Annotated in this window: 53 protein-coding genes, 1 pseudogene and 1 riboswitch (2 of these 55 only partly in view); of the genes and pseudogenes, 26 read left to right on the top strand and 28 right to left on the bottom strand. The window is 67.9% G+C overall.

Going from position 1 to position 56,428, the window contains the following annotated elements:
- Together cysE and HLH29_RS10775 are read right to left on the bottom strand one after the other, a co-directional pair.
- Positions 1–705, bottom strand: partial view of a serine O-acetyltransferase gene (gene cysE / locus HLH29_RS10780; protein ID WP_182966618.1) — the 5' portion only. Its footprint begins 159 nt before the window's first position; only the first 705 of its 864 coding nucleotides appear in the window; its start codon is at positions 703–705; its stop codon lies off the left edge, out of view.
- 245 nt (positions 706–950) lie between these two features.
- On the bottom strand, positions 951–2,186 hold the full coding sequence (locus HLH29_RS10775) for a UbiH/UbiF/VisC/COQ6 family ubiquinone biosynthesis hydroxylase (protein ID WP_408871965.1): 1,236 nt from the start codon (positions 2,184–2,186) through the stop codon (positions 951–953).
- Between the two features lie 245 nt (positions 2,187–2,431).
- On the opposite strand from HLH29_RS10775, the gene glnK reads away from it, so the two are divergent.
- The 3 genes from glnK (at position 2,432) to HLH29_RS10760 (ending at position 4,827) form a co-directional block, all read left to right on the top strand.
- Positions 2,432–2,770, top strand: coding sequence for a P-II family nitrogen regulator (gene glnK / locus HLH29_RS10770; RefSeq protein WP_012226274.1), 339 nt, complete (start codon positions 2,432–2,434; stop codon positions 2,768–2,770).
- Positions 2,771–2,793: 23 nt separating this feature from the next.
- Positions 2,794–4,146, top strand: coding sequence for an ammonium transporter (locus tag HLH29_RS10765; RefSeq protein WP_182966647.1), 1,353 nt, complete (start codon positions 2,794–2,796; stop codon positions 4,144–4,146).
- A gap of 159 nt (positions 4,147–4,305) precedes the next feature.
- Positions 4,306–4,827 (top strand): hypothetical protein, encoded by a 522-nt coding sequence (locus HLH29_RS10760; protein ID WP_182966614.1) that lies wholly within the window; start codon positions 4,306–4,308, stop codon positions 4,825–4,827.
- 37 nt (positions 4,828–4,864) lie between these two features.
- On the opposite strand, the gene HLH29_RS10755 is transcribed toward HLH29_RS10760, so the two are convergent.
- The 3 genes from HLH29_RS10755 to HLH29_RS10745 are packed head-to-tail and all read right to left on the bottom strand — an operon-like array spanning position 4,865 to position 7,804.
- Positions 4,865–5,866: a retroviral-like aspartic protease family protein gene (locus HLH29_RS10755; protein WP_182966612.1), complete on the bottom strand. Its 1,002-nt coding sequence runs from the start codon at positions 5,864–5,866 to the stop codon at positions 4,865–4,867.
- The gene (gene pip / locus HLH29_RS10750) at positions 5,838–6,797 is read right to left on the bottom strand and encodes a prolyl aminopeptidase (RefSeq protein WP_182966610.1); all 960 of its coding nucleotides are present in this window, start codon (positions 6,795–6,797) and stop codon (positions 5,838–5,840) included. Before pip ends, HLH29_RS10755 begins: the two co-directional genes overlap by 29 nt.
- Positions 6,794–7,804: a tyrosine recombinase XerC gene (locus HLH29_RS10745; RefSeq protein ID WP_182966608.1), complete on the bottom strand. Its 1,011-nt coding sequence runs from the start codon at positions 7,802–7,804 to the stop codon at positions 6,794–6,796. Before HLH29_RS10745 ends, pip begins: the two co-directional genes overlap by 4 nt.
- A 69-nt stretch (positions 7,805–7,873) precedes the next feature.
- On the opposite strand from HLH29_RS10745, the gene HLH29_RS10740 reads away from it, so the two are divergent.
- Positions 7,874–10,126: a primosomal protein N' gene (locus tag HLH29_RS10740; protein ID WP_182966606.1), complete on the top strand. Its 2,253-nt coding sequence runs from the start codon at positions 7,874–7,876 to the stop codon at positions 10,124–10,126.
- 302 nt (positions 10,127–10,428) lie between these two features.
- The gene (locus HLH29_RS10735; protein ID WP_182966604.1) at positions 10,429–11,592 is read left to right on the top strand and encodes an L-dopachrome tautomerase-related protein; all 1,164 of its coding nucleotides are present in this window, start codon (positions 10,429–10,431) and stop codon (positions 11,590–11,592) included.
- A gap of 32 nt (positions 11,593–11,624) precedes the next feature.
- Here the strand turns inward: HLH29_RS10735 and HLH29_RS19990 are convergent.
- Positions 11,625–11,775 (bottom strand): annotated as a pseudogene (locus tag HLH29_RS19990) (PadR family transcriptional regulator); the annotation flags it as partial.
- Between the two features lie 58 nt (positions 11,776–11,833).
- The gene (locus HLH29_RS10730; RefSeq protein ID WP_182966602.1) at positions 11,834–12,928 is read right to left on the bottom strand and encodes an NADH:flavin oxidoreductase/NADH oxidase; all 1,095 of its coding nucleotides are present in this window, start codon (positions 12,926–12,928) and stop codon (positions 11,834–11,836) included.
- Positions 12,929–13,019: 91 nt separating this feature from the next.
- Between HLH29_RS10730 and HLH29_RS10725 the strand changes: the two genes are divergently transcribed.
- The 5 genes from HLH29_RS10725 to HLH29_RS19600 all read left to right on the top strand — a co-directional run bounded on the left by HLH29_RS10725 (position 13,020) and on the right by HLH29_RS19600 (position 20,991).
- Positions 13,020–13,376, top strand: coding sequence for an ArsR/SmtB family transcription factor (locus HLH29_RS10725; RefSeq protein WP_182966600.1), 357 nt, complete (start codon positions 13,020–13,022; stop codon positions 13,374–13,376).
- A gap of 269 nt (positions 13,377–13,645) precedes the next feature.
- Positions 13,646–16,621, top strand: a complete 2,976-nt coding sequence (locus tag HLH29_RS10720) for a two-component regulator propeller domain-containing protein (protein ID WP_182966598.1) — start codon at positions 13,646–13,648, stop codon at positions 16,619–16,621.
- A gap of 313 nt (positions 16,622–16,934) precedes the next feature.
- Positions 16,935–19,466, top strand: coding sequence for an ABC transporter permease (locus HLH29_RS10715; protein ID WP_182966597.1), 2,532 nt, complete (start codon positions 16,935–16,937; stop codon positions 19,464–19,466).
- Between the two features lie 559 nt (positions 19,467–20,025).
- Positions 20,026–20,508, top strand: coding sequence for an MFS transporter (locus HLH29_RS19605; RefSeq protein WP_338030220.1), 483 nt, complete (start codon positions 20,026–20,028; stop codon positions 20,506–20,508).
- A gap of 78 nt (positions 20,509–20,586) precedes the next feature.
- Complete coding sequence (locus HLH29_RS19600) at positions 20,587–20,991, top strand: MFS transporter (protein WP_246374120.1); 405 nt, start codon at positions 20,587–20,589, stop codon at positions 20,989–20,991.
- A 24-nt stretch (positions 20,992–21,015) separates the two neighbouring features.
- Here the strand turns inward: HLH29_RS19600 and HLH29_RS10705 are convergent, their stop codons facing one another.
- Positions 21,016–22,701 carry an NAD(P)/FAD-dependent oxidoreductase gene (locus HLH29_RS10705; RefSeq protein WP_182966595.1) on the bottom strand — a complete coding sequence of 562 codons (1,686 nt, stop codon included), beginning with the start codon at positions 22,699–22,701 and terminating at the stop codon, positions 21,016–21,018.
- Positions 22,702–22,850: 149 nt separating this feature from the next.
- Between HLH29_RS10705 and HLH29_RS10700 the strand changes: the two genes are divergently transcribed.
- The 3 genes from HLH29_RS10700 (at position 22,851) to HLH29_RS10690 (ending at position 26,400) form a co-directional block, all read left to right on the top strand.
- Positions 22,851–23,894 (top strand): cation diffusion facilitator family transporter, encoded by a 1,044-nt coding sequence (locus HLH29_RS10700; protein WP_182966593.1) that lies wholly within the window; start codon positions 22,851–22,853, stop codon positions 23,892–23,894.
- A 4-nt stretch (positions 23,895–23,898) separates the two neighbouring features.
- The gene (locus HLH29_RS10695) at positions 23,899–24,831 is read left to right on the top strand and encodes a cation diffusion facilitator family transporter (RefSeq protein ID WP_182966591.1); all 933 of its coding nucleotides are present in this window, start codon (positions 23,899–23,901) and stop codon (positions 24,829–24,831) included.
- Between the two features lie 162 nt (positions 24,832–24,993).
- The gene (locus HLH29_RS10690) at positions 24,994–26,400 is read left to right on the top strand and encodes a chloride channel protein (RefSeq protein WP_182966589.1); all 1,407 of its coding nucleotides are present in this window, start codon (positions 24,994–24,996) and stop codon (positions 26,398–26,400) included.
- Between the two features lie 50 nt (positions 26,401–26,450).
- Here HLH29_RS10690 and HLH29_RS10685 read toward each other — a convergent pair whose 3' ends face one another.
- The 8 genes from HLH29_RS10685 to HLH29_RS10650 form a co-directional block, all read right to left on the bottom strand.
- Positions 26,451–27,518 carry a WD40 repeat domain-containing protein gene (locus HLH29_RS10685; protein WP_182966645.1) on the bottom strand — a complete coding sequence of 356 codons (1,068 nt, stop codon included), beginning with the start codon at positions 27,516–27,518 and terminating at the stop codon, positions 26,451–26,453.
- Positions 27,519–27,523: 5 nt separating this feature from the next.
- The gene (locus HLH29_RS10680; RefSeq protein WP_182966587.1) at positions 27,524–28,510 is read right to left on the bottom strand and encodes a CobW family GTP-binding protein; all 987 of its coding nucleotides are present in this window, start codon (positions 28,508–28,510) and stop codon (positions 27,524–27,526) included.
- An 83-nt stretch (positions 28,511–28,593) separates the two neighbouring features.
- Positions 28,594–29,682 carry a glycosyltransferase family 4 protein gene (locus HLH29_RS10675; RefSeq protein WP_182966585.1) on the bottom strand — a complete coding sequence of 363 codons (1,089 nt, stop codon included), beginning with the start codon at positions 29,680–29,682 and terminating at the stop codon, positions 28,594–28,596.
- Positions 29,683–29,698: 16 nt separating this feature from the next.
- Positions 29,699–30,367, bottom strand: a complete 669-nt coding sequence (locus HLH29_RS10670; protein WP_182966583.1) for a glutathione S-transferase C-terminal domain-containing protein — start codon at positions 30,365–30,367, stop codon at positions 29,699–29,701.
- 110 nt (positions 30,368–30,477) lie between these two features.
- Positions 30,478–31,599: a tRNA 2-thiouridine(34) synthase MnmA gene (gene mnmA / locus HLH29_RS10665; RefSeq protein ID WP_182966581.1), complete on the bottom strand. Its 1,122-nt coding sequence runs from the start codon at positions 31,597–31,599 to the stop codon at positions 30,478–30,480.
- A gap of 22 nt (positions 31,600–31,621) precedes the next feature.
- The gene (locus tag HLH29_RS10660) at positions 31,622–31,936 is read right to left on the bottom strand and encodes a ferredoxin family 2Fe-2S iron-sulfur cluster binding protein (RefSeq protein WP_182966579.1); all 315 of its coding nucleotides are present in this window, start codon (positions 31,934–31,936) and stop codon (positions 31,622–31,624) included.
- Positions 31,924–33,165: a cysteine desulfurase family protein gene (locus tag HLH29_RS10655; RefSeq protein WP_182966577.1), complete on the bottom strand. Its 1,242-nt coding sequence runs from the start codon at positions 33,163–33,165 to the stop codon at positions 31,924–31,926. The genes HLH29_RS10660 and HLH29_RS10655 overlap by 13 nt, the downstream gene beginning before the upstream one ends.
- Positions 33,162–34,307 carry a cysteine desulfurase family protein gene (locus HLH29_RS10650; RefSeq protein WP_182966574.1) on the bottom strand — a complete coding sequence of 382 codons (1,146 nt, stop codon included), beginning with the start codon at positions 34,305–34,307 and terminating at the stop codon, positions 33,162–33,164. Before HLH29_RS10650 ends, HLH29_RS10655 begins: the two co-directional genes overlap by 4 nt.
- Before the next feature lie 608 nt (positions 34,308–34,915).
- On the opposite strand from HLH29_RS10650, the gene HLH29_RS10645 reads away from it, so the two are divergent.
- From HLH29_RS10645 to HLH29_RS10635, 3 genes are all read left to right on the top strand, one after another.
- The gene (locus HLH29_RS10645; RefSeq protein ID WP_182966573.1) at positions 34,916–35,581 is read left to right on the top strand and encodes an alpha/beta hydrolase; all 666 of its coding nucleotides are present in this window, start codon (positions 34,916–34,918) and stop codon (positions 35,579–35,581) included.
- Positions 35,582–35,734: 153 nt separating this feature from the next.
- A complete protein-coding gene (tyrS, locus tag HLH29_RS10640) occupies positions 35,735–36,976 on the top strand; it encodes a tyrosine--tRNA ligase (protein WP_182966571.1) in 1,242 nt (413 codons plus the stop codon).
- A complete protein-coding gene (locus tag HLH29_RS10635; RefSeq protein WP_182966569.1) occupies positions 36,976–37,371 on the top strand; it encodes a DUF4186 domain-containing protein in 396 nt (131 codons plus the stop codon). The genes tyrS and HLH29_RS10635 overlap by 1 nt, the downstream gene beginning before the upstream one ends.
- Here HLH29_RS10635 and HLH29_RS10630 read toward each other — a convergent pair.
- Positions 37,337–37,666: a Rieske (2Fe-2S) protein gene (locus tag HLH29_RS10630; RefSeq protein WP_338030219.1), complete on the bottom strand. Its 330-nt coding sequence runs from the start codon at positions 37,664–37,666 to the stop codon at positions 37,337–37,339. The two genes, HLH29_RS10635 and HLH29_RS10630, sit on opposite strands and share 35 nt — an antisense overlap.
- A 134-nt stretch (positions 37,667–37,800) precedes the next feature.
- Between HLH29_RS10630 and HLH29_RS10625 the strand changes: the two genes are divergently transcribed.
- The 3 genes from HLH29_RS10625 to HLH29_RS10615 all read left to right on the top strand — a co-directional run bounded on the left by HLH29_RS10625 (position 37,801) and on the right by HLH29_RS10615 (position 40,423).
- Positions 37,801–39,063: an aminopeptidase gene (locus HLH29_RS10625; RefSeq protein ID WP_182966565.1), complete on the top strand. Its 1,263-nt coding sequence runs from the start codon at positions 37,801–37,803 to the stop codon at positions 39,061–39,063.
- Positions 39,060–39,551 carry a hypothetical protein gene (locus tag HLH29_RS10620; protein WP_182966563.1) on the top strand — a complete coding sequence of 164 codons (492 nt, stop codon included), beginning with the start codon at positions 39,060–39,062 and terminating at the stop codon, positions 39,549–39,551. Before HLH29_RS10625 ends, HLH29_RS10620 begins: the two co-directional genes overlap by 4 nt.
- A 305-nt stretch (positions 39,552–39,856) precedes the next feature.
- Complete coding sequence (locus HLH29_RS10615; RefSeq protein ID WP_182966561.1) at positions 39,857–40,423, top strand: hypothetical protein; 567 nt, start codon at positions 39,857–39,859, stop codon at positions 40,421–40,423.
- A gap of 64 nt (positions 40,424–40,487) precedes the next feature.
- On the opposite strand, the gene bfr is transcribed toward HLH29_RS10615, so the two are convergent.
- Positions 40,488–40,976, bottom strand: coding sequence for a bacterioferritin (gene bfr, locus HLH29_RS10610; RefSeq protein WP_182966559.1), 489 nt, complete (start codon positions 40,974–40,976; stop codon positions 40,488–40,490).
- Positions 40,977–41,154: 178 nt separating this feature from the next.
- Here bfr and HLH29_RS10605 point away from each other — a divergent pair, with 178 nt between their 5' ends.
- Positions 41,155–41,469 (top strand): antibiotic biosynthesis monooxygenase family protein, encoded by a 315-nt coding sequence (locus HLH29_RS10605; protein ID WP_182966557.1) that lies wholly within the window; start codon positions 41,155–41,157, stop codon positions 41,467–41,469.
- A gap of 262 nt (positions 41,470–41,731) precedes the next feature.
- Here the strand turns inward: HLH29_RS10605 and HLH29_RS10600 are convergent, their stop codons facing one another.
- Positions 41,732–42,616 (bottom strand): ion channel, encoded by an 885-nt coding sequence (locus HLH29_RS10600; protein WP_246374118.1) that lies wholly within the window; start codon positions 42,614–42,616, stop codon positions 41,732–41,734.
- Positions 42,617–42,803: 187 nt separating this feature from the next.
- Between HLH29_RS10600 and HLH29_RS20050 the strand changes: the two genes are divergently transcribed.
- Positions 42,804–43,253, top strand: a complete 450-nt coding sequence (locus HLH29_RS20050; RefSeq protein WP_408871964.1) for a DUF1330 domain-containing protein — start codon at positions 42,804–42,806, stop codon at positions 43,251–43,253.
- Between the two features lie 58 nt (positions 43,254–43,311).
- On the opposite strand, the gene HLH29_RS10590 is transcribed toward HLH29_RS20050, so the two are convergent.
- From HLH29_RS10590 to HLH29_RS10580, 3 genes are all read right to left on the bottom strand, one after another.
- The gene (locus HLH29_RS10590) at positions 43,312–43,521 is read right to left on the bottom strand and encodes a hypothetical protein (RefSeq protein ID WP_182966553.1); all 210 of its coding nucleotides are present in this window, start codon (positions 43,519–43,521) and stop codon (positions 43,312–43,314) included.
- A 153-nt stretch (positions 43,522–43,674) separates the two neighbouring features.
- Positions 43,675–44,625, bottom strand: coding sequence for a CHAD domain-containing protein (locus HLH29_RS10585; RefSeq protein ID WP_220791470.1), 951 nt, complete (start codon positions 44,623–44,625; stop codon positions 43,675–43,677).
- A 15-nt stretch (positions 44,626–44,640) separates the two neighbouring features.
- A complete protein-coding gene (locus tag HLH29_RS10580; RefSeq protein WP_246374116.1) occupies positions 44,641–45,105 on the bottom strand; it encodes an Lrp/AsnC family transcriptional regulator in 465 nt (154 codons plus the stop codon).
- 165 nt (positions 45,106–45,270) lie between these two features.
- Between HLH29_RS10580 and alr the strand changes: the two genes are divergently transcribed.
- From alr to HLH29_RS10560, 4 genes are all read left to right on the top strand, one after another.
- Positions 45,271–46,428, top strand: coding sequence for an alanine racemase (alr, locus tag HLH29_RS10575; protein ID WP_182966551.1), 1,158 nt, complete (start codon positions 45,271–45,273; stop codon positions 46,426–46,428).
- A gap of 19 nt (positions 46,429–46,447) precedes the next feature.
- Entirely contained in the window at positions 46,448–47,704 is a 1,257-nt protein-coding gene (locus tag HLH29_RS10570) for a D-amino acid dehydrogenase (protein WP_182966549.1), read from the top strand.
- 114 nt (positions 47,705–47,818) lie between these two features.
- Positions 47,819–47,923: riboswitch (SAM-I-IV-variant riboswitch) on the top strand.
- A 56-nt stretch (positions 47,924–47,979) separates the two neighbouring features.
- Entirely contained in the window at positions 47,980–49,023 is a 1,044-nt protein-coding gene (locus HLH29_RS10565; protein WP_182966547.1) for a threonine aldolase family protein, read from the top strand.
- A gap of 14 nt (positions 49,024–49,037) precedes the next feature.
- The gene (locus HLH29_RS10560; RefSeq protein ID WP_182966545.1) at positions 49,038–49,664 is read left to right on the top strand and encodes a LysE family translocator; all 627 of its coding nucleotides are present in this window, start codon (positions 49,038–49,040) and stop codon (positions 49,662–49,664) included.
- A gap of 155 nt (positions 49,665–49,819) precedes the next feature.
- Here the strand turns inward: HLH29_RS10560 and HLH29_RS10555 are convergent, their stop codons facing one another.
- Entirely contained in the window at positions 49,820–50,701 is an 882-nt protein-coding gene (locus tag HLH29_RS10555) for a PhzF family phenazine biosynthesis protein (protein ID WP_408871963.1), read from the bottom strand.
- 12 nt (positions 50,702–50,713) lie between these two features.
- Positions 50,714–51,145 (bottom strand): UrcA family protein, encoded by a 432-nt coding sequence (locus HLH29_RS10550; protein WP_182966543.1) that lies wholly within the window; start codon positions 51,143–51,145, stop codon positions 50,714–50,716.
- 194 nt (positions 51,146–51,339) lie between these two features.
- Between HLH29_RS10550 and HLH29_RS10545 the strand changes: the two genes are divergently transcribed.
- Entirely contained in the window at positions 51,340–52,758 is a 1,419-nt protein-coding gene (locus HLH29_RS10545; protein WP_220791469.1) for an aminotransferase-like domain-containing protein, read from the top strand.
- 11 nt (positions 52,759–52,769) lie between these two features.
- Here the strand turns inward: HLH29_RS10545 and HLH29_RS10540 are convergent, their stop codons facing one another.
- From HLH29_RS10540 to HLH29_RS10525, 4 genes are all read right to left on the bottom strand, one after another.
- Positions 52,770–54,599 carry an ABC transporter ATP-binding protein/permease gene (locus HLH29_RS10540; RefSeq protein ID WP_182966540.1) on the bottom strand — a complete coding sequence of 610 codons (1,830 nt, stop codon included), beginning with the start codon at positions 54,597–54,599 and terminating at the stop codon, positions 52,770–52,772.
- Positions 54,600–54,609: 10 nt separating this feature from the next.
- The gene (locus tag HLH29_RS10535) at positions 54,610–55,464 is read right to left on the bottom strand and encodes an extracellular solute-binding protein (RefSeq protein WP_182966538.1); all 855 of its coding nucleotides are present in this window, start codon (positions 55,462–55,464) and stop codon (positions 54,610–54,612) included.
- 51 nt (positions 55,465–55,515) lie between these two features.
- Positions 55,516–56,142: a trimeric intracellular cation channel family protein gene (locus HLH29_RS10530; RefSeq protein WP_182966536.1), complete on the bottom strand. Its 627-nt coding sequence runs from the start codon at positions 56,140–56,142 to the stop codon at positions 55,516–55,518.
- 86 nt (positions 56,143–56,228) lie between these two features.
- A protein-coding gene (locus tag HLH29_RS10525; RefSeq protein WP_182966534.1) for a M61 family metallopeptidase crosses the window boundary here: on the bottom strand, positions 56,229–56,428 show its end. It continues 1,777 nt past the right edge of the window; the window shows 200 of its 1,977 coding nt (coding positions 1,778–1,977); its start codon lies off the right edge, out of view; it ends in the stop codon at positions 56,229–56,231.

Genomic DNA, 56,428 nt, shown 5'->3' with positions numbered 1-56,428 from the left:
GCCCAGTTCGATATTGCCCAGGATCTTGGCGCCGGCGCCGATCAGCACCCCGCGCCGCACCTTCGGGTGGCGGTCCCCGACATTCTTGCCGGTGCCGCCCAGCGTCACGCCCTGCAACAGCGACACGTCATCTTCCAGCACCGAGGTCTCGCCGATCACGATCCCCGTTCCATGATCGAACAGGATGCGCCGCCCCAGCCGCGCCGCCGGATGAATATCCACGGCGAACAGTTCCGACGTGCGGCTTTGCAGATGCAGCGCCAGATAGCGCCGGCCGTTGTTCCACAGCCAGTGGGCCACGCGGTAGCTCTGCACCGCATGATAGCCCTTGAAGAACAGGAACGGCGTCGCGTAGTTCGCCGTCGCCGGATCGCGCTCGCGGATCGCCACCAGGTCGGCGGCGGCGGCGGCGGCGATTTGAGGATCGGCGGCGAAGGCCTCGGTCACCAGTTCCGACAGCGCGTCATCGGCCACCGACCGATCGCCCAGCTTGCGCCCGATCAGCGCGGCCAGCCCATTGGCGAAGGTGGCATGATTGCGGATGCCGGTCGCCAGCAACCCACGCACCAGCGGATCGTCACAGCCTTCGCACCCCGCCGCGATATCGGTCCACAACCGTTCCTGGTCGATGGGCAGCAAGGTCGGATCGACCACGGCGCGCGCGCCGCGGGCCGAGGCCAGCGAAGTCGGAGAGAGTTCAGGCATGAAACCGGTCCTGTCAGCGGAAGGAACGATATGGGAACGCACCGTCTCCTTAACCAGAGGCGGTGGAAACAAGTGAATCATCCCAAGCGTGGGCGGACATGTGGGCTGGTGAGCGAGAGCGGCCCGAAAGGGCCGCGCCCGGCGTGCGTTTCCGAGCACCGGAGCGGAGCGGCCTTATCGGCCGTGAGCACCGGAGCACAGGAAACGTGCGTCGGATCGCCACCAGCCGGCATGTCCGCCCACGCTCAGAGGCCCATGGCGTGGCGTACGAAGGCCCGCCGCAGCGCGGGCATCCGATGCACCCCGGCCAGGCCCAGGTCGCGGGCGCGGCGCAGAACGGGATTGTCGTTGCCGAACATCCGCTCCAGCATGTCGGTCGCGGCCAGCATCAGCATGTTGGCGGGCCGGCAACGCGCCTGATAGCGGCGCAGCAGGGAAGGCGCGCCCACATCCTCGCCCCGCGCGTGAGCGGCGATCAGCACATCGCACAGCGCCGCCACGTCGCGGAAGCCCAGGTTCAGCCCCTGCCCGGCGATGGGATGGATGCCGTGGGCCGCATCCCCCACCAGCACCATCCGCGTATCGAAATAACGCTGGGCATATTGCGCGGACAGCGGATAGACCCAGCGCCGCCCGACCGGCGTCACCCGGCCGAGCCAGTCGCCCATGCGGCGCTGGATCTCGTGGGCGAAGGCATCGTGCGGCAGCCCCACCATGCGCTGGGCCAGTGCGTCGCTTTCGGACCAGACGATGGCCGACAGATTCGGATGCTCGGGCGTCGCGGCCATCGGCAGTTGCGCGAACGGCCCGGCGGGCAGGAAATGTTCCAGCGCCCGGTTGTTGTGCGGGTGTTCGTGCGCCACGGCGCAGACGATGCCGCTCTGATGGTATGGCAGGCGGGTGATGCCGATCCGCGCCTGGTCGCGTAGCGCGGACCGCCGCCCCTCGGCCGCCACGACCAGCCGCGCGCCGAATGTCCGGCCCGAGCGGGTCCGCACCCATGCACCTTCTTCCGTGCGGGTCACCGTCACTTCCTCGGGCGCCAGCACCGTGATCAGGTCGTGGGCATACAGCGCCCGATTCAGCGCCACGCGCAATGCCCGTGCCTCGATCATCCAGCCGAAGGGCTGGTCGGCGTCTTCCCGCCCGAATTCGAGGAACAGGGGCGACGGTGCCTCGCCCGGCCGGCCGTCGGAGACGCGGATTTCCTCGATCGGGCAGGCTTCCAGGGGCAGCAGCTCCCACACGCCGGCCTCTTCCAGCAGGCGGCGCGGGCCGGCGGCGATGGCATAGGCGCGACCGTCGAAGGCCGGGTCCTCCATCGGCGGCAGGGAAGCGCGGTCGACAATGGCCACGCGCAGGCCCGCCACCGCCAGCCGGCAGGCCAGCGTGGCGCCGACCGGCCCGGCCCCCACGATGCAGACATCCACATCGTCATGCCCGGCGCCGGTCTGGGAGTGGGACGTCATGCCTGCGGTCATGCCTGTGGTCCTGTGATAGCCGTGCCGGCCCGACGGCCCGCCGACAAGAGTGATCCGTTCGGATGCGCCCGCCCACAATTCAGGCAGATATCGGCGCGCACGAAAGGCGCAAGGCACACCAGACGCCGCGCTCCGTCAACCATCCATGTGGTTGGCACGGTTTTTGTATTGCCCTTATCGCGATTTGGATCATCATTCCGGATCAGGAAACGGATTACCACAATGAAACAAGGAGACGTGGCGCGATGAAGCTTGTCACAGCCATCATCAAGCCCTTCAAGCTCGACGACGTTCGGGAATCCCTGACCCCCCTGGGCATCCAGGGGCTGACCGTCTCGGAAGTGAAGGGATTCGGCCGCCAGAAAGGACAGACCGAAATCTATCGCGGCGCGGAATACCATGTCAGCTTCCTGCCGAAGGTGAAGATCGAGGTCGCGGTATCCGACGACATCGTCGACCAGGTCGTGGACGTGATCCTGCAGTCCGCCCACACCGGCAAGATCGGCGACGGCAAGATCTTCGTCTCCAGCCTCGACAGTGTCATCCGCATCCGCACGCGGGAAACGGGAGAAGACGCGCTGTGAGCACTCCGGGCGCTTATCGCGCAATGCCCCGCCTGCCCGCCGCGGCCCTGGCGGCTGTCTCGCTGGTCGGCCTGTCCACCCCCGCCCTGGCCGCCGACGCCCCGCCCGCGATCGACACGGGCGACACGTCGTGGATGCTGGTCAGCACCGCCCTGGTGCTGATGATGACCATCCCGGGCCTGGCCCTGTTCTATGCCGGCATGGTCCGCCGCAAGAACGTGCTGGCCACGCTGATGCAGTCCTTCGCAATCTGCTGCATCGTCACCATCGTCTGGATGGTGGCCGGCTACAGCCTGGCCTTCGGCACCGGCACCCCCTATATCGGCGACCTGTCGCGCGTCCTGCTCAACGGCATCGGCGCACATATCGCCAAGGGCGCCGATATCGGCTTCACGCTGGGCGCGGGCACCCCCAACGCGGTCACGATGACGATCCCCGAGAGCATCTACATGATGTTCCAGATGACGTTCGCCATCATCACCCCGGCGCTGATCACCGGTGCCTTCGCCGAGCGCATGAAGTTCAGCGCCCTGTGCGTCTTCACCGTCCTGTGGTCGCTGCTGGTCTACTCACCGATCGCCCACTGGGTGTGGAGCCCGCTGGGCTGGGTCGCCGGCCTGGGCGCCATCGATTTCGCGGGCGGCACCGTCGTGCATATCAATGCCGGTATCGCCGGCCTCGTCACGGCCCTGGTGCTGGGCAAGCGCAAGGGTTATGGGCAGGACGATCTGTCGCCCTTCAACCTGACCTACGCCGTCATCGGCGCGTCGCTGCTGTGGGTGGGCTGGTTCGGCTTCAATGCCGGTTCGGCCGTCGGCGCCAACGGCCGCGCGGGCATGGCCATGGCCACGACCCAGATCGCCGCCGCCGCCGCCGGCGTGGGCTGGATGCTGGCCGAATGGGCCCGCAGCGGCAAGCCGACCGTGCTGGGCATCATCTCCGGCGCGGTGGGCGGCCTGGTCGCCATCACGCCGGCGGCGGGCTTCGTCCTGCCGGGCAGCGCGCTGATCATCGGCCTGGTGGCCGGCGTGATCTGCTACTGGTCCGCCACCTCGCTCAAGCACCTGCTGGGCTATGACGACAGCCTGGACGCGTTCGGCGTGCATGGTATCGGCGGCATCATCGGCGCATTGCTGACCGGCGTGTTCGCCTATGGCCCGCTCTCGGCCACCGACGCCAATCCCGGCGGCATCAGCGGCTCGTTCGCGCAGTTCGTCTCTCAGGCCGAGGCCGTGGGCGTCACCATCGTCTGGTGCGCGATCGTCTCGTTCGTGCTGCTGAAGATCATCGATGCCGTCATCGGCCTGCGCGTCAGCCGCGACGACGAGCAGGAAGGGCTGGACATGACCCAGCATGGCGAGCGGATCAATATCTGATCCGTCCGCTCCGCCTTCTCAGGCCGAACCGCGGACGCGGTTCGGCCTTTTTCTTTCCGTATTCAAGTCATGATGTTATGGGATTCCGTCCAGACTGAATGGCCCCGTCGCATGGCGCGGCATCGGGCCATTCCGAAAACGGAAAGGATCGCCCTAGCCATGGCTCTCGCACTTCGCGGCCGAATCGCCGCCGCCCTGCTTCTCGCCTCGCCGGCCATCCCGTTCGCCGCTCCGGCTGCCCACGCCGACAGCCCGGCGCAGGCCTGCTACAAGAAGTTCAATGCCGAGCGGAAAGCCGGCACGATCAAGGGCCAGACCTACAAGGACTTCAAGGCGGCACAGTGCGCGACGGACACGACACCGGCGGCGACCGCTGCCGCACCGGCCGCCACCACGCCCGCCGAGCAGGCGACCCCGTCGGTGACTGCGGCACCGCCGCAGGCGCCGGTCACGCCATCCAAGAATCCGGCCAGCATCGCGGCCACCGCCGCCGCCGGCAGTGCAGTACTGCCCACCGCGCTTTCGCCAAAATATTCCAGCGAAAGCCCCGGCAAGGCCCGCATGCACACCTGCCTGGACCAGTACAACGCCAACAAGGCGACCAACGCCAATGGCGGCCTGAAATGGATCCAGAAGGGCGGCGGCTATTACAGCGTCTGCAATGCCCATCTGAAGGGCTGAACCGGACCGGGCATGGCGGCACATCCCGCCATGCCCGCTATTTTCCCGCCGGCCGCGTGAACATCCGGCCGGTGGCATAGGATATCCAGACATCGTGCCGGGCGAACCAGTCCGCCCCCAGCAGCATGTCCACCCGCTCGCGCAGCGGCGCGACCGTCAGCACGGGTGCGGGCTCCGTTTCCCCCCCCACGCGCAGGCTGGCGAAACGATGCCAGTGATACAGCACCGGCCGGCCGTCGACACCGCTGGTCTCGCCCCCCGGATCGCGTGCCAGGCGCTCTTCCGACGCACCCGCCCGTTCCGCCGCTTCCATCGAGAGAATGCGCGACCGCGCGCCGCTATCGACCAGCGCGGTCAGGGCCTGTCCGTCCAGTTCCACTGTGACCGCCACCCGGTGGCCCTCCCGCCGCAGCGCCACGGTATCGTAGGCTCCGCGCCAGGCCGGTGCCGCGCGACACGCGCCGTCATCCCCCTGCATGCGCCAGAAGGACAACCAGCCGCCCGCGACATCGAATTCCAGCTCGAAGCGCGACAGCACGTCGCCCCCCAGCAGCCCCGCGACCGGCGGCGTGATCATCGGCTGCCCCGGCAACTCGCCCACGGGGGTCGAGAGCGGGCCGAGATCCAGCCCCTGCCCTCTTTCAGGGCCCAGACGCATATTGTCGATCAGGACGTTCGGGACCGTGCTGCCGGCCCCGCCAGTGCCATACAGCACGGTGCGCCGCCCGGAATCGACCGCCAGCCCCAGCGCTTCGGCCACGCGGCCACTGACCAGGCCGCCTTCGGCGCCGGTATCGACCACCAGACTATAGGCGCCCTGCCCGGTCCGGCCGGCAATCGACACCGGCACGGACAAATACCCGCCGTCATCGCGCAACGGCACCCGTGCGACCCGTGTGACGGCACAGGCAACCGGCGCCCGATCCTGCGCCACCCCGGCGGCCGGCGTCAGGCACAGCAGCAGCGCCGCAAACCAGGCCCGCCGGACCGCCGCGCGTCGGGGCGCGCCGTCAGCCGGCGGCAAAACGGTCGGTGGCATCCAGCAGCGCGGTCTGGATGCCCGGTTCCGACACGGCATGGCCGGCATCGTCCACCAGATGAAAATCGGCCTCGGGCCAGGCACGGTGCAGGTCCCATGCCGTGCGCATGGGGGTGGCGACATCGTAACGTCCCTGCACGATCACTGCCGGAATATGACGAATCCGCTCCACATCGCGGATCAGTTGCCCTTCGTCCAGCCAGCCCCCATGGACGAAATAATGGTTCTCGATCCGCGAGAAGGCCAGCGCATACTCCTCGTCGGCATGCTGGGCGGAGAGCGTCGGCGCCGGGCGCAGGGTCAGCGTCTCGCCCTCCCACAGGCTCCAGGCCACGGCGGCCTCGACCCGCACCGCCCGGTCGGGGTCGGTCAGGCGGCGGCGATAGGCCGCCATCATGTCGCCGCGCTCCGCGACTGGAATCGGCGCCTGGAACCGCTCCCATTTATCGGGGAAGAGCCAGGATGCGCCCTCCTGATAATACCAGAGCAGTTCGGACCGCCGCAGCGTGAAGATCCCGCGCAGGATCAGCCCCGTCACCCGGTCGGGATGGGTCTCGGCATAGGCCAGAGCCAGCGTCGATCCCCAGGAGCCGCCGAAGACCAGCCAGCGTTCCATACCGGTCAGCACCCGCAGGCGCTCGATATCCTCCACCAGATGCCAGGTCGTGTTGTTGTCCAGCCCGGCATGCGGCGTCGACCGGCCGCAGCCCCGCTGGTCGAACAGCAGGATGCGGTAGCGCGCGGGATCGAACAGGCGCCGGTGCGACGGCGTGCATCCGCCGCCGGGGCCGCCATGCAGGAACACCACGGGAATCCCGTCCGGATTGCCGCATAATTCCCAATAGACACGGTGCCCTTCGCCGGTGTCCAGAAAGCCGCTGCGAAAGGGCTCGATCGGCGGATAGGGCGCGCGGCCGGCGGCGATGATCATGGCTCGTTCTTTCCCGTTGTTGTTATTGTATCCTCGCCCCGCGACGTGCCGGGCCTTGTGGCGCGCGGATGGGCGCCGGCCCAGACCTGCATCAGCCGCGCCTCGTCCGCCTGCGTATAGCGCTGGGTCGTCGACAGGCTGGCATGGCCCAGCAGATCCTGGATCACGCGCAGGTCCGCGCCCCCTTCCATCAGGTGGGTGGCGAAGGAATGGCGCAGCGCATGGGGGGTCGCATGGTCGGGCAGGCCCGCCATGTCGCGCCACACCCGCATGGCGCGCTGCGCCACCGCCGGCTGCAGCCGGCCGCCCCGCACACCGGGAAACAGCGGCGCGCCAGCCAGCGGTGCGGGGTGCCGTGCCCGCCATTCCGCAAGGGCGCGCGTCACCGCCGACACCATCGGCACCAGCCGCTCCCGGCCGCCCTTGCCGCGGATCAGCAGCGTGCCCCCCGCCGACAGCGCCCGGTCCAGATCCCGGATATCGAGGCCCAGCGCCTCGGAGATACGCAGGCCGCAGCCATAGAGCAGCAGGAACAGCGCCCGGTCGCGCTGTTCGGCCATCGGGCTGGCGGCGACGGCACCCAGCCCGTCCGGCACCTCCAGCGCCTGTTCCGTCGTCAGCGGGCGCGGCAGCGACGCGCGGAAACGGGGGGCGGCCAGAAGGCCGGGCGCCGGATTGGTCACGCCATGGTGCCGCGCCAGATAGCGATAGAACGAGCGCATGGCCGACACCCGCCGGGCCCGGGTCCGCGCCGCGCGATCCGCGCTACCCGCGCGGCGGCCGGCCGCCTGCTGGGCCCCGGCATGTTCCGACGCCAGCCAGGCGCGCAGGTCGGTCAGGGACAGCCGGTCCAGCATCGCCAGATCCACCTCGCCACCCAGATGGGCACCGACAAAAGCCAGAAACCGGTCCAGATCGCCCCGATAAGCGGTGATCGTCAGCAGCGCGGCGCGCTTTTCGTCGCGCATCCAGTCGAGGAACGCATCGCGCAATGCGGCGCCGGTCATGACCGCAGCCGCACGGCGTGCGCCGATCGCGGGACAAGACAGCCGGCGGCCAGGACGATAAAAAACCTCATGGTAAACGCGAGTCTAGACAAACGCCCCCCCGCGCGAAAGCCGGAAAGCGCCGGCCGACCGCGCGTCGCGGTGCTGTTGCCGCTGCCCTTTCCCGGCCCGTTCGACTATGCCGTGCCCCCCGCGCTGGCCGACCTGCAACCGGGCGACATCGTCAGCGTGCCGCTGGGCCGCCGGACCGAAACCGGCGTGGTCTGGGACCCGGCCCCCGCCCTGCCGCCCGAATTCACACCGCCACCGATGAAGCCCGTCGCCGACGGACGGCTGAAACCGGTGCTCACCCGCCTGGACCAGCCGCCCCTGCCCGGCGCGCTGCGCCGTTTCGTCGACTGGGTCGCGGCCTATACGCTCTCGCCGCCGGGCATGGTGCTGGCGATGGCGCTGCGCACCGCGGCCACCACCCCCATCACTCCCGCGACGGGCTGGGCCGCCGCCGAAGCGCCGCCCGACCTGCGCGAAACCCCCGCCCGCCGCCGGGTACTGGACGTTGCCACCAGCGACGGCCCGCTCCCGGGCGCCGAACTGGCGCGGCGCGCAGGTGTTGGGGCCGGCGTCGTGCGCGGACTGGCCGATGCCGGCGCGCTGCGTGCCGTGGTGCTGAAACCCGCCCCCCCATTCGCCACGCCCGCCCCCGCTTATTGCCCGCCGACCCTGGGCGACGGCCAGAGGGAGGCGGCGCAAAGCCTGCGCGACCTCGCCGGCGCGGGCGGCTTCTCCGTCACGCTGCTGGAAGGCGTCACCGGATCGGGCAAGACCGAGATCTATCTGGAAGCCATCGCCGCCTGCCTGGAACGCGGCCGGCAGGTGCTGGTGCTGCTGCCGGAAATCGCCCTGTCGGCGCAATGGACCGGCCGCTTTGCCCGCCGCTTCGGGGCCGAACCCGCGCTCTGGCATTCCGACCTGAGCCCGCGCCTGCGCCGCGTCACCTGGCACGCGGTGGCCGAAGGCAGCGCGCGCGTGGTGGTGGGCGCGCGCTCGGCCCTGTTCCTGCCGTTCGCGGAACTGGGCCTGATCATCGTCGACGAGGAGCATGAAAGCGCCTTCAAGCAGGAAGACGGCGTGACATACCATGCGCGCGACATGGCGGTGGTGCGGGCGCGCATGGACCACGCCCCGATCATCCTGGTTTCCGCCACGCCCAGCCTGGAGACGCTGGCCAATGTCGGCGCCGGCCGCTACCGCCATCTGGCGCTGACCGCACGGCATGGCGGGGCGGCCATGCCCGAGGTGCGCACCGTGGACATGCGCGCCCACCCGCCCGAACGCGGCCTGTTCCTGTCGCCCGTGCTGACCGAGGCCATGCAGGCGACGATGGCGCGCGGCGAACAGGCCATGCTGTTCCTCAACCGTCGCGGCTATGCGCCGCTGACGCTGTGCCGCACCTGCGGCCATCGCCTGCAATGCCCCAACTGCACCGCCTGGCTGGTGGAACATCGCGCGCGCCGGGTGATCACCTGCCATCATTGCGGCTATCAGGAGCCCACCCCCCCCACCTGCCCCTCCTGCCATGCCGAAGCCAGCCTGACCCCGATCGGCCCCGGCGTGGAACGCATCACCGAGGAAGCCCGCGCCACCTTCCCCGACGCCCGCCTGCTGGTCATGGCCAGCGACACGCTGCCCGGCCCGGCGGCGACTGCCGATGCGGTGGCGCAGATCGCCCGGCGCGAGGTCGATCTGGTGATCGGCACCCAGATCGTGGCCAAGGGCTGGCATTTTCCGCACCTCACCCTGGTCGGCGTCGTCGACGCCGATCTGGGGCTGGGCGGCGGCGACCTGCGCGCGGCGGAACGCACGGTGCAGTTGCTGCATCAGGTCGCCGGCCGCGCCGGCCGTGCCGAGGCGCCGGGCACGGTCCTGCTGCAAAGCTATTGCACCGAACACCCGGTGATGCAGGCCCTGGTCTCGGGCGATTTCGCCAGCTTCATGCGGCAGGAAGCCGAGCAGCGCCGCCCCGGCTTCTGGCCCCCGTTCGGGCGCCTGGCAGCGCTGATCGTCAGTGCCGACACGCCGGAAGCCGCCGACGCCACCGCCCGCGCCCTGGGGGCCAGCGCCCCGCGCGGCGAGGGCATGCAGGTCCTGGGCCCGGCGCCGGCCCCTCTGGCCATCCTGCGCGGCCGCCACCGCCGGCGGCTGCTGCTGCGCGCACGACGCGAGATCGCGCTGCAACCGATCGTGCGGCAATGGCTGGAGCGGGTGGCCCCGGAACGCGGCGCGCGGATCGATGTCGATATCGATCCCGTCTCGTTCCTCTAGGAGACTGATGGAAGGCCGAGCCAATCCGAAACCCGCGACCCGGACCAACGGCACACAGGGCCGTCATAGTATATTCAATCCACAATATATATGATTTTTCTCTTGAAAAATAAGCCATTTTTCCAAGAGACGCGACAACGATCAAAGGGTTGCGACTGGCGAGAATATATTCGACATCGAAAGTTGCAACCACCTCCGGTCTGGTGAAGCATGGCCTGCCGACCGGATCGACATTTTCCGCATGAGGTCAGGAGGCACGCCGACACCAGCCGCCCTGAACCCGCACACGGGAGAGATTTCCATTGAATCGTCGCGACCTTTTCGCCGCCGCCGCTGGCGCCACCCTTCTGCCCGTCCTGGCCGGCCCCGCACGCGCCGGCACGGTATCGGGCGATACGGCCCCCACCGGATCGCTGGAAGTCGTTGCCGAATTCTATGGTCCCGGACCGTCCGGGATCGCCGTCACGCCCGATAACCGCATTTTCATCGGCTTTCCCCGCCATGCCGAAAACCACAGCAAAGCGACCCTGGCCGAACTGAAGGGCGACGTGCTGGTCCCCTATCCCGACGCGGCGCTCAGCCTGCCCTCATCCGCCGCGCCGGACCGCAGGCTGATCTCGATCCACGGCATGACGACGGACAGTCGGGGGCGGCTCTGGGCCATCGATGACGGCAAGATCATCGGCCGCCCCATCGCACCGGGTGCGGCGAAGATCATCGGCATCGACCCCGCGACCGACCGGCTGATCGCCAGCGTGGTGCTGAATCCCCCCGCCATGCGGCCCGACAGCCACATGAACGATCTGCGCGTCGACCTGACCCATGGCGCACGCGGCACCGCCTATGTGGCGGATTCCTCGTTCGGCACCTCGCCGGCGCTGGTCGTGGTCGATATCGCCACCGGCCGCCAGCGGCGGGTCCTCGCCGATCATCCGTCGATCCAGGCCGAGAAAGGGTTCCTGACTGTCCTGGAAGGGCGCCCGCTGCGCTACGACCCCAAGCACCCGACCTTCCCGATCGGCGGCGTGGACAGCATCACGCTCAGCCCGGATAGTTCACTGCTCTATTATTCGCCGCTGACCAGCCGCCGTCTCTACAGTATCCCCACGGCGCTGCTGTCGAATTTCGACGCGACGGAGGAACAGCTCGCGGCCGGCGTCACCGACCACGGCGAGAAGGTCATGACCGATGGGCTGGCAACCGATGCCCATGGCCGGATCTATCTGACGGCGAGCGAGCATGATGCGATCATGCGCTGGATACCGGACGGCACGATCGAGGTCGTGGTCCGGGACCCGCGCATCGTCTGGCCGGACGGTATTTTCGCCACCCGTACCCATGTCTATTGCACGTTGGGCCAATGGAACCGCCTTGCGGGCTTCAATGGCGGCAAGGACCTGCGCCAGCCGCCCTATCTGCTGGTGCGCGCACCGATCACGCCCCCGATCCGGGAAGACCAGACCTGAAGAACCTGACCGGACAGGCGTGCGGGCCCCCTTCAGGCGTCCCCGATCTCGCGGGCGGCGGTGTCGAGCAGATTGGCGATCTTCTGTTCGGCTGCGGGGTCGCGGCCCGCCATTGCGCAGGCGAAGACGCAGCGCCGTTTTCAGGTTTTCCATGGCGCGCATCACCGGCACGGGGATGTTCTCCAGCCATGGGCACCGATGCCCCGAAGATGCCGGGCATCGATGCCTTAAAACCCGTCTCTCAGCGGTAGCGGGCGAGCCAGTGCGCATAGGGCGGCGGCAGTACCGACGCCGCATCGTCACGGCCCAGCGCCTTCGCGGCCGCATAAGGCCAGTGCGGATCGGCCAGCAGCGGACGGCCGACCATGACCAGATCCACTTCGCCCTGACGCACCATCGCGTCGGCAAGCTGCGGCGCGCTGCCAGCATTCCAGCTTGTCGCCGTCGGCAGACCCGTCTCGCGCCGGACATGCCCCGCGATCGCGCCCAGGAAACCGGGACCCCACGGAATCTGCGCCATCGGCGTATTGAAGCCGATCGACACATCCACGAAGCCCAGCCCGTCCTCCTTCATCACGCGCAGCATGGTCAGCGCCTCGGCCAGCATCGCGGCATCATCGCCCGCGAATTCGACCACGCCCAGCCGGACCGACAGCGGCAGGGCTTCCGGCCATACCGCGCGCACCGCGCGCAGGGTTTCGACCAGGAAGCGCGCCCGGTTTTCGGCGGAACCGCCATAGGCGTCCGTCCGTTGATTGGCGAAGGGAGAAAAGAAGCTCTGCGCCAGATACCCATGCGCGAAATGCAGCATCAGCCATTTGAACCCGGCCTCACGCGCGCGGATGGCGGCCGATACGAAATCCTGCCGCACCCGTTCGATGTCCCCGATCGCCATCTCGCGCGGCTGGCGCGGCAGGTTTGCGCCGAAGGCCACGGCCGATGGCGCGATCGGCTGCCACGCGCGCGGATCGCCGGGCGGCAGATGGTCGTCGCCTTCCCATGGCCGATTGGCACTGGCCTTGCGCCCTGCATGGGCGATCTGGATACCGGGCACCGATCCGGCCGCGGTGATCGCGCGTGCGATCGGCGCCAGGGCCTCGGCCTGATCGTCGCGCCAGATGCCGACATCGCCGGGCGTGATCCGGCCCTCGGGCGAGACGGCAGCGGCCTCGACCACCACCAGCCCCGCACCGCCCCGGGCCAGCGCGCCCAGATGTCCATAATGCCAGTCGTTCACCACGCCGTCATGGGCCATATACTGGCACATGGGCGAAACGGCGATCCGGTTGCGCAGCGTCACGTCGCCCAGCGTGTATGGCGTAAAGAGATGAGCCATGCCGTGTTCCCTGTCCTTCCGCCCTTCCCCGCGGGGGAAGGACTAGTTCCATTCTTATCGAACAAACGAAATCTTGGGTAGAGTTGGCGCCATGGCAAGAGACGAAAGCGGCTTTTCTCATCCGGATGAGGGGACATTATCCCTGGAGGCGATCTTCCACGCGCTGTCCGACCCTTACCGGCTGCGGATCGTCCGCGCCCTTGCCGCCAGCACCGTCCCCATGAATTGCGGCGACCTGAGCTTCGGCCGCCCGAAATCGAGCATGTCGCACCATTTCCGCATCCTGCGTGCCGCAGGCGTGCTGCACACGACCAGCCAGGGCGTGGAACATATGAACAGGCTGCGCCGCGATATGCTGGACCGGCGCTTCCCCGGCCTGATGGCCGCGATCCTGGGCGAGACCGGTCAGCCCGCCGGGGATCACCCGCGCAGGCTCACGCCCGCCTGAAACAGGGCGCCCTCACCCATCGACATGGCGACCGGACGGGAATGCAAACGCGCACGCGCGATGTGGCCTTGACGCACCTCCCAATGATGGAACATGTGTGCCATGCGGTTAGTGCAGATCCTGGATCTCGTCGGACGCGGAGCCTGAATCCCGATGCGTATCGTGAACGGCGTCCTGAGCTGACGCCGATGGATTCCGGCAAGCCCTCCCCGATGCCACCGTCAGGGTCTCGGAAGCACATCGCCCCCTTTTCGCCTTCCACCGAAAGCGTGGCGCCGTGGCAGGTGCTGATCGTCCTGCTGTGCGGCATGATCGGCCTGCCGCTTCCGGCCCGGGCGGGCCTCCCTCCACCCCCGCTGGCCAACTACGTCATCGATCACTGGACCACGCGGGACGGCCTGCCCCAGAATTCGATCCGCGACATCGCGCAGACGCCGGATGGACGCCTGTGGTTCGCGACATGGGAAGGGCTGGCCTCCTATGACGGCATAGAGTTCACCGTCTATGATCGCGGCAGCCGCGTTCCCCTGCTCGATAACGGGATCGGGACGATCGTCACCGACCCGGCGGGTACCCTGTGGTTCAGCGATTCCCGCGGCAATATCGGCCGGCGGTCGGCCGACGGAAGCTGGCGTCTGTGGCCGCATCCCGCGAACGCCCCCTCGATCATCGTCCAGTCCCTGCAGACCGACCCGACCGGCCGGCTGTGGATGCTCTATGAGGGCTACGGCCTGGGCAGCATGACGGCGGACGGCGCCTTCCGCTATGTCCGGCCGCCCCCGAAATCGCCGCTGCTGAACGTTTATCGCCGGATGGCGTTCGACAGCACCGGCGCGCTCTGGCTGGGCACATATGACGGCGTGGTCGTCCAGGACGCGGAGGGAAAGGTCCACGCCGCACCGGCCGACTGGCGTTTGCCGCCCGGGCTGGCATGGCCCTATCGCGGGCCGGACGGCCGGTTCTGGATCGTCGCGGGCAGCCGGATCTTCCGGATCAGCGAAGCGGGGGCCATCCTGCAATACGACCTGCACGACATCGGGCGCATCACGGCCCTGGTGCAGGACCGGCATGGCGCGCTCTGGGTGGGCACCGAGGATCACGGGCTGTTCAGGCTTTCCTCCTCGGGTATCGAACGCCTGCACGACCACACGGAACCGTCTTCCGGGCGAATCCTCAGCCTGATGGAAGATACCGAGGGCAGTCTCTGGATCGGTTCGAACGGCGGCCTGTATCGCCTGCGCGAGGGCCTGTTCAGCACGCTCACCCGGCAGGATGGCCTGCCCGACGATTTCACCCGCGCAGTGCTGGAAGATCACGACGGCCGGCTATGGATCGGCACGGATACCGGCCTGTCGCGCGAGGGGCCGGACGGCACGATCGGCGCCGTACCCCTGTCCACCGAACACGGCCACCATCCGGCCGTTCTCAGCCTTGCCGAGGGCAAGGACGGCCATATGTGGATCGGCACCTATTCCCAGGGGCTGTACGAACGCCTGCCGGATGGATCGTGCCGCCATTTCGGCACCGCGGAAGGATTGCCGGCCGGCAATATCCGGGCGATCAGCATCGCCGGGGACGGCACGGTCTGGATCGGGACCCAGCATGGCGTCTTCAGCCTTGGCGACGGCACGCTCCGCCCGCTCGACATGCTGGATGCGCCGCACGGCCTGATCACGGCGCTGAGGGCACAGGATGGCGATCTGTGGATCGGCACGCTGGATGGTGTGCGCCATGTGCATGGCGCCTCCATCCGGTCGATCCGCTTCCATGGCCAGCAAGGGGCGCACACGATCTTCGGCTTCACGCCGGTCGGTCAGGACATGTGGTTCGTCAGCGACCGGGGCCTGTACCGCGACCGGGCGGGAACGATCGTGCAGGTCGCGCGCGAACAGGGTCTGCCCGTCGATTCGATCTTCGCCATGCTGCCCGACCGGCAGGACCATGTCTGGCTGACCAGCAATCGCGGCATCATGCGCCTGGCCCTGCCCGATATCGAGGCCGTGGCCGACGGCAGGGCGACACGCGTGTCACTCCTGCATTTCGACGAGGCCGATGGCCTGCTCAGCAGCCAGGCGAGCGGCAGCGCGGCCCCTTCGGCAATCCTGCGCCAGGACGGCACGATCTGGATCGCCACCGCCGTCGGCGTTGCGCATGCCGATCCGGCCCAGGTCCATATGTTCGTCACGCGCCCGCCCCCGCCGCCGGTGGCGCTTGGCTCGCTCGATCTCGACGGCAACCCGCTTCCCGCCCCTTCCGGCGGCGCGCCGGTTCACATTCCGGCGGGTCACGGCCTGACGGTGCGCTATGCGGCACTGAGCTATCTGCTACCGGACCGGATCGTCTATCGTACCATGATCGAAGGCATGGACCCATCCTGGAGCCTTCAGGGCAACACGCGCAGCATCCGGCTGATGGGTCTGCCGCCGGGGTCCTATACGCTACGCGTCTCCGCCGCCCATCCCGGCGGCGCGTGGTCCACCCGCGACATGGACGTGCCCATCGTGGTCGATCCCAGATGGTGGCAGCGTCGGGACGTGTGGATCGGCGCCCTTGCGACCTTGAGTGTGCTGCTGGCCGCGCTCTATCTCGGCATTGCCTATTACTACCGGCGCCAGGCGCATTTCCTGTCGCACATCATCGCGGAACGGACGGGGGAGCTGACGCGGACGGCCGAACGGCTGCAGACCGCCGACCGCGACAAGACCCGCCTGCTCGAACGCCTGCGCCAGCAGGCCGATCTGGCAACGCGCCAGGCCCGGGAAGACCCGCTGACCGGGCTGCCGAACCGCCGGGCCTTCAACGAACAGCTTGCCGCGGCACTGGAGGGGATCATGGCCGGCCAGCCCGATTTCTGCCTGGCCCTGATCGACGCCGACCATTTCAAGCAGATCAACGACCGCCATTCCCACGCCACGGGCGACGAGGTGCTGCAGGGAATCGCGGATGTGCTGCGGGAGTGCATGCGTGCGCCGGACATCGTCGCGCGCATCGGCGGCGAAGAATTCGCGATCCTGATGCCGATGACCACGCTGGAGAATGGCGAAGCCGCCTGCCAGCGCCTGCGCACGGCCTTCCATGAGAAAAAGGACTGGGGCGGCGCACTCGCCCTACAGGTAACCTTCAGCGCCGGCCTCGTCAGTTCCCACCCTAACGAGCCCAGCGCCGCCCTGCTGCTGCAACGGGCGGATACCGCGCTTTATCGGGCCAAGAATACCGGCCGGGACAGAATCTGCGTGGAAGCGTGAGAGGGCCTTGAAAGGCACCCCTGCCACGTAGTCCTGCCTTTCAAGGCAACTGTGCCGTCGGCAAATACGGCGACTTTCGCCTCTTTGCGGACCTACAGGGCAAATAGCCCGCTCCAAAAGTTGGACATGCTCTCGGCGATGCAACCCGATTGGCCGACATAACTCCATCGGCGGTGCGCATCGTTCCGATCAGATCCCGCAAGCAGCAGGCGGCTCTGTTCCTGTAACCGATGGTTTGACACGAAGTTCATGCTGTTCGTTTCCGGACACCTTGTCCGAAAACGAACAGACACCGAAATGATATCCAAAAAAAATGCGTGTTTTCAAGAAGACACAACCTGGCCGTTTCGCGATATCCTGTGCTTATGCCGCCCACATGATGACCGAGAAATTTATGATCGCAACCCATCTTGCCGGCCAAAGCGTCCGCAGCCTCTGGCGTACCTTCCGCCATTACCCGGCTTTCCTGCTGATCAATGCCTGCGGTCTCTCGCTGGGGCTCGCGACCTTCCTCGTGCTCGCCAACATCGCCCGCACGGAGTTCTCATTTGATGCCTGGATCCCCGATGCCGCAAATGTCGTGCGGATCGACACCGCCTATGGCCGCCCTGGGACGGCGCTTTCGGAATTTCAGAACACGCCTTACCGTCTGTTTTACGGCCTCGCGGAATCCGTTCCCGAAATCGCGGCAGCAAGCCGCTTCGCGCCGACGTCCGCGACGACCATGCTGCACGGTGCGCTCCACAACGAGAATATTCATTTCGTTGACCCGGATTTCCTGAAGATCCTGCGATATCCGTTGGTCGCCGGCGATGCGCAGGCCTTGTCACGCCCAGACGGCGCGGTGCTCTCGGTCGAGATCGCTCAACGCTATTTCGGTTCCGTACAGGCTTCGATGGGGCAGGTCATGGACTTCAACGTCGACGGGCATGCGATGCGTATGGTGGTGCGCGGCGTGCTCGCGCGGCTGCCCCGCGCCACGACGGCGCGACCGGATATCCTGCTGGCCATGCCGGACTGGACTCGCGGAACCGAGGTTTACAAGCAATGGGGAATGACAGAGGGTGCCTTTTATCTCCGTCTTCGCGGGCAGAAGGACGCGCCTGCCCTGATACAGGATATGGCGGAGTTCACTCATGTCCACGCGCGGGATTTTCCCGGTGGCGCCGATGCTATCCACATGCGGGCGGTCGGGCTGTCTGAACAACATGCGCGCGGCGACCGGATCGAGACCGGCGGGTTTCGTCGGAAACAGGCGATCGCCCTCGCGATCACAGGATCGCTGGCCATGATCGCCGCCATCATCAACGCCCTGAATCTCCTGACGGCGCGTGCACTCCTGCGTGGCCGCGAAATCGCAATGCGCAAAACACTGGGGGCCAGCCCCGCAATATTGGTGGGGGAATCTCTCGTCGAGGCGATGGCACTGGTGGCGATCGCGGCGATTCCGGCACTGGCCCTCGTCGAAATCGGCCTACCGATCGTCGATTCACTCGGTGGCTGGACGGCCGAACCTGATTATCCGTGGCTGCTTGCCCTCACCGCTGGAGCGATCGTTCCGACCGGTCTGCTTGCCGGTGCGTACCCCGCCATCGTCCTGAGCCGCGTCAGGGCAAGCACGGTGCTTGCGGCATCGCGCATGCCGGGCCTCGGCCGCATGGGGGCCCTGTTTCGCGCGACGCTCATCATGGTGCAGTTCGTGTTCGCGGTGGGATTGAGCATCTGTGCATTCACCGTCATGGAACAGGCGAGGTTGGAAGCGACGGCCGCACGCGGCTTCTCGACCTCGGGCCTCGTCACGATCGGCGTGCTGGATTCCATCCCACGCGGCAAGCGTCAGGCGATGCTGGACGCCATGGCGGTCGTGCCGGGGGTCGCTGCCGTTACGACGGCCTGGACTCTGCCCGATGGGCAAGGCTTTGCCAGCGGTACCACTGTCAGGCTTGCCGGTGTACCGGGGCATGACATTCCGATCACCTGGCAACTCGTCGGGCCGCATTATGCCGAAACGCTGGGCGTCCGCCTGCTGGCCGGACGCCTGTTCGACGACGCACACCGGTTGGACGACGACGCAGCCGGGCACGATTATCCGCACGACAGTGCCGCCCGCAACGTCGTGATCGACGCAAATCTCGCGCAGCGGCTAGGCTTTGCCACACCATCAGCCGCGCTCAACGCACGGATCAAGTTCGGCGATGCGCCGGCGCGTCCGCTGATCGTGGTCGGCGTGCTCGACAATATTCGGCTCGGCTCGGCGAGGAATGCCGCCGAACCGGCACTCTATTTCTACGATACGGCGCCTTTCGACTATGCGTCTGGCCTGATTCGCGTGCAGGAGCGCCCGATCCGGGCCGTCATCGCCGATCTGGGGCGTATCTGGCACGATCATGCGCCCGATCTCGTTTTTGCCCCGACCACGGTTGACACGATGCTGAGCGACGCCGCCACCCCCGAACGCGCGCTTGGTCAACTCATGCTGATAGGCACGGTCATTGCGATCGCCGTCGCCGTGATCGGGATCTACGGCCTCGCCTCATTCGATGCTGCCCGTCGCAGCTTCGAAATCGGCATCCGCAAGACGCTGGGGGCGACGGCCTCCCACGTCGTGATGCTGACACTCACGCGCTTCCTGCGTCCGGTCTGGCCCGCCTGCGTCATCGGGTCGGCGACGGCCTTCCTCGTCATGCGCGGCTGGCTCGCGGGATATGATCTGCGCACACCACTGAGGCCTGCGCCGTTTCTGCTCTGCTCGCTCGCGACACTCGCCCTTTGTGTTTTGACCGTCGGCGCCCAGACGTGGCGTCTTGCCCGCACGGCCCCGGCAAAAGCCCTTCAGCATGACTGATTAAATCCGATCTCCAAAGGGCGGTGGCTTTCGCCGATCGGAGAAAGCGTCGAGAACCTGCGCACATCCGGCCGCCACATTATCGCTGAAGCGAGCGACGAAGCTTCCGGGCCAGGTGCTACCTTGCCTGTTCGCCATATGAGCGGTCCATGTCAGAGGCTCCGAGTATCGCACAGGACAGATGAGCAGCAGCTTGCGCGAATGTGCCACGAATGGCAGCCATGCACAAAATGGAAGCAATTCATGACACTATACAAATACTGGCCATACGGACATCGGGTTTGTGATACATCCCGATCGGCCCGGCAGGCTCGGCGCGCATGGGCGGAAGGCCATCGGGCATGAGCGGAACGGGGCCCGAGGACCGGTCCAGGCAAACGTGGCTGGTCGCCTACGGTCATCCTGCTGCTCGGCGTGGCGGGCATGCTCGATTTCATCGACCGGTTCGTGTTCTCGACGGCAAATGACGCGATCAAGCGCGACCTGCATCTCTCGGATGCCACAGTGGGGTTGCTGGACGGCAGGCACCGCCTTTGCGCTGCTCTAAGGTGTGATGATCGTGCCGTTCGCGCTGATTTCCGATCGCGGGTTCGCGGCGCGCATGGCGTCGTTCGGCATCGCGCTGTGGAGTGTCGCAACGGCCCTGATGGGACGCACGCACGGGATCGCCAGCATGGCGGCCGCCCGGGTCTGCGTGGGGTTGGGGCAGGCTGCGTTCTCCCCTTCTTCCGCCGCGCTGAACGCGGCCTATTCGACGCCCGAGAAGCGCAGCACGTCGTTCGCAATTTCCTACGGCGTGTCCTATCTTGGCTATATCATCGGACTGGCGGGGATTCCGGTCGCGATTCTGATGAGGCTGTTCGTCCGCGAGCCGCGCATACCGCATGCGGCAAAGGATGTGGGATCGTGGCGCGCGTTGCTCGCCAACCGGCCGTTACGCGACCTGCTACTATATGGCGTCACCGGCCAGGTCGTGAACTACGGCATCGCCTTATGGGGTGTTTCCTTCTATATGCGTTCCTCTGGCCTGTCGTCAGGCTAGGCGGGTGCGTGGTTCGGTCTTGGCATCGGGATTGCGAGTGTCGTCGGGACCTTCATCGGGGGGCCGATCGCCGATCTCGTGGCGTCACGCTTCGGTTTTCGTGGCGCGATACGTTTCGCCTTCTGGGCTTATCTCATTTCCCAGCCCTTTCAGATCGTCCAGGTGCTGACGCATTCGCTCGATCTGTCGCTGACGATGCTGGTGCTGACGGCGACGCTCTCTGCGCTATGCACCGGGCCGATTTACGGGGCGGTCCCGAGCGTGGTGCCAGCGCATCGGCGTGCGGCCGCCATGGGCTTGTACGCGCTGCTGGCCAATGCGATCGGTATCGGGTTCGGCCCCCCGCTCTTCGGGTGGATCAGCGACATGCTGACGCCGCATTTCGGCGCCGATGCCCTGCGCATGTCGCTTCTGGTGGCCGCCATTCTCAGTTTCTGGCCGGCGGTGCATCTCTTTCAGTTACAGCGCCGGTTTCGGACGTAAAGGTGGCCTGGACACCCGCGGCGCCTATTGGGCCTGCGCGCTCCGGGTCATGGTCTGGCGGATCAGCCCGTCCACGGGCCGCCCGGCCATAGTCAGGGCCACCGCCTCTGCCACGCGGATGCCGTCGATCGCCGCCGACAGGATGCCGCCGGCATAGCCCGCCCCCTCGCCCGCCGGATACAGGCCGGCAACATTGGTGCACTGCCCATCCGGACCACGCGGGATTCGCAGCGGGGAGGATGTGCGCGTCTCCACCCCCGTCAGCACGGCGTCCGCCATGTCGAACCCGTCAAGCTCCCGGCCAAACGCCGCCAGCGCCTCGCGCATCGCCAGCACCACGAAATCCGGCAGGCAGGCCGACAGGTCGGTCGGCGTTACGCCGGGCCGGTAGCTGGGCTCGACCGCGCCCAGATGGGTGGAAGGCCGGCCGGCGAGGAAATCGCCCACACGCTGCGCGGGCGCGCGATAATCGCCGCCGCCCGCCAGAAAGGCCTGCCGCTCCCAATGGCGCTGGAAGGCGATGCCCGCCAGCGGGCCGCCGGGATAATCGGCCTCGGGCGTCACGCCCACCACGATGCCGGCATTGGCGTTCCGCTCGGCCCGCGAATACTGGCTCATGCCGTTGGTGACCACGCGTCCTTCTTCCGAGGTCGCGGCCACCACCGTGCCGCCGGGGCACATGCAGAAGGAATAGACCGCTCGCCCGTTGGAGGCATGGTGCACCAGACGGTAATCCGCCGCGCCCAGCAGCGGATTGCCCGCCTGCGGGCCAAAGCGCGCCGCGTCGATGACCGATTGCGGATGCTCGATCCGCACGCCGATGGAAAAGGGCTTGGCCTCCATCGCCACGCCATGCGCGTGCAGCATCGTGAACGTGTCGCGCGCGCTGTGGCCGACCGCCAGCACGACATGAGCGGCCGCGATCTCCTCGCCATCCGCCAGGCGCAGCCCCGCCACCCGCCGCGCGCCGTCGGCATCGGTCGCCAGCTGAATATCCTCGACCCGGGTGTCGAACCGGTAGGCGCCGCCCAGCGCCTCGATCTCGGCCCGGATATGCTCGACCATCGATACCAGGCGGAAGGTGCCGATATGCGGCTTGGACAGGTACAGGATCTCTTCCGGCGCACCCGCCTTTACGAATTCGTGCATCACCTTGCGCCCGTAATGGCGCGGATCGCTGACCTGGCTGTACAGCTTGCCGTCCGAGAACGTGCCCGCCCCACCCTCGCCGAACTGCACGTTGCTCTCGGGCGTCAGCACCGATTTGCGCCACAGCGCGAAGGTGTCGACGGTGCGCTCGCGCACCACCTTGCCCCGTTCCAGGATCAGCGGCCGCAGCCCCATCTGCGCCAGCAGCAGCCCCGCCAGCAGGCCGCACGGCCCCGCCCCGATCACCACCGGGCGCCGATAGCCCGGCCGGTCCGCGAACGCCGCGCCGTCGCGCATCACGAAATGATAATCGGTGTCGGGCGCCAGGCCGACATGCAGCGTGCCGGCCAGCCGCGCCAGCACGGCATCCTCGTCCCGTACCGCGCAATCGACCGTATAGACCAGCGTGATCGCACCGCGCCGCCGCGCGTCATAGCCGCGCCGGAAGACCGTATGCGCCAGCAGGTCATCACCCGCGATGCCCAGCCGGCGCACGATTTCGGCCACCAGCGCATCGGGCTGGTGGTCGAGGGGGAGCCTGATTTCGGTCAATCGGATCATGCGGGGCGAGGCATCCGTGTGCGGGATTACGGGACTGTTCACGCGCCGTGCCTTATCACGACCGCCCGCCATGACGAAAGAACGCGGGACTGGCCCCCGGTGCGATGCTTCTGATACAGAGAGCCGCCGCCCGAGGAGACCCCGCATTCATGGCCCATTCGCACGATCCCTCATCCGCGCATGGGCATGCGGGGCAGAACAGGGCGCATGGCTGCGGCCATGACCATGACCATGACCATGACCATGACCATGACCATGACCATGACCATGACCATGACCATGACCATCATGGACATCATGGGCATGGGCATGTCCATGCGCCGGCATCGTTCGGCGCCGCCTTTGCCTGGGGAATCGGGCTCAATCTGGTCTATGTGATCGCCGAGGCCGCCTGGGGCGTCACATCCCACGCGCTGGCCCTGCTGGCCGATGCCGGGCACAATCTGTCCGACGTGCTGGCGCTGGGCGCCGCCTGGTTGGCGCACACGCTGTCGAAGCGCGCGCCCAGCGCCGAATTCACCTACGGACTGCGCCGGTCCTCCATCCTCGCCGCCCTGGGTAATGCCGTGGCGCTGCTTCTGGTCACCGGCGGCATCGTCTGGGAGTCGATCCTGCGCCTGATCGCCCCTACCTCGGTGCCGGGCGGTACGGTCATGGCCGTGGCCGGGCTGGGCATCCTGGTCAATGGCGCGACAACGCTGCTGTTCGCGCGAGGCGGCGGCGACCTGAACATTCGCGGCGCGTTCCTGCACATGCTGGCCGATACGGTCATGTCCGCCGGGGTGGTGATCGCCGGCGCGGTCATCTTCTATACCGGCTGGGCGCGGCTGGACCCGATCATGGGCCTGGTCCTGTCCTGCGCCATCGTCGCCGGAACATGGTCGCTGCTGCGCGATTCGCTGGACATGGCGCTGGACCGCGTGCCCCGCACGATCGACCGCGCGGGGGTAGAGGCCTATCTGCGCGCCCTGCCGGGCGTGGAGGACCTGCACGATCTGCATATCTGGCCGATCAGCACCACCGAGACCGCGCTGACCGTCCATCTGGTCTGCCCCGCCCCGGCGGACGACATGCTGCTGGGCGACGCGACCGAGGCGCTGCGCATCCGCTTCGGCATCGGCCACCCGACCTTCCAGATCGAAACCCTGTCCTACGCCACGCGCTGCGTGCTGGCCGACGCCAGCGTGCCCTGACCCGATGGCCGAGATCAGGATGCCCGACATCAGCAAGACCGCGCTGGCCTGGACCAGCCTGGGCGTCAGCATCGCCGCGCTGGGCCTGAAATACGCGGCCTGGCGCGTCACCGGCTCGATCGCGCTGTACTCCGACGCCATCGAAACGATCATCAACGTCGTCGCCGCCCTGACCGGCCTGTGGGCGCTGCATATCGCCAGCCTGCCCCCGGACGAAAACCATACCTACGGCCATTACAAGGCCGAATATCTCTCGGCCGTGGCCGAGGGCGTGCTGGTGCTGATGACCGCGCTGGCCATCGGCCGCGAGGCCTGGATCGACTGGCAGCATCCCAGCCTGCCCAGCGCGCCCCTGTCCGGCATCGCGCTCAACGGCTCGGCCGGCGTGCTGAACCTGGCCTGGGCGCTGACGCTGTTGCGCGCCGGGCGGACGAAGCGCTCGCCTACCCTGGTCGCGGCCGGGCAGCATGTGATGTCCGATGTCTGGACCACCATTGGGCTGGTAGGCGGCTTCATCCTGATCCCGCTGACCGGCTGGCCGTGGATCGACCCCCTGCTGGCGGGCCTGATCGCGCTCAACGTGCTGCGGGTGGGCTGGGGCATGATGCGCGAGTCGATCGCGGCCCTGATGGACGAGGCCCCCGATCCGGACACGCTGGAGGCGATCCGCCAGGTCATTGCCGCCAGCGGCCACGGCGCGATCGAGGCGCACGATCTGCGCGCCCGCATCGTCGGCGCCATGGCCTTCGTGGAATTCCATCTCGTCGTCCCCGGCGCCATGAGCGTTAATGCCGCGCACGAGATCTGCGACCGGATCGAGGCCGCGCTGCGGGCCCGCATCGGCGACGCGCTGATTCACATCCACGTCGAACCGGACCGCAAGGCCAAGCATTGCGGAATCGCGATCCCGCCTTATGCCTTTGAAGAGGCTGTCTAAAAAATTCCGTTGTGTGGGGGACAACCCAGCATCCGCACCCGGTCGGGGATAAGTGAGCGGTTCCTATGGAAATGCCGGGTCCTTACGGAGTAAAGGGCGGGTACATATCGTAATCGCCCCTCGGCCGCCGGCCCGGGGCGCCATTGTCCCGGACACAAGACGATGAAGACCGACCTGACTGAACTGCGCATCCGCCATATGCGACATCTGCGCCGTTCCGCCCGGGTCACGACGGCGCAATGGCGCCGCAAGATCGTCTACTGGACGGCGGCGGTCCTCGTGGGCGTGGTCGCGGTCGGCTTTGCCTCCGCCGCCGACACGGCCGCCGCGCTGCGCACCCGGCTGATCGCCTGGGACCCGTGGATCATGCTGGCACTCACGCCGGCCGGACTGGCACTGTCGACCTGGCTGACGCGGACATGGTTCCGGGGCGCCCAGGGCTCGGGCATTCCCCAGACGATCGCCGCCCTGCACCTGGAAAATTTCACCATCGTCGACCGGCTGCTGTCGCTGCGCATCGCTTTCGGCAAGATCATGCTGACGACACTGGGCCTGCTGGCCGGCGCCTCGATCGGGCGCGAGGGCCCGACGGTGCAGGTCGGCGCGGCCATCATGCATGCCTTCGGCCGGTGGCTGAACCTGTCCACCGTCAGCGTCCGTCGCGGGCTGATCCTGGCGGGCGGCGCCTCGGGCGTATCGGCGGCCTTCAACACGCCGCTGGGCGGGATCGTGTTCGCGATCGAGGAACTCAGCCATTCCTTCGAACAGCGCACCAGCGGCACGATGCTGACGGGCGTGATCCTGTCGGGCGTCACCGCCATCGCGCTGGTCGGCAACTATACCTATTTCGGCCATACCGACGTCGTGGTGCCGATCGGCATCAGTTGGATCGCGGTACTGACCTGCGGCATCCTGGGCGGCATCAGCGGCGGCGTGTTCTCGGCGATCCTGATCCGCACATCCCAGGGCCTGCCCGGCGCGCTGGGCCAGTTCGTCGTGCGCCGGCCGATCGCCTTCGCGGCACTCTGCGGCGTGGTGCTGGCCATTCTAGGCGTCGCCTCGGGTGGCATCACCTACGGCACGGGCTACATCCAGGCGCGCCAGATCATCGCCGGCCAAACCAGCTATCCGGCCTCGTTCTTCATCCTCAAATACATCGCCACCATCGTGTCCTACTGCTCGGGCATTCCGGGCGGGCTGTTCGCGCCCTCGCTGGCCATCGGGGCGGGCATCGGCGGCTGGGTGGCGCAGTTCCTGCCGCACACCACCCCCGGCGCCGTGGTCCTGCTGGGCACAGTCGCCTATTTCTCGGCGGTGGTGCAGGCCCCGCTGACGGCCAGCGTGATCGTGATGGAAATGTCGGACAACCAGCAGGTGACGCTGGCGCTGCTGGCGACATCGTTCCTCGCCTACGGCGTCTCGCGCATGATCTGCTCCCGCTCGCTCTACAGCGCGCTGGCCGAGAAATTCCTCTCAGTGGTCGAACACGCGCCGCCGCCGGCCGAAACCCCTGCCTCCGGCTCCGGCAGCGGCGCCCTGCCCGCCCCGGCTGCGTCCGAGCGCGCGTAATCAGACCGGGGCCCTTCCGGGCCCCGATTCCGGGCCTCGGTGCGCGGCGCCTATCGCGCCGCCAGGTCCACGATCCCGATCGCCCCGTCCTCGGTCCCGAATGCCAGGCCGGTGCCATTGGGGCTGAAAGCCAGCGCGGAGATCGCACTGCCCCCGGCACCGCGCACCGGCAGGACCTTCTGCGCCGACGCGTCCTCCAGCAGGATGGTGCCGTCGGCGAAGCCGGCCGCCACGATCTCATGCACCGGATGGCACGCCACGCGCCGGCAGATCACGCCCGGCATCCCGGCCAGTTCCACGGGCGCCTTGCCCATCGGCCCGCCGCCGAAGAACGGCCACATCACCACGCTGTCCGCCCCGCCGGTCACCAGCCATTTGCCGGTGCGCGAGAAGGCCATGGACTGCACCTTCGCCGGATAGCCGCTCATGCGCATATTGTGTCCGTCGGCCAGCCGCCAGCCATGCAGTTCGTTCTCCTGCATGCTGGTCACCAGCGCGTCGCCGCCGGGATGGATGGCGATGCCGGTATGGCTGCCCTTCCAGTCCAGCCGCCGGGGCGTGTCGACCTTGGCCTGCACGAACCATACCGACGCCCCATTATAGTGCGACGCCGCCACCCGCTTGCCCTTGGCGTCGAATACCACGCCGCTGACGGTGGACGGATGCTCCAGCACCTTCAGCGTCGTCGCGCCGGCGGCATCACGCAGTTCCACCTGCTTGCCGGAGGCAAAGGCGATCACACCCGATTTCGGGGTGTTCTTCGCGTCGATCCAGGTCGTGACATGCTCGATCCACCGCCGGCCGCGCACCAGGTCGGTCACCGCACCGTCCGCGCCGATCCGGCGCAGCGTGGAATCGTCGCCGCCGGTCAGGAAGCCGGTCGGCGCGGCATCGGGCGCCAGGCACAGGATCGCGCCATCATGCACCGTCTGCACCTGCCACGCCGCCGCATCACCAAAATCGTCGCGGGCCGCCAGCACCACATCGCCCTCGGCGGTCGCGAAGGCGAACTGGTTGCTGTCGCGCGACGCCACACAGGCGATGACATGGCCATCGATCGTGCGCGTGGCACCCCGTCGTTCGAGCAGGCCGGCCGGGGCCCCGCTCTCGGTCCTCATCCCCGTCATCGCGCGCGGCAGCTTTCAAAACCGCGACGCAGGCGCGGGCGGTTGAGGTTGCGGCCGATCATCACTAGGCGGGATTCCTTCTTCTCGCCCTCTTTCCACGGCCCGATGAAACCGCCATCGGCCATCATGTGCACGGCCTGGAAGGCAAAGCGCCGGTCCTCGCCCTCATAGTTCATGATACCCTTGGCCCGCAGGATATCCGGCCCCTGCTCCTGCAGCACCGCGCCGATCCAGGCCTGGAACTTCGCGGCATCCAGCGGCTCTTCCACCACGTACGAGACCGAACTCACATTCTCCTCATGCGAATGGCTGGTATCCACCAGGAAATGCGGCGCGTGTTCCAGCGCCCGCGCCAGGTCGAACCCGCCCTGGTCCAGCACCTCGGCCAGCGCCACATTGCCGCGCTGGGCACGATGCAGGCGCGCCACCGGGTTGATGGTGCGGATGCGAGCCTCGATGGCGGCCAGCGTCGCCTCGTCCGCCAGATCGGTCTTGTTGAGGATGATCACGTCGGCGAAGGCGATCTGGTTCACCGCCTCGGGGCTCTCTTCCAGGGTCTGCACCACGTTCAGCGCATCGACCACGGTCACCACCGCATCCAGCCGCGTCTTGCCCCGCACATCCTCGTCGACGAAGAAGGTCTGCGCCACCGGGGCCGGATCGGCCAGGCCGGTGGTCTCGACGATGATGCCGTCGAACTTCGTGCGCCGCTTCATCAGGCTGCCCAGGATGCGGATCAGGTCGCCCCGCACGGTGCAGCAGATGCAGCCATTGTTCATCTCGAACACTTCCTCGTCGGCATCCACCACGAGGTCGTTGTCCACGCCCAATTCACCGAACTCATTGATCACAACGGCGTATTTCCGCCCGTGTTCGGCCGTCAGGATATGATTGAGCAGCGTCGTCTTGCCGGCACCGAGAAAGCCGGTCAGCACCGTCACCGGCACCAGCCCGTCGCCGGTCGCCGCTTGGGTCTCAGACATGTCGTCTCCTGTCCATCGTCGATAGTCGTCCCAGCATATAGGCGCCCTGGCGCGTCCATCCCATCCCCCATGCGGGACTCTTGTCAGCGGGCGGCGATGGCGGCCTGCCGCCGCAATTCGCCCAGTCGGGCCCGGGCGGCCGCGCAATCGAACATCGCCGCCTGTGCCCGCCCCGCTTCCGACAGCGCGGCGCGCCGTTCCGGCGCGGCCGCGAGTTCGCCGATCGCCGCCGCCAGTTCCGTCACCGGGTCCGGACGCGCCAGGATCGCGGCATCGCCCACGACCTCCCGCAGCCCACCGACGGGCGAGGCGACCAGCGCAGCGCCACAGGCCATCGCTTCCAGCGCCGTCAGGCCGAACGGCTCGGCCCAGCGGCTGGGCACCACGACGATCGCGGCCCGCGCCATCTCGGCCAGCACCTGCTCATGCGGCCGATAGCCCACCATCTCCACGCCGGCCGCCCGCGCGGCGGGCCGCAGCGCCCGGAGAAACGGCGTCTCGGGCGAATCCCCGCCGAAACGATCGGCCCCGATCATGCATGCCCGCCAGCCCGGCAGATGCGGCAGCAGCGCGCCGCAGGCGGCCACGAACGCATCGGCCCCCTTGTCCGCCACCACCCGGCCGGCAAACAGGATCGTCCGGTCGCGCGCCGCCGCCGGTACGGGCGGCGGCAGGGATGCCATGTCGATACAGTTCGGCATCACCGCCACCGTGATACCGGGCAGCCCCTCGGCAAAGCGCTGGTGCACCCAGTCCGACACCGCGATCACCTTCATGCGCCGTGTCAGCGCCGCACGCTGAGCCGGCGATGCCGCGCCTCGCATCGCGCGTGGATCGTTATGCAGCGTCAATGTCATCGGCAGGCCAGGAAAGCGCCGCGCAAGCGCCAGGGCGATATCGGGCCGGTTATGGATTTCGACCAGCGCGGGCCGCACTTCACGCACGATTTTCGCCACCGCGACCGCATAACGGCCCGCTGCGCTGCGGGGCCAAAGCGCCCATCGTGAGGGACGGACCGCCCGGAACGCCACGTCGGCGAAGGGCACCTCGACCGGCTGGCCGGCCACGATATCGCCGGGTGCCGCCAGCCGATGGGCCAGCAGGCTGATCGCGCCTGCCTGCCCCAGCGCGAACCGCTCGCGCGGCGGCAGCACGGTCAGGACCGGCGCCATGGGCATCACCGGCCGGTCAGGCGAGGGTTTCGTACCGCTCCAGATGCCACGCTTCCGGTTCGCTGGCCGCGTCCTCATACCAGCGCGCCATCAGCGGATGCGCCCGCAGGAGCACGGCGTAATCGGCCACCACAGGCGACAATTTCACATCATAGGACAGGAAACGGGCGATCACGGGTGCGAACATCGCATCCGCCACCGTCAGATCGGCACCGAACAGATACGGACCACCCTGGCCATAGGCCGAACGGGTTTCCGACAGCAGCGCGTCGATCCGCGCCACGTCGGCCTTCACATCCTCGGCCAGTCCACCCGCAAGCGCGCGCCCATGACGGCCCAGATTCATCGGCAGGGCGATGCGCAGCGGCCGGAAGCCGGCATGCATCTCGGCGGCGATGCTGCGCGCATGCGCCCGCGCCAGCCGGTCCGCCGGCCACAGGGCGGGCGTGATCTCGGCGCAATATTCGCCGATCGCCAGGCTTTCCCACACAAGCGCGCCGCGATGCTCCAGATAAGGCACCATCCCGTTGGGCGACACGGCCTTGATCGCCGTCGTGCCACCACCCCCGGCAAGAGGAATCACCACGTCCTCGACATCCAGCCCCGCCAGATGCACGACCAGCCAGCCCCGCAGCGACCAGGACGAATATCGCCTGGTGCCGATATACAGTTTGCCGTCAGCCACGGTGCGTCCCCTTTCGCGTGAAAGATCGTTCTTTTTTGAAAAAAAGAACCAAAAAACTTCTGATCCGTTCAGCAGCCTTGTGCTTGGGGCATGCGATGCCCCCTAACGAATCAAAGTCTTTTTGCTTCTTTTTCTTCAGAAAAAGAAGATACTTGAGCCACTGCAGGGTCCCGCCGCCGGATAAACCCGCCACCCAGCACCCGGCTGCCATCATACAGCACACAGGCCTGCCCCGGCGCCGGCATCGCCGGCTCGTCCAGCGTCACGCTGGCACCATCCGCCGTCCGCCGCACGGTCGCCGCCCGCACCGCTTCCCGCGCGCGGATCTGCACCATGCAGCGCAGTTCACCCTCAGGCGGGGCGATCAGCCAGTTCATGTTGCGCAACGACAGATCATGCACGGCCCCGCCCACGCGGGGCCCGATCACCACACGGCGTGCCGCCGGCTCGATCCCGACCACCATTTGCCGCTCGCCCTCACGCATCGCGGCATTGCCCAGCCGGCGGCTCTGCCCGACCGTAAAGCGGGTCACGCCATCATGCCGGCCGACCACCCGGCCGGCCTCGTCCACAATCTCGCCACTGCCCGCCATTTCAGGCCGCAGCTTCTCGACCAGTTCGGCATAGGACCCGTCGGAGACGAAACACAGATCCTGGCTGTCGGGCTTGGACGCCACCTCCAGCCCGAACCGCTCGGCCTCGGCCCGCACAGCCGCCTTGTCCGGCACGTCGCCCAGCGGAAAGCGCAGAAAATCCAGTTGTTCGCGCGTGGTCGCGAACAGGAACCAGGACTGGTCGCGGGAGGCATCGACCGGGCGATGCAGTTCCGGCCCCTCCGCCCCTTCGATCCGGCGAACATAATGGCCGGTTGCCATCGCATCCACGCCCAGATCGCGCGCCATGCCCAGCAGGTCGGTAAACTTCACGCCCTGGTTGCAGGCCACGCACGGCACCGGGGTCTCGCCCCCGGCATAAGCATCGGCGAAGGTCTCGATCACGCTCTCGCGGAACCGGCTTTCGGCATCGATCACATAGTGCGGAATGCCCAGCCGGTCGGCCACGCGGCGCGCATCATGGATGTCGCGCCCCGCACAGCACGCGCCCTTGCGCGCGCTGGCCCGCGAATCATAGAGCTGCAACGTCGCGCCCACCACCTCATGGCCCTCGGCCACCAGGCGCGCGGCAACCACGCTGCTATCCACGCCGCCGGACATGGCGACCATGATTCGCATGGGCTGGGCTCCTTCCTTCTGCTCAGGCAGTGCGAGGCAGCCGTACGACCAGCCCATCCAGCGCGTCCGTCATCACGATCTGGCAGCCCAGGCGCGAGGTCTTTTCCAGCCCGAAGGCCAGATCCAGCATATCTTCCTCGTCCTCGGTCGGCTCGGCCAGTTTCGGCGCCCATTCGGGGTCGACCACGACATGACAGGTGGCGCAGGCCAGCGATCCCTCGCACGCGCCTTCCAGATCGACGCCATGCTTGTGGGCGATCTCCAGCACCGACAGGCCGACCGGGGCGTCGACCTCGCGACGGGTTCCGTCATGCTCGATGAAAATCATATGCGGCATTCTGCTATCCTGGCCGTGTCATCATCAGCGGCGCGCGCGGCGGCGTTCCCCGCCGCGCGCGCATCCGCCACCGCCCGGCACAGGATCGCCGCCGCGCGATCCATATCGGCGGCTGAGGTATAGCGTCCCACCGCCAGACGCAAGCTCCGCGCGGCCGCGCCCGCATCCAGCCCCATCGCGCTCAGCACATAGGACGGCACCAGTTCGGCCGAAGAACAGGCCGATCCGGTCGAGACGCACAGGTCTGGTGCCTGCGCGATCACGTCCAGCGCCCGCACGTCGGGGAGACGCAGGTTGAGGTTGGCCGGCAGCCGGTGCGTCATGGAGCCGTTGACCGCGAGGCCCGGAATGGCCGCCATCATGCGGTGCAGAAAACGGTCGCGCAGCCCCGCCATCCGCCGCGCTTCTTCCACCCGCACCTCCCGCGCGATGCGGCAGGCGACACCGAACCCGACCAGCAGCGGCGTCGCCAGCGTGCCGGAGCGCAGTCCCCGCTCCTGCCCGCCGCCCGAGAACAGCGGTGCCAGCCGCACGCGCGGCCGCCGGCGGACATACAGCGCCCCCACGCCCTTCGGCCCATATAATTTGTGCGCGGAGACCGATGCCAGGTCGAGATCCATCGCCCGCACATCCACCGCCACCTTGCCCACCGCCTGCGCCAGGTCGCTGTGCAGCAACGCGCCCGCCGCGCGCACCTCCGGCACCAGGGCAGCCATGTCGTGCAGCACGCCGGTCTCGTTGTTCGCCGCCATGATGCTGACCAGCAGGGTCGGTACCGCCAGCGCCGCGCGCAGCACCGCCGGGTCCAGCCGCCCGTCGGCCCCGACCGGCAGGATCACCGGCTCGAACCCTTCCGCCGCAAGGTCGCGCACCGATTCCAGCACGCATTTATGCTCGGTCGCCACGGTGATGACGCGCCGCCTGGTATCGCCCCGCGCCGCCAGATGGCGCACCGCGCCCTTGATGGCGATGTTGTTGGCCTCGGTGGCGCCGGAGGTGAACACGATTTCCCGCACATCGGCCCCGAGCAGCGCCGCGACCTCCGCCCGCGCCACCTCGACCGCATCGCGCGCCTGCCGGCCCATCGCGTGGTCCACGCTGTGCGGATTGCCGAATTCCTCGGCGAACCACGGCATCATCGCCGCCACCACCGCCGGGTCGCAAGGCGTCGTGGCCTGATAGTCCAGATAGAGCGGACGCCTATCCGCGTCAGAGATATCCCGTGTCATGCCCCGGCCTCCTCCAGCGTCGCGCGACGCGCGGGCAGCCGCGCCGCCATCGTGCGATAGGCATCGATGAACCGCATCACCTCTTCCTCCCGCGCCGTCCAGGGCAGCGAGACCCGGATCGCCTCGCCCGCCAACGGCCCCAGCCCCATCGCCTCCAGCACATGCGACCGCGCGACCTTGCCCGACGAACAGGCCGACCCGGCCGACACGCCGAACCCCGCAAGGTCCAGCGCAATAAGCTGCGTCTGGGCAGCCCGCCCCGGGAGTGCCAGACAGGTGGTATTGGGCAGGCGCGGAGCCACACCGCCGCAGACCACAGCCCCCACCGCCACCGCCGCTTCGTCAATCGCATCGCGCCAGCCCGCCATCGCCGGTGCAGTACCTTCGGCCGGCAATGCTCCAACAGCTTCACGCGCCGCCTCGGCCATCGCGGCAATCGCCGGCAGGGCGGGCGTACCGCCGCGCCGCCCCATCTCCTGCCCGCCGCCCGCCATGACCGGCGGCAGCGTCCGCGTCGTCTCGCCGGCCAGCAGCAGTGCCCCCGCCCCCTTCACCCCGCCGAATTTGTGCCCGGACACCGCCATGCTGTCCGCCCCGAGGGCACGCAGATCGACCGCGATCCGCCCCGCCGCCTGCACGGCATCGACATGCAGCAGCGCGCCATGCAGGCGGCAGATCCGCGCGGCCTCGGCCACCGGCTGGATCGTCCCGACCTCGTTATTCGCCAGCATCAGGCAGACCAGCGCCGGCCGGCCATCCCCCTCGGCCAGCATCCGCTCCAGCACATCCAGCCGGACGACACCGTCACCATCGACCGCAATGCGCTCCGCCACAGCGGCCGCGCGCACCGCATCATGCTCCACGGCAGAGGCCAGCACGCGCCGCCCGGCGCCCAATCCGGCGACGGCCAGCAGATTGGCCTCCGTCCCGCCGGAGGTCATGACGCAATTGTCGGCCCCGGCACCGAACAGGGCCGCCAGCCGCTCCCGCGCCGATTCGAGCACCGCGCGCGCCTGCCGCCCCGCCCGATGCACCGATGATGGATTGCCGGTCACCGAAGCCGCGCGTGCCAGGGCCTCCAGCGCCGCCGGCCGCGCCGGTTCCGTGGCGTTGGCATCGAAATAGATCCAGTCACGGTCCATGCCGCTTTCTCCCCGCCCCCGCTGCCCGCCTGTTCCCGCGATCGGACGGTGCGGCGCCCGCCTGCCGGTGTAAACACGAATTATGTGGCAATTGGTGATTCCGGATCGCTATATACATCCCCACAGCAAGGCGGTCGGCCCATGAACCGCCGGAAGCGCGATGAGTATTGTCAATGCCGGGCGAACAGCAGCGTCCGCACGGATGCCATGGACGGTGGCTGCCGCCCTGATGCAATGAAGGGATACTGGACTATGGCCACACCAGGGAGGAAGTCAACCGGCCTGCCGGAAGCTGGCCCTCCAAGGGGTCCATGACTGTCGGAAATGCAATCCACGCCTGACAAACCGGCATTTCGCGCTGCCCTCGCGTTGCGTCACTTTAACGATGATGCAATGTCGGCGCGCTCCCGTCCGATCGGATCGGCGCTGTCGGTATGACCAGGAAGCAAGCGTGAATCGCAAGGGCCGCGCGCCCATCTGTCCAGGGCGGAGTTCAGCCGCCCTTTCATATCCGCCGGCAGGCGACGGGGCATCGTCGTCCACCGGCCGCCACAGTAACGATCCCGACGCCATGCCTGGGGGCGCGGGAAGCATATTGCGGGATACGAATGCCTGAGGTCATGTTCGCCGGCCCCGACGGCCGCCTTGAGGGACGTTATCACCATTCAAGCGAGCCGAATGCGCCGCTCGCCCTGGTCCTTCATCCGCACCCGCTGCATGGCGGCACCATGAACAATCGCATCACCTATGCGATGTATCGCTCGTTCGAGAAGATGGGTTTCTCGGTCATGCGATATAATTCGCGTGGGGTCGGTCGTTCGCAGGGACGCTATGACGGCGGCATCGGCGAAATTTCCGACGCCGCCGCGGCGCTGGACTGGATGCAGATGGTCAACCCGAATGCCGGCGGCCTGTGGATTGCCGGCTATTCGTTCGGCGCCTTCGTCGGCATGCAGCTTCTGATGCGCCGGCCGGAAATCACCGGCTGGATCAGCGTGGCCCCTCCGGCCAACCATTACGATTTCGGCTTCCTCGCCCCCTGTCCCTGCGGCGGGCTGATGATTGCCGGCGATTCCGACGAGTTGGTTCCCGAACCCGCCATCCGCAAGCTGGTCGACAAGCTGAACACCCAGAAGGGCGTTTCGGTGGATTATCGCATCTTCGCCGGTGCCGACCATGTCTTCGCCAACCATGCCGACCAGGTGGCCGAAGCCCTGGAAGACCATGTGGGCACCATCATGACGCGCGGCGCGCTGGCGCTGGCCGCCGACTGATCCTTGATTGCCTGTGCGCCGGGCATAGTGCCCGGCGCACAGGCAGGTTCACTACGGGTTCATGTCGCCGGGCGGGCATGCTAGAGCATCGCCGCTCCCTGTCCGGCACCGTTTCATCCGGCCGGGCCGCCACGAGACCAGAGTGACCCGACCATGCCGAAAAGCGAATTCCTTCAGGAAGCCGAGGCCCGAGGCTTCATCTTCCAGTGCACCGACATCGATGGACTGGACGCCGCCCTCATCGCCGGCCCGGTAGCCGGCTATATCGGCTTCGACCCCACGGCCGACAGCCTGCATGTCGGCAGCCTGATCCAGATCATGATGCTGCGCCTGTTGCAGAAGCACGGCCACCGGCCGGTGGCCCTGATGGGCGGCGGCACCGCGCGGATCGGTGACCCTTCCTTCCGTGAGGAAGCCCGCCAGTTGATGACCGGCGAGACGATCGCCGCCAACCTGCGCGGGATCGAAGGCTGCCTGCACCAGTTCCTGACTTTCGAAGGCGACACCGGCGCCCGGCTGGCGAACAATGCGGACTGGCTGGACCGGCTGTCCTATATCGACCTGCTGCGCGATGTCGGGGTGCATTTCTCGGTCAACCGCATGCTGGCCTTCGATTCGGTACGCTCGCGCCTGGAGCGCGAACAGGGGCTGACCTTCCTGGAGTTCAATTACTCCATCCTGCAATCCTACGATTTCCGCGAACTGAACCGCACGATGGGCGTGACGCTGCAGATGGGCGGCTCCGACCAGTGGGGGAACATCGTCTCGGGTATCGACCTGGTCCGCCGCACCGACCAGAAGCAGGTCTTCGGCCTGACGACGCCGCTGCTCACCACCGCCTCGGGCGCCAAGATGGGCAAGTCGGCGCGCGGCGCGGTCTGGCTGTCGGCGGCGCGGCTGCCGGTGTTCGAATACTGGCAGTTCTGGCGCAATGTGGAAGATGCCGATGTCGGCCGCTTCCTGCGCCTGTTCACCGACCTGCCGCTGGAAGAGTGCGACCGCCTGGCCGCACTGGGCGGCGCCGAGATCAACGAGGCCAAGAAGATTCTGGCCACCGAGGTCACGGCCCTGTGCCATGGCCGGGCCGCCGCCGAGGAAGCCGCCGAGACCGCGCGCCGCACATTCGAGGGCGGCGAATCCCCCGCCGCCCTGCCCGCGACGACGATCCCGGCCGACCTGCTGGCCGCCGGTATCCCCGCCTTCCGCCTGTTCGCCGAAAGCGGCATGGCCGCCAGCAATGGCGAGGCACGGCGCCTGATCCGCGGCGGCGGCGCGCGGATCAACGATGTCGCGGTCCAGGACGAATCCCTCATGGTCACGCCGGTGGACCTGGTGGACGGCGCGATCAAGCTGTCATCGGGGCGCAAGCATCATCTGCTGGTGCGGCCGGCCTGATGACCGGGCCGGGGGACACAGGGGCTGACGACGCCCCGCCCCCGCCGATCCCCGACGCGCTGTGGCAGGCGCTGGCCCGCTCGGCCTTCCGCGCGCGCTTCCATCTGGATGCGAAGGATCGCGCCTATCTGGACGACAGGGGCCTGCCCACGATCATGGAACATGCGGCGGATTTCATCGCCCGCCGCCTCGCCCCGGCCAAACCCGCGCGCGACGGCCGCCAGACGCCTTGGAAAGGCCACCCGGTCTTCGTGGCCCAGCACGCCACCGCCACCTGCTGCCGAGGCTGCCTGGAGAAATGGCATGGATTCGCCAAGGGGCAGGCACTGGATTCGACCGGCCGTGCCTATGTCCTGACGGTCATCCGGACGTGGCTGGAACGGGAACGTCCCTGACCCAGATCCCGCCATCCTGCGCGCGGGCGGGATAGCGCGCCACCGCGCATTCCGGGTCGGCCACGCCATCGGGGCCGACATAATGGCCCGATTCGTCGAAGGCCCAGAGATGGAACGGGCAGATCAGGCGCCCATCCTCGACATACCCCGCCGACAGTCTTGCGTCGCGATGCGGGCAGCGATCGGCGAATACGCGCGGCGTGCCATCCGCCGCCAGCCACACCACCAGCCCGGTCCCGTCCACGACTACCCGGCGCGGGCCCGCGCCTGCCGCCTCCATTTCGCACAGAAGCACCCAGCCATCCATGCTTCGGCCGCAATCCCCGTCCATTTGTGTCCCGCTCCGATCCTTCCGGGGCGGTTGCCTATCCGGTCCGGAGCGATCAGGCTAGGGTTCGCGGATCACTATGAGCAGGATATCCGGTTTCAATGACATCCTCATCATCCCCTGACGGGTTGTCCCATGACAGGCTTCTGGACCGGCTGGGCGAAGTCGCGGTTCGAATCGGGCTGAATGTCGCGCCGGGCCAGCAGGTGCTGATCACGGCGCCGCTCGACGCCGTGCCGCTGGTACGCAAGATCGCCGAACATGCCTATCGTGCCGGCGCGTCGCTCGTGACCCCGTTCTATACGGACGACGCGGTCACGCTGGCGCGCTTCCATCATGCGCCCGACGCGGCATTCGACATCGCACCGAACTGGCTGCATGACGGCATGGCCAATGCCTATCGCCAGGGTGCGGCGCGCATGGCCATTACCGGCGGCAATCCCGTGCTGCTGAGCCAGGAAAATCCCGACCATGTCGCCCGCGCCAACAAGGCCGCGTCGCTGGCCGGCCGCCCGGCGATGGAACTGATCACCAGTTTCGCCGTGAACTGGAACATCGTCGCCTGCGCCACTCCTGCCTGGGCGGCGCAGGTCTTCCCGGACGAGACGCCCGAGCGGGCGCTGGCGCTTCTGTGGGGTGCGATCTTCCAGGCCTCGCGCGTCACGGTCGACGACCCGGTGGCGGCATGGAGCGCCCATAACGAAACCCTGCACCGGCGCGCCGACTGGCTGAACGACCGGCGCTTCGCGGCGCTGCACTTCACCGGCCCCGGCACCGACCTGACGGTGGGCCTGGCCGATGGCCATGCCTGGGCCGGCGGGTCGGAACCCGCGCGCAACGGCATCGTGTGCAATCCCAACATCCCGACCGAGGAAGTCTTCACCACCCCGCACGCGCGGCGGGTCGAGGGCTTCGTCCGCGCCACCAAACCCCTGTTCCACCAGGGGACGCTGATCGACGGCATCGCGGTGCGCTTCGAAGGCGGCCGCATTACCGAGACCCATGCCACCCAGGGCCAGGCGGTGCTGGAACGCATCCTGGCCACCGACGACGGTGCCCGCCGCCTCGGCGAGGTCGCGCTGGTGCCGCATTCCTCGCCGATCTCGCAGAGCGGAGTGCTGTTCCGCAACACGCTGTTCGACGAGAACGCCTCCAGCCACATCGCGCTGGGGCAGGCCTACACGAAATGCATGGTGGAGACCGAAGGCCAGACGCCGGAACAGCTCGAGGCCCGAGGTGCGAATACCAGCTTCATCCATATCGACTGGATGATCGGCTCGGCCGAAATCGACGTGACCGCCATCACCCAGGATGGCGCCCGCGAACCCCTGATGAAACACGGTGAATGGGTCAACAGAGTATGACGACACGACTGACGATCCTGGCGGCCGCCCTGGCCGCCGCCCTGCCTGCCGCAGCACTCGCCCAGCAGCCGCAGCCTCAGCCCACCCAGCAGGCGCGCCAGCCCTCGGCCGCCGAGATCGCGGCCTTCCAGCGCGACGTGCAGACGGCCGCGCAATATCCGCTGCCCGCCGATTTCCTGCCGCGCATGACGGCGACCCTCCGCGCCATCCAGGCCGCCGGCATCAACCCGCCGAACGCCCAGAACCTGTCGCTGACACAGACCATCGACCAGACCGCCGCCGTTCCGGGCCTGTCCCAGGTCCTGTCGGCGCACGGCTTCTCGGCCCGCGATTTCGTGCTGGGGATCAGCGCGTTCGGCATCACCGAGTCCCTGATCCGCCAGCCGCCGCCGGCGGGCGCCCATGCCCCCACCCCCAACCCGGCCAACGTGGCCCTGCTGCGCGCCCACCAGCAGGAAGCCGACGCCCTGCTGCAGGCGATGAACTGACACCAGCCTGAAAGCTTACGGATAAATGGCGCGCCCCGCTTCCGGATGACGGAACCGGGGCGTCGTCTTTTCACGCAAGCGTGATAGAGGCGGCCGATGATGGCCGCCCCCGGACGCACAGAAGTCCATCACCCTTGATGAAATTGATTCTTCTTCAAAAAATCACAGGTTTTCTGGAAACCCTTCATGCCCTCACGCGTCATGGCGGCATGATGGAAACAGTCGGTTTATTATTGCAATTGCGAGCGGTTCTTAACTAAGGTCATACCCACGCACGATGCGCAACAGCCGATCGGGAGTGCCCCATGACTGACGCAATGCCCCGCCTTTACGACCTGTCCCCCAGCGAGAGACTGACGGTCCGACTCCTCCGGCGCCTGTCCGCACAATGGACGACCAGGCAAGGCACGATCAGACACGCCACCCTGCCCGCCCCGGCGCGACCGCGTGCCGCCCACGCGACCATGGCGCTCGCCTTCCATGACGCTTTCAGCCGCATGGCGCATCTGTGCCTGCCGGGACTGGCCGTCGGCACGTCCGGCACCGCCCGGCTTACAGCGACCGAACAGAGTTTCCTGCGCGCCACGGCCGCCGCCCAGCAGGGACGGATGCCGGAAATCGGCACGGCGCTGCACCGCGTCATCTCCCGCCCCTCGGTCCATGCCCGGTTCGTGGCGGCGGTGAAGATGCTGGGCGCGTATCTGGCCAGCACCGGATACCACCTGCCCTATACGCGGCCACGCCTGCCGGCGGGGGAAAGGCTGGTTCTCGGCGGCGCCTGCCTGCTGACCATGTCCCGCTGGCACGGGCTGGATATCGGAACCACCCGCGTCCTGTGGCCCCGGACAAAGCCGGAACGCGCCACGTCCTGAACGCTCGGAACCTGATTGGAAACGCGCGCCGGATCGCCACCAGCGCGCATTGACCGACAGGGTCTCAGTCCTGCTCGGGGGCCGGGGCCGAGTTCAGCTGAATGTAGCGCTCGATCCCGACCAGCTTGATCAGGTCGAACTGACGATCGAGGAAATCCTCATGCTCTTCCTCGTTATCGAGGATCTTCAGAAGAAGATCGCGCGACACGTAATCCCGCACGCTCTCGCAATAGGCGATGCCCTCACGCAGGTCGTCGAGCGCCTTTTCCTCGAGCTTGAGGTCGCATTCCAGGATCTCCTGGACGTTCTGGCCGACCAGAATGGTGTTCAGCCGCTGCACGTTGGGCAGGCCGCCGAGATAGAGAATGCGCTCGATCAGCCAGTCGGCATGGCGCATCTCTTCGATTGATTCTTCGTATTCCTTCTTCCCCAGCAGGGTGACACCCCAATGGCGCAGCGTGCGGGCATGCAGGAAATACTGGTTGATCGCCGTCAGCTCATTGGTGAGCTGCGTGTTCAGATGCTCGATAACCTTGGGGTCCTTGATGGCCATGAGCCGCCTCCGCTTGGTGGTTGGAACGCTTCGATCATCGACCTACACCCTGCCGCGCCCCGATTGCAAACATAAAAACACATATATATCAGCATGATAATAGATGTGATTATCACTCACACCCCGTCGAGTGCCGCAGGAGCGCCCGATAGACCATGACCGAAGGAAAGAGCGTATCATGTATATCGCCATGAACCGCTTCCGTGTCGCCCCCGAATGCGAGGACGCCTTCCTGCGCCGCTGGCTGGACCGGGAAGTCCTGCTCAAGACAGTCCCCGGGTTCGTCTCGTTCCAGTTCCTCAAGGGGCCCCGGCGCGAGGACCATATACTCTATGCCTCCCACACCGTCTGGGATTCCTGCGACGCCTTCATCGCCTGGACGCAGTCCGAACAGTTCCGCCAGGCCCATGCCTCGGCCGGCGAGGGCAAGAAATTGACGATCGGCCCACCCGTCTTCGAAGGCTTCGACGTTCTACAGAACGTCGAAGCCTGATCCCTGCGCCGGTCAGGCCGACAGCAGCCGCCGCACGTTGCCGGCCCGATGCCTTTTTTCCGGCGGACGGAACTGATGCACGATCCTGCCGAGGCGGCTTCCTCTTTCGCCCCCAAGGCGATGGCATCCAGATGCCTCCCGATGCTCCGTCCGGCTGGCCAGATTGTCGGCCCGCCAGTTCATTCAGGCCGCACATTATTTCCGGACGGGACGATACTGCCCGTTGCGCATCCGGTGCAGCCCGCGCCATTTCGGCATCGGATCACTCCCCCTCGGTCGCATGGAAGCGCGTGTAATCGACCGTGATCCGCCCGTCGGCCGACGTGTCGATAATATCGACGAAACGATGATTGTACAGCACCCGGTCGAACCCATAGGCCGTGCGGGCGAAGACGCTCTGCCCCGAGACCTCATCGGTTCCGCTCACGGTCGCGACGATTTCCGCCTCTTCCTTGCGCAATTCCTCGGCCGTCAGGCCGTTCAGCGGGCTGTGCGCGTCGATGACATGCATCAGCGAGAACGCAAAGCGCAGCACCGGAATATGGGATTGGACCAGCACCAACGGATCGAACTGCCGGGCCAGCCGCCCGTTCGGCTGGACGATCAGGCGCGAGAGAAACAGTTCCGCATCGATCGACAGGATCGGGCTCAGGCGCTGGTTCGCGACGCGCACGCTCAGGTGCGACGCCTCGCTGTCCTTGCGGATCAGCGCGCTGTTGCTGAACATGACCCTGGCCCTCGGCCGGGCGAAACGGGCGAAGACCAGGCCGGTGGCCACCGCATTCAGGATCATGCCCCCCAGCAGCTCGCACGACGCGATCACATGCGCCGCCGGGCCCACCGGGGCCATCACGCCGTAGCCGACGGTGGAGAAGGTCTGGATGCTGAAGAAGAAATAATCCCAGAACACACCGGGCCGGGTGCCGGCGATCTGCCGCGGTACCATCATGTACAGCAGCGCGAAGGTGGCGTTGACCACGACATAGCCGGCCAGGGCATACCAGAAGAAACGGCTCCAGCGGATCGTCAGCGCATGATGATAGAAATCGGACCACGCCCTGTCGGCATGGCCCACGCGCACGATATTGTCATGCCCCCGCTCTTCCAGCGCATGATGACTGCGCAGGCGCGACAGAACGTGCGGCATATGGGCCGCCAGGGGCCTTTTTCCCGCGCCCTCCCGCTGACTCGACGGCTCCGAAGCCCTGCCCATATCCGCAAACCCTTCCGCAATAGCTGATTGCGGACAGAATGGCGCGAAAACGGCACGCCGCGTATGGCACGGATTGCGCGGGTCTCATGCGCTCCACGCCATTCCCCCGTCTGAAGCCGGCGTGAAGCCTGCATGCCTGATCGATTCTTTTCACCATGCGGCGATCATTCGTCCGGGCTGCGCCCGTTCTCGCACGGCCTTCCCTTTCCACCACAATGGCGTGACGGCGCTGGCCGGAACCCGGCAGCCATGGCACCATCGCCCATCCACAGGAGAACAGGCCATGACCGCCTATATCGTCTTCACACGGGAATCCACCAGCGACCAGGCGGAACTCGACGCCTATTCGCAGACAGTCGCCCCCACCTTCGAGGGGCACCCTCTCAAGGTGCTGGCCGCCTACGGCGCCCAGGAGGTGCTGGAAGGGACCGCCCCGGAAGGGGTCGTGATCCTCGAATTCCCGACCGTCGAGGCCGCACGCGCCTGGTACGACAGCCCAGCCTACCAGACGGTCGTACAGCACCGCTGGAAAGGCGCGTCATACCGCGTCGTCATCGTCCAGGGCGTCTAGAAAACCGCTTTGAAACACCGCTGCCGGCAGTCCTGACGCATAGCGAGAAGTCAGGCTGTCAGGCGGCGGCGAGGGCCGCCACGACCCGCTGCCGGCGAAACAGGCCGGCCGCGAGCGTCCGCGCATCCTGGAGAGATGCCATGATCTGCCCATTCAGCGGACGCAGCCATTCATGAATGGCACGGAATACGCGCGTTCCATCGTGGCGGGAGTGGATGACGACCCCGACGAACACACCGTCGATCTCGACGACCTCGGATTTGATCATGACATGGCTCTCCTTCCCGTGGCGGCCTGTCGGCAGAAACGCAGGTTCATGACCACGATACCGGGCCGGACTCAACGACGGCACGATGAAGACTTCATGACAGTCCGATGAAGGCCCCCGCCCCCGAGCCCGCGCGCATGTCCAGACGGGCCCTCACGCCCAGAAAACGGGGACCCGGCGAAACTTGCGCCATTGCCTGTGCGCCCCATCGCGGGTGGCATCCTGGCGGCAGCAGAGAAATCCCGAGACGGCGCCCAGGACATGGCGCATCTCGCCGCCGGCCTCTCCGTCGAACCGCTCCAGCAGCCTCCCCGTGGTCAGCACGTCACTATCCATGCCCAGGGTGGCCTGCGCCGCCGCCAGGCGCCGCAGAAAGGCCCCTCCCTTCTGCCCCGGCGCATGCAGCGTCACGAAGAATTCCGACGCATAACGCAGCTTTTTCAGCGTCAGGCGCACGCCGTGGCGTTCCGGCGGCGTCAGCCGCGTGAAACCCCGCCCCGTGCGCCGTGCCTTGCGATACAGCCGCGCCAGATGGCGGGCGGCGAAATCGGCCGCCGGCTCCTCCAGCGCCTTCAGCCCCGTCGGCGACCGGGCCTCGTCCCACAACGCCCCTTCGGCCAGGCGGTCCATCAGGTGCAGGATCCATTCTGCATCCTCGCCACCCAGCACCTGCCGAACCCGCTCATAGGCCGCGTCGCGCATGGGGTTGGCCAGCGGCAGCAGCAGCCCGGCCACATTGATCCCCGCCCGCCCCAGCGGGCTGAGACCCGGCAGCGTTTCCAGCATGAAGACATCCCAGTCCCGCGCTTCTCCGACCGTGCGCGCCAGCATGCGTGCCCGCGCCGCCGCGTCGTCCAGCGTCGCACTGGGATAATCCCGCCGCAGCAGACCCGTCAGCGCGCGGAAGCGGCGCAGGGCCACACGCACCTGATGCACGCCCTCGACATTCCGCCCATCCATCGCCACGGGTCGGTTGGCCTCCAGATGGTCGCGCAGGACGCGGGCGATCCGCACCACCGCCCGGCGCACGGTATCGTCGCGCTCCAGTTCGACCGGCATGGCACGGTGACTGTCCGGAATGATGGTCTGGGCCCGATCAGCCATGCGCCAACCCCTCCCCTATCGCCACACCACGGGGCGGATGGCGAAATTGCTCTGGATCTGTGCCACGCCCGGCAGGCGCGAGAGTTCCTCGTTATGGATGCGCTCGTAATCCGCCGCATCGCGTACCGCGACATGCAGCAGGTAATCGGCATCTCCGGTCATCAGGTAACATTGGCGCACATCGGGGCAGGTCCGCACCCGGGCCTCGAACCGCCGCAGGCATTCCTCGGTCTGGCGTTCCAGCGTGATCCGCACGATCACGATCGTCGTCCCCTCGCGCCCCCGTTCGTCGATGATGGCGCGATAGCCGCGGATCACCCCGGCCTGTTCCAGTTGCCGCACCCGCCGCAGGCAGGCCGAAGGAGAAAGCCCGACCCGCTGCGCCAGATCGGCATTGGTCATGCGTCCGTCCTGGCTCAGATGGCGCAGAATCGCCTCGGTCGCCCGGTCCATTTTCTGTTTCGAATCAGAATCTATCATACTTCGGCAACCATCCCGGCAGATCATGCCATTCTGGCGCACAGAATTGCACATTCCGCACTCGCGAGACAGATCGTGCGAGCATTCGGCAGGAAATATCAGCCCAACCCGTCCTAAGCTGCTTCAGCACACCCCATGCCCTGATCGGTCGAGGCCGCACCGCCCATGCCCCACTCCACCTCCGCCCCCCGCCTGTCCGATGCCGGCTGGCCCCGTGCCCGGGCGGGCGCGACCCTGACGATCGACCTCGACGCCATTCGCGCCAATTACCGCACCGTGCGCGACCTGGCGGCCGGCGCGGAATGCGCGGCGGTGGTCAAGGCCGACGCCTACGGGCTGGGCGCGGCGCGGGTCGCTCCCGCGCTGGAACAGGCCGGCGCACGAACCTTCTTCGTCGCGCATGTGGACGAGGGCATCGCCCTGCGCCCGCATATCGCGCCCACCAGCCGGATCTTCGTCCTGCACGGCCCGCTGGCCGGGGCCGAGACCGATTGCGTGCGGCATGACCTGATCCCGGTGCTGAACAGCGTCGAGCAGATTCGGGACTGGCGCACCCTGGCGCGCGGGCTCGGCCGCACCCTGCCGGCGGCGGTGCAGCTCGATACCGGCATGTCGCGCTTCGGCCTGTCGGAACAGGATCTCGCCGACATCGATGCCGACCCCGACGGCTGGCGCGGCATCGATCGCCGCCTGGTCATGAGCCATCTCGCGTGCGCCGACGATCTGTCCGACCCGGCCAGCGCCCGGCAGCGCGACCGCCTGCTGGCGATGCGCGCGCGCCTGCCGGCCGCACCGCTCAGCCTGTCCGCGTCCTCGGGCATCTTCCTGGGACGCGATTTCCATTTCGACCTCGTTCGCCCCGGTGCCGCGCTCTACGGCGTGGCACCCAATGACAGCGCGCCCAACCCGATGCGCCCGGTGGTGCGCCTGCAGGCGCGGATTCTCCAGACCCGCACTGTCGGCCCCAGGGACGGCGTGGGCTACGGCCTCACCTACCGCCCGACCAGCGCGCGCCGGATCGCGACCATCGCCGCCGGCTATGCCGACGGCTTCATGCGCCACGCCGCGCGTGACGGCCGCGCCTGGCTGGGCACGCAGCCCCTGCCGATCGTCGGCCGCATCTCGATGGATTCCATGGCCGTCGACATCACCGACGCGCCCGAACCCCTCACCGCCCCCGGCGCCATGCTGGACCTGCTGGGGCCACAACACGGCGTCGATGACGTGGCGCGCGGCGCCGGCACCATCGGCTACGAAATCCTGACCTCCCTGGGCCATCGCTACCACCGCGCCTATGTCGCGGACGGCGCGGTCCTCACCTGAGCGGACCTGATACCCAATCATGAAAATCATCATTCTCGGCGGCGGCGTGGTCGGCGTGACCTCGGCCTGGTACCTCGCGCAGGCCGGACACACGGTCACGGTCATCGACCGGCAGCCGGCGGCGGGGCTGGAAACCAGCTTCGCCAATGCCGGCCAGGTCTCGCCCGGCTATTCCTCCCCCTGGGCCGGGCCGGGCGTGCCGCTGAAGGCGGTGCGCTGGCTGCTGATGGCCTATCGCCCGTTCGTCTTCCGTCCGATGGCCGACCCGCACCAGTGGCGCTGGCTGATGCAGATGCTGGCCAATTGCACGACCGCCGCCTACGACCGCAACAAGGGGCGCATGGTCCGGCTGGCGGAATACAGCCGCGACGTCATGGGCGACCTGCGCGCCAGCACCGGCATCGCCTATGACGACCGCCAGCAGGGCACGTTGCAGGTCTTCCGCAAGCAGAAGCAACTGGACCATATCGGCGACGACCTGCGCGTGCTGGACCAGTACAAGGTGCCTTACGAGGTGCTGGACGCCGCGGGCTGCGTGCGGGCCGAACCCGGACTGGCGGCGGCAAAGGACAAGCTCGTCGGCGGCCTGCGCCTGCCGGGCGACGAGACCGGCGACGCCCACATCTTCACCCAGCGCCTGGCGGCGATGGCGGCCGAACGGGGCGTGACCTTCCTGTACGACACCACCGTCCGCAGCCTGCAGCGCGAGGGCGGCCGCATCACCGGCATCGACACCAGCCGGGGCCGAATGAATGCGGATGCCTATGTGCTGGCACTGGGCAGTTTCTCGCCCGCCATGGTGCGCGCCCTGGGGCTCGACCTGCCGATCTATCCGGTGAAAGGCTATTCGATCACCGCGCCCATCATCAACGCAGCGCGCGCCCCGGTCTCCACCGTGATGGACGAGACCTACAAGATCGGCATCACCCGGCTGGGCGAGCGCATCCGCGTCGGCGGCACCGCCGAACTGGCGGGCTTCAGCACCAAGCTTCGCGCCCCGCGCCGGGCCACGCTGGAACATTCGCTGACCGACCTGTTCGCCGGTGCCGGCGACGTGCCCGCCGCCACCTTCTGGACCGGGCTGCGCCCCATGACGCCCGACGGCACGCCGATCATCGGCCCCACCGACATCGACAATCTGTACCTCAACACCGGCCACGGGACGCTGGGATGGACCATGGCCTGCGGGTCGGGCCGGGTGCTGGCCGACATCGTCTCGGGCCGCAAGCCCGACATCGCGCATGAGGATCTGGCCCTGAGCCGCTATCGCGCCTGATCCACGCCGCGCCCGGCCCGGCCGACCGGGCGCCCCCGCCCCATCCGGTCAAAACGCACCCCCGCCATGCGCGGGCGTCTCGCTTGCCGCCATCCGAACGCTGCGATATGGTCCGCGCCGCATCCAGAGCCGGGACCTCCCGGCACCAACCTGCATCCGAGCAAGGTGGCGTTCCCGTTCCGGGAAGATGTGGCCGATCCGGCAAAAAACGGACCGCTACCTCATGTCATCGATCCTCGTGGTGCCTGTAGCAAGCGAGGAAGGCAGCGATTACGATGCCCCAGACACAGCAATTCGCCAGCGACAATTATGCCGGCATCTGTCCCGAAGCCCTGCGGGCGATGGAAGAGGCCAATCGCGGCTCCGCCCCCGCCTATGGCGACGATCCGTGGACGCTGCGCGCCGCCGACGCCTTCCGCCGGACATTCGCGACCGATTGCGAACTGTTCTTCGTCTTCAACGGCACGGCGGCCAATTCGCTGGCGCTGGCATCGCTGTGCCAGTCGTACGAAAGCATCATCGCCGCCGATATCGCCCATGTCGAAACCGACGAATGCGGAGCGCCGGAATTCTTCTCGAACGGCGCCAAGATCCTGGTCGGCCGCACCACCAACGGCAAGCTGACGCCGGAGACCATCCGCGCCTTCGTGCTGGGCCGTACCGACATCCATTTCCCGCGCCCCAAGGCCGTCACCATCACCCAGCCGACCGAGACCGGACAGGTCTACAGCCTGGACGAAATCCGCGCGATTTCCGCCACCTGCCGCGAACTGGGGCTGCGGCTGCACATGGACGGCGCGCGCTTCGCCAACGCGATCGAAACCCTGGGCTGCTCGCCGGCCGAGATGACCTGGCAGGCCGGCGTCGACGTGATGAGCTTCGGCGGCACCAAGAACGGCATGGCGATCGGCGAGGCCGTGATCTTCTTCGACCGCAAACTGGCCGAAGGATTCGACTATCGCTGCAAGCAGGCCGGACAACTGGCCTCCAAGATGCGCTTCCTGTCCGCCCCCTGGGCCGTGATGTTCGAAACCGGCGCGTGGCGCACCCATGCCGCCCATGCCAATGCCTGTGCCCGCCACTTCGTGGAGCAGGTCGAGGGGCTGCCGGAGATTGAGATCATGTTCCCGGTCGAAGCCAACGGCGTGTTCCTGAAACTGCCGCCGGCCCTGATCGACGGGCTGCACGCGCGCGGCTGGCGGTTCTACACCTTCATCGGCGGCAGCGCCCGCTTCATGTTCGCGTGGGATTCCGAAATCGCCCGCATCGACGCGCTGGCAGCCGACCTGCGCGCGCTCGCCACCGCCGACGCGGCATAGGACCAGGCCCCGACATGACGCTGCAATCGTGGCTTCTCTACCTGAACGCCGTGTTCCTGCTGTCGGCCATTCCGGGGCCGAACATGACGCATATCATGACCGCCAGCATCCGCTACGGGGTGCGGCGGACCATTCCCGACATGGCGGGCTGCCTGCTGTCGCTGGTCGCGCTGATGGCGGCCTCGGCCCTGGGGCTCAGCGCCGTCCTGGCCGCGTCGCCGCTTCTGTTCACCATCCTGAAATTCGCCGGTGCCTTCTACCTGATTCAGCTTGGCGTGCGCGGCTGGCTGTCACATGCGCCCGCCGCACAGGCGGAAGGCGCCGTCATGCCGCCGCTGGCGTGGCATACCTCGCTGCGCACATCGTTCCTGGTCGGGGCCAGCAACCCCAAGGCCATCATCTTCGCGGCATCCTTCCTGCCGCAATTCGTCAATCCCGCCGCCCCGCAGGCCCCGCAATATGCGTTGCTGGTCGCCACCTCGGCGGTGGTCGAGATCCTGTGGTACATAGTCTATGCCGGCAGCGGCGCCCGGCTGGCGGCGGTGCTGTCCCGCGCCACCTGGCGCCGGCGCATGCAGCGGACCAGCGGCGCCCTGTTCATCCTCTTCGGCTGCGTGCTGCTGCTGCACGAGCCGAAATAAGATAAGAGGCGGTTTCAAAAGCCCCGCTGGCGGCAGTCTGGCGGGCGCCACGCTTCCACTCACCATCGAAGCTTTTGAAACAGCCTCTCTACGGGACCATCCGCAAAGCCACCCGGCAGGGTGACTTTGCAAAATCGTCTTTCACAGGAACATGGTTACAGCACAACCTGCCCGCTGATCCGGGTCGCGGTCTCGCCGCCGATCCAGATCCCGGCCTCGTCCCGCGCCACCCGGACCCGCCCCTTGCGCCCCAGCACGGCTCCCTGGCTGGCGATATAGGCATGCGGCGCCAGACCGGCGCCGATCAGCCACTTGGCCAGTCCCGCATTCAGACTGCCGGTCACCGGGTCCTCGAAGACTGCCCCGCCACCCGTGAAAGCCCGGACCTCGAACTGCGCCGCATCCCCATCGCGCACCGCGTCCCACGGCGCGACCAGCCCAATGCGCCAATCGCCCAAGGCTTGCGTATCAGGCCGAAGCGCCAGCAGTTCCGCCCGGTCACGCAGCATCAGGGCCAGCCAACCGGGACCGTTATCGACCCAGTTCGCGGCCACTACCCGGTCCTTGGACAGTCCCAGAATCCGGGTGACGGCCTCCAGGTCCGACGCATCGACCGGCCCCGCGCGACGCAGCGGCGGGGCGGCGAAGGCCAATCCATCGCCATCGCGCCGCACCGTCACCAGTCCCGCGCCGCATTCCTGCACCACGTCCCGCCCCTGCGGCACGCCACCCATGGCCAGCCAGACATGGCACGATCCCAGCGTGGGATGCCCGGCGAACGACAGCTCCTCTTCCGGCGTGAAGATCCGCACCCGGTAGTCGGCGCCGGGAACCGTGGGCTTCAGCAGGAACGTCGTCTCGCTGAGATTCATCCAGTTCGCAAAGGCCGCCATCTGCGCATCATCCAGCCCATCCGCTCCCGCGACAACGGCCAGCGGATTGCCCTTCAGCGGCGCGGCCGCGAAGACATCGACCTGATGAAAGGCGTATGTCGTCATCTTACGTTTCTCCACATCATCCCGCTCGTTCATGCTCATGCGCCGGCTCCATCAGGCCGGCGGCGTATCGTGCAACGCGGCGTTCAGCACCGGCGCCCCGATCCGCGCCACAGCCTGCGCCAGAGCCTGTTGCCGGCAATCCGACCGCGCGATGGCGGCACGCAGTGCGTCCAGGCTGGCCCGATCGTCGCCGCACGCCACCAGCGCGGCATGATCCAGCCGCGCCAGCAGCCCACGCGCATGCGCCGCGTCGCGCAGGTCGGCGGCGTCGTAGGCCACCCGCACCGCATCCGTTTTGTCCGCCGGCACGTCCTGGCCGTTTGCCGGCCCATGCACCGCCAGCAGCAGGATCAGGCCGAGAGCGATGACCAGCCCAATCCCCGCCCCCTCGACATGATTCCAGATCCCGTTCGACCCGGACAGCCGGAACGGCCGGGCCCGCTTCCGGGCCGCCCCCGTCGCCTTTCCCATGATGACCATCATCAATCATCCTCTTTTCAGCACGAAGAGTCCGTCCGCGCCGAGGCATCCTTTCCCCCGGCATGCGGGACAATTCCAGAAATTGTACTATTACAATTCGACTTTTCTCTTCGTTTCTGTAGTTTTATTCTAGGACATTCGACGGTCAATCGTTATATTGTTATATATCAATCAGACCCATTCCCATGGCAGGCCGCATGACCCCTCAATGGCGCCCCGACATTCCGCCCCCGCCCGGCCCGCTCTACCACCGGCTGGTCGACGCGATGGAGCGGGACATCGCATCGGGGTTTCTACCCGCGGGCAGCCGCCTGCCGCCCCAGCGTGACCTCGCCTACACACTGGGGCTCAGCGTCGGCACGGTGACCAAGGCCTATGCCGAGGCCGAGCGGCGCGGCCTTCTGCTGGCCCATGTCGGCCGCGGCTCCTTCATCCGGGGCGCGAGTCCGGACATCGCGATCGCGACCAGCTTCGATCCCGCGCCATCCGCCCCCGTCTCGCAGGCGGCCACCATCGACCTGCGCTGCAACGTCCCACCGCGTGTCGGATTGTCCCGGACGCTGGAACGCGCGGTGGCGGACCTGGCGGCCACCGGGCAGTTGGAGCCGGCCGTACAGTACATCCAGGGCACCGGCCTGCGTTCGGTGCGCGAGGCCGGCGCGGCGTGGCTGGCGCGCCGCCACGGGCTGGCATGCGATCCGGCCGACCTGATCCAGTGCAATGGCGGGCAGCACGCGATCGCGCTGGTGCTCTCCTCGCTCTGCCGGCCGGGCGACACGGTGCTGTGCGAGGCCGCGACCTTCTACGGCGCGCGCACGGCCGCCGAACATCTGGGCCTGACATTGCGCGGCGTGGCGATGGACGAAGAGGGGCTGATCCCCGCCGCGCTGGAGCGCGCCGCCGCCGAGACCCGCGCGCGGGTGCTGTTCACGGTGCCGACCCTGCAAAACCCGACGACCCGGACCATGAGCCTGTCCCGCCGGCAGGACATCGCGCGGATCGCCCGCCAGCACGACCTGACGATCTTCGAGGACGATGCCTATTACACCTATGCCGATCCGGCCGACCGTCCGCCGCCGATCGCGACCATCGCGCCCGAGCGCACGCTCTATCTCGCCAGCATTTCCAAGGGGATCTGTCCGGGCTTCCGCCTGGGCTTCGTGACCCTGCCGCCCAATGTGGCGCGCGAGCGGATCATGCGCGGCATCCGCGCGCTGGGCTATTGCCCGCCCGCGCTCGGCGGCCTGGTCTTCGCCCGCTGGGTGGCGGACGGCACCGCCGATGCCGTGGCCGACGCGGTGCAGGCCGAAACCGCCGCGCGGCTGGCCATGGCCCGCCGGATCCTGGGACAGGCCATGGACATGCCGGGCGCGATACGCTCGCCCCATGTCTGGGTGCCGCTCTCCCCGCTGGCCGCCCAGCGCACCCTCAACCACGCCCTGCGCGCAGGCGTGGAACTCACGCCGCCCGAAGCCTGCGCCGTATCGCGCGAGGCCGATTCCGGCCTCCGGATCTGCCTCGGCGCCCCGGAAGACCATTCGGGCCTGGAACGGGCGCTCCATATCGTACGCGACGGCATACACGACCCCACGAGCGGCGACGCCGGCATCATCTGAGGGACAGGTCCTTACGCCACCGGCCAGACCTGGAGGCAGGCCGGGTCGATATCCACCCGGCACGCTCCCTCCGCCATGCAGGATGGATCGGCCAGGATCTCCAGTTCGGCATCGCCCAGGAGCAGCCGCATCGGGCGCTGGCCGTCCTGTATCGGCCCGCGCCACAGGATACGCGCCGGATAGGCCCCCTCCTCCGCCGGCCGGATCTGATAGGGCCGCGCCGACCAGCGCACGCGCGCGCCCGGCGGCGGCAGGTTCGCCCGCTCGCCATCCGGGTGCCGAACCTGCAATGCCACGCCCTGCCCGACATAGATCCGTCCGTCCGGCCGCACCACACCGTCGCCAATCGCCTCCGCCCCCAGCAGGCGGGCAGCCAGTTCGCTGCCCGGCCGGGCGAACACGGCGGCGGCCGGCCCGGCGCGGATGACGCGCCCGCCATCCAGCAGCACGATGTCCTCGGCCATTGCCAGTGCTTCGGCCGGGTCATGCGTCACCAGCACCGTCAGCACCTTCATGCCCCGCAGCACGGCCAGCACCTCTCGCCGCAACCGCGCGCGCAACGGCGCATCCAGCGCGGAAAACGGTTCGTCCAGCAGCACCAGATCCACATTGCGCCGCGCGAACGCACGGGCCAGCGCCACACGCTGACGCTGGCCGGGCGAAAGCGCGTCCGGATAACGCCCCGCCAGATCCTCCAGCCCCAGCGCCGCCATCCACGCCGCCGCCCGGTCGGGCACGCAATCCACCGCGAACCTGACCTGTCGCGCGACCGTCAGATGCGGCGGCAGCGCATAACCCTGCGGCACATAGGCGACGGCGCGCTGCTCCGGCGGCAGCGGCGACAGATCGCGGCCATCCAGCAGAACCTGCGTCCCCGCCTTCTCCTCCAACCCGGCAATCGCCCGCAGGGTCATCGATTTTCCCGATCCGGACGGCCCGAGGATGGCGATGCGCCGCGCCCGGCTGTCCAGACGCACATCGAGGGTAAAGCCCGGCAGGGCGCGGCGGAGCGCAAGCACCAGGTGACGCGGCGGAGCTTCGGCCATCCACCGATCAACCAGGGGCGGCAGCGGGCCTGTCCGGGGCACGGCACCACGGGCGACGGGCCGCGTCAGCCAGTGCCCCACCGCCATCGCCAGCGCGGCCAGCACCAGGGTCGGCGCCAGCACCGGCAGCATGGACGGCAACCCGGCCTCGCCGAACGCGACATAGGTGAAGACCGGCAGAGAATAAGGATGATAGGCCAGCATGACCGTCGCGCCGAACTCGCCGAAGGCCCGCAGCCACGCCAGGACCAGCCCGGCCAGGATCGGCCGCCACGCCAATGGCAGGCTCACACGCCGGAAGATGGCGCCCGGCCGGTGCCCCAGCGTCGCCGCCACATCCTCCAGCGCCGGATCGATCGCCGCGAAGGCCGAGCGCGCGGCGATGATCAGGAAGGGCGAGGCCACGAACATCTCCGCCGCGACGATGCCGGCGAAATGCTCGCTCAAACCCAGCGCGCCCAGCGGCCCGCCATAGCCCAGCAGGAACAGCAGCAGCACCCCGCCGGCCAGGGGCGGCAGGGCAAGCGGCAACTGCACCACCCCGCCCAGCCACGCCGTCCACCAGCCCCGTCCGCGCGCCAGCACATAACCCAGCGGAATGCCGAACAGCCCGATCAGCAGGGTCGCCAGGCTGGCACTGGCCACGGACACACCGGCGGCACGGGCCAGGGCCGCGCGATCCACCCCCGACCAGTCCGCATCGCCCAACCGCAGCAGGCCCGCGAGAAACGGCGCCAGCAGCCACAGGCCGAGGAGACAGGCCAGAACCCTTACGGCACCAGGCATCCGCCGCATCGCCGGCCCGTCAGGAATGGATCAGCGGCCGCAGCAGCGCGGGCATCGCCGCGTCATCCCCAGCCAGGACCGGCGCCACCTTCTCCAGCCCATGCTGCCGCATGATCGCGCCCCCCGCCTCCCCCAGCAGGAAAGCGACGAACCGTGCCGCTCCCTCCGGGTTCGGCGCATTCCGCAGGATCGTGACCGAATAACGCGCCGCGAGCGAAAGCGCCGGCGGCAGGGCGATGGTGGGAATATGCAGGTCGGCGGTTTCCATCGCGTAGAAGAAACCGACATCGATCTGCCCGGATTGCAGGCGCCCGACCAGATTTTCTTCCGGCCGCACCTGCCCGGCCGCGCCGACGCCCATGATCCGCTCCGCAAGGCCAGGCTGGTGATAGAATGGTCCGGCCTGCTCGAGCAGGCGCACCGTCAGCGCCCCTTTCGGGTCCAGCACCGGATCGGTCCGGCCGATGCGGATGCCGGGCTGTTGCAGGACCTCGTACCAGGGCCGCGTCCGCAGCGCATCGACGAAGGAACTCCGTGGATTGTAGCCGATCACCAGCGGCGAACGCGCAAACACGATATACCAGCGCACCCAGTTGCCCTGCGCCGCCCCCAGCCGGTCGTTCAGGGCCGGATCGGCGCTGATGAAGACATCGCCACGCCGCAGCCCGCCGCGGATCTGGTTGACCAACGCTCCCGACCCGCCGGCATAGCCACGAAAGATATCGTCGCCGGTCGCATCGAAAGCCGGCCCGATCCCACGCTCCATCAGGTTCAGCAGCGATCCCGCATACAGCACGTCCACCGTCCGGCCGCCCCGTGCCCATACCGGAACGGGCAGCATCGTCGCCCCCAGCAGCATCGTCCGACGTCGCATCCTCTCCCCCGCATTCTTGCAGGATACAGCATAGCACCCGGCATGGATTTGTCAGTGCGCGGCGCCCGGCAGGTTCCAGCCATAACGCAGGGCCGCCAGCCGCAGGCCGAAGCAGACCAGCCCGCCCACGACCGCCCCCCAGGCCACCGGTACCGCCAGCCGCCGGCAGGCGACGACCACCGCCGCGCCGGCCAGCGCCGCGGTGGCATAGATGTCCGAAACCAGGATCAGCGGCACGCGCGCCAGCAGCAGGTCGCGCATCACGCCGCCGCCCACGCCGGTCACCATGCCCATCAGGGCCGCGCCCAGCGGCCCGACCCCGCGCGACAGGGCCTTCTCGGCCCCCGCAACGGCAAACAACGACAGGCCGGCGGCATCCAGCCCTGCCAGCACGGGTCCCCCCGGCGCAAGCCGCAGGGCCGGCGGCAGGACGAACACCACCAGACCGGTCAGGAAGGCCAGCGCCGGATAGCGCCAGTCCCGGATCGCGCTGGGCGGCACGGCACCGATCAGCACGTCGCGGATCATGCCGCCGCCCAGCGCGACCACGCAGGCCAGCACCATGATGCCGAACAGGTCGAGATGCCGCGCAGAGGCGACCATCGCCCCCTCGGCGGCAAACACCACCGTACCCGTCAGGTCGGCAACCAGGACGACCGAAGCCAGCGTCGGGCGCATGTCAGGACCCGATCGCCCCAGACCGGGGCGGGAGACAGGAACGCACGCGCATCAGCACCTCGCCCACCTGCCCCCGCCCATGGCCTTCAGTGACGCGCCGCCAGGATATCGGCCAGCATGTCGGGCTTGCCCTCGATGCGCTCCAGATGCGGGTAGCGCAGCCCGCCATGATAAGGAACCGACACCGTCACGTAACGATCGCCTTCCTGCAACAGCAGCGCGATCGGCGCGGCATGTGTGTCCTTCGCCTCGACGACCGCTTCACGCAGCACATCGGGGTCATACG

The organism is Gluconacetobacter tumulicola (assembly GCF_014174215.1).
GTDB classification, from domain to species: Bacteria; Pseudomonadota; Alphaproteobacteria; order Acetobacterales; family Acetobacteraceae; genus Gluconacetobacter; species Gluconacetobacter tumulicola.
Note: the sequence above shows the minus strand (reverse complement) of the source record. Positions and strands in the feature narration are given on the sequence as shown.

Bases quoted from the DNA above. Each gene is read 5' to 3' on its own strand.
- HLH29_RS10775 (WP_408871965.1), bottom strand. From the start codon at position 2,186: ATGACCGCAGGCATGACGTCCCACTCCCAGACCGGCGCCGGGCATGAC.
- glnK (WP_012226274.1), top strand. From the start codon at position 2,432: ATGAAGCTTGTCACAGCCATCATCAAGCCCTTCAAGCTCGACGACGTT.
- HLH29_RS10765 (WP_182966647.1), top strand. From the start codon at position 2,794: ATGCCCCGCCTGCCCGCCGCGGCCCTGGCGGCTGTCTCGCTGGTCGGC.
- HLH29_RS10760 (WP_182966614.1), top strand. From the start codon at position 4,306: ATGGCTCTCGCACTTCGCGGCCGAATCGCCGCCGCCCTGCTTCTCGCC.
- HLH29_RS10755 (WP_182966612.1), bottom strand. From the start codon at position 5,866: ATGCCACCGACCGTTTTGCCGCCGGCTGACGGCGCGCCCCGACGCGCG.
- pip (WP_182966610.1), bottom strand. From the start codon at position 6,797: ATGATCATCGCCGCCGGCCGCGCGCCCTATCCGCCGATCGAGCCCTTT.
- HLH29_RS10745 (WP_182966608.1), bottom strand. From the start codon at position 7,804: ATGACCGGCGCCGCATTGCGCGATGCGTTCCTCGACTGGATGCGCGAC.
- HLH29_RS10740 (WP_182966606.1), top strand. From the start codon at position 7,874: ATGGTAAACGCGAGTCTAGACAAACGCCCCCCCGCGCGAAAGCCGGAA.
- HLH29_RS10730 (WP_182966602.1), bottom strand. From the start codon at position 12,928: ATGGCTCATCTCTTTACGCCATACACGCTGGGCGACGTGACGCTGCGC.
- HLH29_RS10725 (WP_182966600.1), top strand. From the start codon at position 13,020: ATGGCAAGAGACGAAAGCGGCTTTTCTCATCCGGATGAGGGGACATTA.
- HLH29_RS10715 (WP_182966597.1), top strand. From the start codon at position 16,935: ATGCGTGTTTTCAAGAAGACACAACCTGGCCGTTTCGCGATATCCTGT.
- HLH29_RS10705 (WP_182966595.1), bottom strand. From the start codon at position 22,701: ATGATCCGATTGACCGAAATCAGGCTCCCCCTCGACCACCAGCCCGAT.
- HLH29_RS10700 (WP_182966593.1), top strand. From the start codon at position 22,851: ATGGCCCATTCGCACGATCCCTCATCCGCGCATGGGCATGCGGGGCAG.
- HLH29_RS10695 (WP_182966591.1), top strand. From the start codon at position 23,899: ATGGCCGAGATCAGGATGCCCGACATCAGCAAGACCGCGCTGGCCTGG.
- HLH29_RS10690 (WP_182966589.1), top strand. From the start codon at position 24,994: ATGAAGACCGACCTGACTGAACTGCGCATCCGCCATATGCGACATCTG.
- HLH29_RS10685 (WP_182966645.1), bottom strand. From the start codon at position 27,518: ATGAGGACCGAGAGCGGGGCCCCGGCCGGCCTGCTCGAACGACGGGGT.
- HLH29_RS10680 (WP_182966587.1), bottom strand. From the start codon at position 28,510: ATGTCTGAGACCCAAGCGGCGACCGGCGACGGGCTGGTGCCGGTGACG.
- HLH29_RS10675 (WP_182966585.1), bottom strand. From the start codon at position 29,682: ATGGCGCCGGTCCTGACCGTGCTGCCGCCGCGCGAGCGGTTCGCGCTG.
- mnmA (WP_182966581.1), bottom strand. From the start codon at position 31,599: ATGCGAATCATGGTCGCCATGTCCGGCGGCGTGGATAGCAGCGTGGTT.
- HLH29_RS10660 (WP_182966579.1), bottom strand. From the start codon at position 31,936: ATGCCGCATATGATTTTCATCGAGCATGACGGAACCCGTCGCGAGGTC.
- HLH29_RS10655 (WP_182966577.1), bottom strand. From the start codon at position 33,165: ATGACACGGGATATCTCTGACGCGGATAGGCGTCCGCTCTATCTGGAC.
- HLH29_RS10650 (WP_182966574.1), bottom strand. From the start codon at position 34,307: ATGGACCGTGACTGGATCTATTTCGATGCCAACGCCACGGAACCGGCG.
- HLH29_RS10645 (WP_182966573.1), top strand. From the start codon at position 34,916: ATGCCTGAGGTCATGTTCGCCGGCCCCGACGGCCGCCTTGAGGGACGT.
- tyrS (WP_182966571.1), top strand. From the start codon at position 35,735: ATGCCGAAAAGCGAATTCCTTCAGGAAGCCGAGGCCCGAGGCTTCATC.
- HLH29_RS10635 (WP_182966569.1), top strand. From the start codon at position 36,976: ATGACCGGGCCGGGGGACACAGGGGCTGACGACGCCCCGCCCCCGCCG.
- HLH29_RS10625 (WP_182966565.1), top strand. From the start codon at position 37,801: ATGACATCCTCATCATCCCCTGACGGGTTGTCCCATGACAGGCTTCTG.
- HLH29_RS10620 (WP_182966563.1), top strand. From the start codon at position 39,060: ATGACGACACGACTGACGATCCTGGCGGCCGCCCTGGCCGCCGCCCTG.
- HLH29_RS10615 (WP_182966561.1), top strand. From the start codon at position 39,857: ATGACTGACGCAATGCCCCGCCTTTACGACCTGTCCCCCAGCGAGAGA.
- bfr (WP_182966559.1), bottom strand. From the start codon at position 40,976: ATGGCCATCAAGGACCCCAAGGTTATCGAGCATCTGAACACGCAGCTC.
- HLH29_RS10605 (WP_182966557.1), top strand. From the start codon at position 41,155: ATGTATATCGCCATGAACCGCTTCCGTGTCGCCCCCGAATGCGAGGAC.
- HLH29_RS10600 (WP_246374118.1), bottom strand. From the start codon at position 42,616: ATGCCGCACGTTCTGTCGCGCCTGCGCAGTCATCATGCGCTGGAAGAG.
- HLH29_RS10590 (WP_182966553.1), bottom strand. From the start codon at position 43,521: ATGATCAAATCCGAGGTCGTCGAGATCGACGGTGTGTTCGTCGGGGTC.
- HLH29_RS10585 (WP_220791470.1), bottom strand. From the start codon at position 44,625: ATGGCTGATCGGGCCCAGACCATCATTCCGGACAGTCACCGTGCCATG.
- HLH29_RS10580 (WP_246374116.1), bottom strand. From the start codon at position 45,105: ATGATAGATTCTGATTCGAAACAGAAAATGGACCGGGCGACCGAGGCG.
- alr (WP_182966551.1), top strand. From the start codon at position 45,271: ATGCCCCACTCCACCTCCGCCCCCCGCCTGTCCGATGCCGGCTGGCCC.
- HLH29_RS10570 (WP_182966549.1), top strand. From the start codon at position 46,448: ATGAAAATCATCATTCTCGGCGGCGGCGTGGTCGGCGTGACCTCGGCC.
- HLH29_RS10565 (WP_182966547.1), top strand. From the start codon at position 47,980: ATGCCCCAGACACAGCAATTCGCCAGCGACAATTATGCCGGCATCTGT.
- HLH29_RS10560 (WP_182966545.1), top strand. From the start codon at position 49,038: ATGACGCTGCAATCGTGGCTTCTCTACCTGAACGCCGTGTTCCTGCTG.
- HLH29_RS10555 (WP_408871963.1), bottom strand. From the start codon at position 50,701: ATGAGCATGAACGAGCGGGATGATGTGGAGAAACGTAAGATGACGACA.
- HLH29_RS10550 (WP_182966543.1), bottom strand. From the start codon at position 51,145: ATGATGGTCATCATGGGAAAGGCGACGGGGGCGGCCCGGAAGCGGGCC.
- HLH29_RS10545 (WP_220791469.1), top strand. From the start codon at position 51,340: ATGACCCCTCAATGGCGCCCCGACATTCCGCCCCCGCCCGGCCCGCTC.
- HLH29_RS10540 (WP_182966540.1), bottom strand. From the start codon at position 54,599: ATGCGGCGGATGCCTGGTGCCGTAAGGGTTCTGGCCTGTCTCCTCGGC.
- HLH29_RS10535 (WP_182966538.1), bottom strand. From the start codon at position 55,464: ATGCGACGTCGGACGATGCTGCTGGGGGCGACGATGCTGCCCGTTCCG.
- HLH29_RS10530 (WP_182966536.1), bottom strand. From the start codon at position 56,142: ATGCGCCCGACGCTGGCTTCGGTCGTCCTGGTTGCCGACCTGACGGGT.